Source organism: Microcoleus sp. OTE_8_concoct_300 (genome assembly GCF_031383065.1).
Classification (GTDB): Bacteria; Cyanobacteriota; Cyanobacteriia; order Cyanobacteriales; family Microcoleaceae; genus Microcoleus.
Genome location: NZ_JANMZH010000741.1, coordinates 1 through 57,671 on the forward strand (window position 1 = coordinate 1; position 57,671 = coordinate 57,671).

Sequence of the window (57,671 nt, forward strand, 5' to 3'; positions counted from 1 at the left end):
AATTGATATCACATCTTCCGCTGAAATTCTTCAAGCACATCCATCAACTGAACTTGACACTGCATCGGTATCAAATCTGCCAGCGGGACTTCCCGCTTGCCGCCGCCCAACTTGACTGGAATTCCTTGTAAAACTTGTGCAACTCTGTCAGCATCTAAATCGCCATCTTCTAGCATCTGGTAAAGTTGTTGGGCAACAACGGTATGCAGGTGAGCATCTCTCAGATACAAATGCCACTTGGCAATATCTATGTAGACATTTTCGCCGATTTCAGCGGCTAAGGATTCGATCGCCTGTGTAGTATTAGCCATATCAAAAAAGCCGAAAGTTATTTGTTATCAATCAAAAGACTTAACAAATCGCCCACCACTGCCTTCAGCCAGAATCTTTGGTGAGGGGCGAATAATCGGCGATCGCAAAATGGTAAACCGCGTGGGCCAAAACTACTAGAGCCCATCCACCCGTTACCGAAATTGCCCAAGGCCAATCAGCCTTTTGCAAATTGTGAACAAACCACAAACCAGAATTGGTAGCAGAAAAAAGACCGACGTGGATGGCAAAATTCATGCGGTCATCTAAGCGGCGGTACTCTGGATCATTGCGATCGGGTTTGCGGGGCCAACGAGGAGGCATAGTTTTTCACTTGATATTAGTAGTTCTGCGCCTATTTTAATCTTAAGTGCAGCTTTTTGAATTCTGCATCCCTCTTTCGGCAGGAAAATTATGCCTCTAAATTTTCATAGTCCCCTGACTTGCCGCCACTTTTGCTCACCAGGTGAATCGACTCAATGGCGATCGACTTTTCCAATCCTTTCGCCATATCATACAAAGTCAGCGCCGCCACCGAAACCGCCGTCAGCGCCTCCATTTCCACCCCTGTTTCCGCCTTAATTTTCACCGTCGCCCGAATTTGATATCCCGGCAAATCAGCATCCGCTATCACCTGCACCTCCACACTACTCAGCGGTAGAGGGTGACACAGAGGAATCAAATGCGCCGTCTGTTTCGCCGCCATAATTCCAGCCAGCCTTGCAGTGCCCAACACATCACCTTTCGGCCCATTCCCCGCTTCAATCGCCGCAAAAGTCTCCGGTAACATCCGCACCCTCGCAGCGGCCACAGCTTGTCGCGCTGTTACCACCTTCGCCGAAACGTCCACCATTTGGGCTTCACCGCTGTTGTTGAGGTGAGTTAGCTGTGCCGCATCGGGCAATTTAGAAAAAGTTGGTGAAAGGTCTTGCATTATTTGGGTAATGGTGTTACTGTTAGATTCTGTGAGAAAAGAACTTAATCAATTTTAGATTAAATTTCAACTCAACAGGGGCTTGTAGCTTAGTTGGATAGAGTGCATGGCTACGAACCATGAGGTCGGGGGTTCGAATCCCTCCAAGCCCATTTAATCAAAATATCCCTTGTCTCGAGGGAAAAGAAATCTGCGGTCTAATGATACTCCGTTGACCGTCAGGTTTGTTCACAAAGGCTAAAAGTTCTGATGTCTGAGTTTTGAATTAAGAAATTAATTGAATTCAGGGCTCAAAACTCATATAAGTTTGTACTGAGGACTTGGGTTCTCTCTTGATGACCCAAGAGCGAACGGGACGCAGAGCTTAAAACTCATATAAGTTTGTAGTGAGGACTTCAGTCTTCTCTTTTGGTTTCAGTGACTGTCAGAGTGAACTACCCACACTTCTCTTCGAGTAAGTGTGGGCTTCCGGCTTCATTGACAGATGCCTTTCCACCTTGCGGCTTATTGGTCTTACTCCGCCTCTGCACGGCAAGAACGGGGTTCCCTCCGTCGATAGTCAGTATCCGAATGCCTTCAGTTCGGATGTTCAATGCAGCATTACCGTCACGGTCATGATGAGTTTCACACTTAGGACAATCCCACTCCCTGATATCAAGCGGCAATTGATCGACAACATGACCACAGCATGAACACTTTTTAGAACTGGGAAAAAATCTGTCAATTTCTACGAGTTTACCTTCCTTGCGCTCTAGCTTGTACGTAAGGAAGTTGACAAATATACCCCAACCGACATCGGATATTGCCTTGGATAGCTTACGGTTCCGCACCATACCCTTTGTATTGAGATTCTCTACAGCAATGACTTGGCTTTCGTCTACCACTTTCCTGCTCAATTTATGCAGAAAGTCTTGGCGGGTATTTGATACTCTCTCGTGAACCTTAGTTACAAGTTTTCTAGATCTCTCCCTAGTTTTACTCCCCTTAGTTTTACGAGCAAGCTTTTGTTGTTTCCTGGCAAGATTCTTTGCATGGCGCTTCAAGTGCTTGGGATTAGAATACTTGGTTACTCGTTCACCGTCATGAACAATGGCAAAATCCTTCAATCCCAAGTCAATGCCTAAAGTTTTGTTTCCAGAATCCGGGCAATAAGAGTCTTCTGTTTCACACAAAATAGAGGCAAAATACTTGTCCGATGGAGTCTTACTGATTGTTACTGTCTTAATGATTCCAGTGATTTCACGGTGAAACACTGCTTTGATTTCACCGATTTTTGGAACACAGAGCAAATCATTTTTAACAGTGACGTTTTGAGGGTACTGAATTGACTGTTTATCCCGCTTTGACTTGAATCTAGGAAACTTGGCTATCCCCTGAAAAAAGTTTGTATAGGCTTTATTGAGATTGATTGCCACACACTGCAATACAGCAGAGTAGCAATCCTCTTTCAACCAAGGAAAGTCTTTCTTCAGTTGAGGCAACATCCCTTTGTAAGTTGCCAGCTTTAAAGTTTTACCCATTTCCTGGTACTGCTGAATGCAGGCATTTAAGGCGTAATTCCAATACCAGCGGGCGCAACCAAATGACTTTGATAGAGCCACTTGTTGCTCCGCCGTTGGATATAGTCTAACCTTAATTGCTTTCAGCATTTTACTCATGGAAACTACTTGTATTATAATACCAAGCGAGGAAATAATGAGGAAACAAAATGAAGGATAATATCATGTCCGGTCGATTCCCTCCGCTTCGCTTCGCCCGAAATCATGTAGGGGCGGGTAAACCTGCCAATCTCTGCCAACAATCTCCAATCTCAAAAACCCGCCCGGCCGGGATATTATGGTCAATCGATCGGACATGATATAAATACATCAGAATTCGGACATCAGAGCGACGATTGAATAAGCTGCGTTTATATGCAGCTTCAAAAGAAAAAACGATGACTCAGATAATAGAAGACTTTATCGACAGTTTACCAAGTAAGAGATGGGGCGACTCCGTACCTAAGTCGCCCCACGATTCATCCCCTGCTCACCCTTCGGGTTGAGACGTGGGGCTTCTCGTGAATTAAGCTAAAGTTCTTACTAAAAATCGCTTATCATCATATCATCTGGGCGCTTCATCGGAATGGTAAATTCCAGTCATGTTACCACCAAAGCATATAGAAATATTAAATCGACTCACAGTCAACAGTCAACAGCCAACAGTCAACAGCCAACAGTCAACAGTCATTCTGGTGTAACCGGAATTGATATCACCTATTCAAAGCATAAACATCTTTGCCTCGACCGATCGCAAATTTCATCGAATTAGACAAGCCCTTGCTAGACTGAGTAATAAAAATCAGCAAAGCCAAGCCAGCGAGTCCAGCCGCAAAACCAAACATATTTCTGTAGCCAACTTGTTCAGCAACAAAGCCTAAAGTCGGCCCAGCAATCGCAAGTCCCAAATCAAATCCGCCAATACAAAGTGAAAACAAGCGACCCCTTTCATGAGGTTCGCACCTGTCCGACATCAGCGTTACCATCATCGGCATAACCGTACCGCCGGCGCAACCTTCAAACAAAGCTGAGATTAAAAAAGCACCGCTGTTGTTAGCAAAATACAACAATAACATAGACAGGACATAACAGATTAAGCCGCCAGAAATAAACAAGCCGCGACCGTATTTGTCCGAAGCCCGTCCCGTGACCACTCGCATACCAAAACTGGCGATAGCCGCCGTAGAATAAAATAAGCCCGGATTCAAATTAGCCTTGGTTTCTTGGATAAACAAAGGCATAAAAGTGCTCAAAGTTCCGAATACCAAACCAACCACCAATAACACTAAAGCCGGAACCCGCACCCGGCGATTCCACAGCAGTTGCCAGTATTTTGGGTTATTTTTTGCCTCAGATAGCGAGTCAGATTTTGTTAACTCGGCAAAATTTGGTTCCGCAATTTGGCAGGTAAAAAATACAGCCGTTGCAGCGAAAGTTGCCGACATCGCAAACAAAGGAGTATAACCAACCCAAGCTTGCACAAATCCGCCAATAGCCGGACCAAATGCTAGACCAATAGGACTCACCAAACTCATGTAACCAATTAATTCGCCTCGCTTTCCAGGAGGCGACAAATCTGTTACCAAAGCGCTGTAAGCTGTGGTAAAAGCAGCGATGCTAATGCCGTGAAAAGCGCGAAGAAGTAACAGTAAGGGGATAGATTGAGCTAAGAGGTAGCCCAGAGGGGCAATCGTAGCGACTGAGGCGCCTACAAGCAAAACAATTTTTCGCCCCCTGCTGTCAGCTAATTTACCCAACTGCGCCCTCGATAGCAAAAGTCCGATCGCAAATGCACCCATCACAAAGCCAATTTGCTGTTTTGTGCCACCCACAGATTGAACGTACAGCGGCAAAGTTGGCAGCAGCGAAGCCATACTCGACCAGAATAGCAGGCCTGCGGTGAATAAAGTCAGCAAGCTGCGTCTGGGTTGGGGCTCTATGTCTTTAAAAATATTCAAGATGCCAATTCCCTTTAAATCTTATGAGTGCACTCAAAGTAAGGTAGATTTCGGCTGTTTTATTTCCTGCCTTTTGATTGCAGAATCCGGTTTAAATACCCCTTTATATCTTAGTCTTTTAGAGAGGGAGTTCGTTTGACAAGTAGCGGTTGAAACCGCCGACCCTTATCTTCAACCTGTCAATTTCACCAATCAACCTCAGCCCTTTCCTCCACCACCCGGTGATAAACCCACTCGGTTTCCATCGCCAACTTCGGCCAACTAAACCGACGTTCCAAATCCTCATAAGCATTGTCAACCAACCACCGCGCGTAACCCGGATTTTTCAGCACCTCCAAAATTCCCCAGGCCAAAGAATCCCGATTGTTTGCCTCAGTAACAACGCCAGTTTTAGTGTGCAGCACCACCTCTGGAAGTCCGCCGGCATCCGAAACCACCACCGGCACCCTTGCCGCAAAGCTTTCTAACGCTACAATCCCAAAAGGTTCGTAAAGACTGGGGAAAACCGCGCAGTCAGCTACCGTCTGGAATTTGTCGAGATGTTCCTCAAACATGAAGCCTGTAAAATAACACTTATTCCAAATTCCTAAATTCCAAGCTAAATGTTTGAGATGGTCTGTATTGCCGCCGCCAACAATTACAATTTTCGCTTTACCGCCCATTTCCCAAATTACTTTAGGTGCAGCATGCAGAAATACAGCAATACCTTTTTCGTAGCTAATTCTTCCTACATAATAGACTATTTTTTCGTCGTCTGCCGCAAACTGGCGGCGGAAGTTCATCGCGTCAAATTCGTGCCAGCGCGGCTTCTTATCCGGTCTAATTCCGTTGTAAATTACCTCTATTTTGTTCCACGGAGTCGATAGTACCCGTTCGGCTTCGCGCCGCATATAATCGCTGCAAACAATTACCCGCCAAGCGTTGTAAGCGAGGTCGTTTTCCTTGGCGTTAATGTAGCGCTGCCCCTCATTGTGGATGCCGTTGAAGCGCCCGTATTCGGTGGCGTGGATGGTGGCAATTAGCGGTACTTTAAAGGTATGCTTGAGGGCGATCGCCGCATCTCCCACCAACCAATCGTGAGCGTGGATGATATCAAAGGGGCCTTCCTCCAGCATCAGTTTGCCACCTTGTTTGCCCATGCTTTGATTGAGGTTCGCCACCCAGTGAAAAAAGTCCCTGGCGTGCCCCACCACCACCCGATGCACCCGTATTCCTTCCACTACTTCGTACATCGGCGCGTGGCCGAACTCTACTGTAATTAAGTGAATCGAGTGGCCCAGCTTCACTAATTCTGGATACAGTTCCGCTACGTGGCGGGCGATACCGCCTACGATTCTGGGAGGAAACTCCCAGGCCAATACCAAAATTTTCATCTTTCTCCCCTCCAAAGATTTTATATATCTTAATGTTTAGGATTAACAAACTTATTGTATAATAACCAGCCTTAAATGTTAGTCGATCGCAAGTTTATGCCCAAAGCCTGACTTTTGGCAGCAACTAGGACCCAAAATCATGCAGAAACCGGGTTTTTGCAGGAAATTGCTCGATCGCCATTGCCTGAAAAAAACAGGTTTCCTCAAGATTTGTGCCACAGACTCAGCAAGGGATCTCGCGTCTACCGGCTTACCCTTTCTTCAAAATCGGCTCCAATTCGCGGCGAAAATCGGTCCAAGCAGCAGCCGATGCAGAGTTAGAAACAGCACCCTGACGCATCAAAATCGCACCGTCTTCAAAGCCAACAATTCCGTACTCTCCAGATTTGGACATTCGATCGATCGCCGGTACGATCTCCTGCAACTGTCCCCGTTCCCCGCGAAACGCAGCCTGATACTGCAGCAACTGCCACATATCGGCAATTACATATTCCATCTTCACTGCCTTCCCCGCATCATTGCGCAGTTCAAACATCGGAAACCTGAGAATTTCCCGACGGCTTGACAAAATCGGCACAATAGTATTCGTCGCTGCCACGCTAGCATCAGCAGGAATTTGAGCCAACAGTGGCCGCACTTGCAAAACGTGCTGCCACTGTCTGACGAGAGGAACCTGCACCCAAGGGTCGATCGCATCGGGCAAAATCCAAGAAAAAGTCCGATTTGGGTTAGAAGTGAAGGTAAAAAATAGCGACAAGCAGATACAAAACGCCCAAAAGCGGCGAAACTTTGAAGACGAAGGCAGAGGAAATAAAGCAGAAGGAAAACGCAAAAACATTTTTTCCTCTCTCACCATTCTATCTTCTTCCTTTTGACGCTGGGCCCACCACAGAATCGCCCCATAAAAAAGCCCTGGAACCACAGTCATCGCATAGCGGATATTAATCGCCAGCACCGACTGTCCTTTCGCTAAAAATAGCTTCAGCAGCGGAAATCCAGCTATCATCCAAGACGCAGGCGCGAAAGCTGGAACCAAAGCTAATGGCAACCACTGGCCAAGCAGGTATCTAATCTTACCAAAAAACGGAGTAAATAATGCAGCCACCAACCGCCCGGGATTGCTAACCATTCCCCAAATAATTTCAAGAGTCGAAGCTTCATCTCCATCGGCATATTGACCGAAGCGCTCGATCATAAACCGCTGGGATATATCAGCAGAAAACCTAGGCATAATCAGATTGGTCAGGACGATCATATAACCAAAACTGAGTATGCAGACGGCTAAACCAGTCCGAGGGTAGCGCCGGCTCAAAATCAGGTAAACTCCGACGCCAAATAAAACAACTCCCCCATCTTCTCGCACGGCCAAAATTAAAGTTGCCAGAATCCCAAACAGCGGCCACCAGCGCTTCTCCATCGCCAGCAGCAAGCCAAAGACATACAGCGGCATTTGACAAATATCGTGAAAATTGCCCAAAGTCGGACCGATGACCGCGTTAGCGCAGTAATAGCTCACAACAATTGTCGCCGACAGCCTTGGTTCGAGATAGTGTCTGGCGAGAACCCAGAGCACTCCTCCAGCCGCCGTAATTAAAGTCACCTGCAACAGAGTCAAAGTGAGGGGCGAGGGAAACAGCGAGTAAATTGGTAGCCACAGCATCAGCGCCGGGGTGAAATGCTGCCCCAACCGGTAGTAAGATACGGACGGGAGCTGGTTTTGGTGAACCACATTAGTGGACAAAGCCGAAGAGAGGGAACTCTCAAACAAGTGACCCCGAGTGCCGTTCCAAAAAAGTTGATTGAAAATGCCTTGGTCGTAAGTAGCGTAAAAGCTGTAGTAGCGGTGCAGCGTCAGCAACAGGCACAGCACAAAAAAGGCGGCCGCCACTTGAACCACCACCCGCAGCGACTCATTTTTATTCCATCTCAAAAATATCATCTGCCCGCCGTAATGAAATTATCGGACAATAGCATAAATCTAAAGTAAGTATTAAATTAAAGTAGAAGTGAAATAACTCGGCTCGGCAATGCTCAATTATTTTCACCCGATCGAAAAGCTCAACAGCGTCCATCCAACACCCGGCACCAGCGATACCGACTGTTCTCCCGAACAGCCGGCCAATTCCGCACCGCTTTTACAGCTTTTGCTGTTTGTAGACAAGCGTCCCTCTTCCCGGGAACAGACCAGACACATCCGCAAGTCCCTCAAGGATTTGAAGGCAGAGTGCGACTTTGAGCTTCAAGTCATCGACGTAGGAGAACAGCCCGATTTAGCCGAACACTTTAAACTTGTAGCCACTCCCTCCCTGCTCAAAATTCATCCCGAGCCGCGACAAACTCTCGCCGGCAGCAATTTGATCGCCCAACTCGAACACTGGTGGCCCCGCTGGAAGCGTTCTGTAGAAGAATACGCAGCTCAGCAGCAGTCTGCCCCAGCTCTTGCTGAAACCCTGACTGACCCAAAACCAATCTATTCCGTTGCTTGTGCCGTCGAACTTGTGCAGCTTTCTGATGAAGTTTTTCGCCTCAAACAGGAAAAAGAACACCTGCAAGAGCAGTTGCAGTTGAAAGACCGGATTATTGCGATGCTAGCTCACGACCTGCGTAATCCTTTGACGGCCGCATCTTTGGCTTTGGAGACTTTGGAGTCAAATCAGAAGGTGAAAGAGGGGGAAAAGTCGCGTTTGACACCGAGTCTGGCGGCTCATTTGATGAAACAAGCCCGCCGCCAAATCCGGATTGTCGATCGTATGATTACAGATATCCTGCAAGCAGCCCGGGGTACAAACGCTCAACTCCACATTGAACCAAAAAGAATCGAACTGGGGGCGATTTGTCAAGATGTAATCCTGCAGTTTCAAGATAAATTTCAGGCGAAAAGTCTGAACTTAGAAACAGACATTCCCACAGATTTACCCTTGGTTTATGCCGATCCCGATCGCATCAAACAAGTCATAGTCAACCTGCTTGACAACGCCAGCAAGTACACGCCAGACCGAGGAACTGTTAATCTTTCAATTCTCCACCGCACCGCTTACAAAGTTCAAGTCAGCATTTGCAACAGCGGCCCGGGAATTCCTGAAGAAGATTGCGCGAGCATTTTTGAAGACAGCTTTCGCTTGCAGCGAGATAAATCAACAGACGGTTACGGCATTGGACTGTCTCTGTGTCAAGGCATCATCCGCGCCCACTACGGTCAAATTTGGGTAGACTCTGTACCCGATCGAGGAAGTTGTTTTCACTTTACCCTGCCCGTTCAAAATAAGTAACCCTATATCAATAGCTGGTAAAAGTATAGTCATTTATTGCACATGACATGGGAGGCGTTAAGCCCCTCCCCTTTCATTTTTACTTTAAGCGGATTGACCCGCATTGGCCCAACTACGCAGCTCCCTATCCCATTGCTAAACGCATTTGGGATTGCCTTTCTGAGAATATTGTACGCAGCGTTGACATCAGAATTAATTAATTGGCCGACTGATGTTTTGTATAAACCTCTTTTAATCCGCTTACCAGTAAACACAGGCTCTTTTTCTGTTTTTCCATAAAAAGGAATTGGGTCTAAGCCCAGAAAATTAGACCGGGACGTGTAGGATTCTTCCTGCACAATTACCTTGATTCCTATCAGCCGAGCTTTAGACCTCTTGCAAAAATAACTAGGACGGGCAAGATGCCCATCCCACAAGAATTATTTTTTCTTGTGGGATGGGCATCTTGCCCGTCCAATAAATTTATGAAAAGGACTTTTGCAAGAGGTCTTTTGTATTCCAACATCTCAATCAATCGAGAGTGAGGAATGCTGACAAAGTTTTGGTTAGTTTGCTTTCCTAGATCTATCTCTGTTTTCCACTGTGCATTCTTGCCGATTACTAACGTCCCAATCTGCTTGGTCGTCAAAAGGTTAATAATTAGGCGACTAGCCTGATGCAAGTAATTATCAACTTTTTGATTGCGACAGCGAGTTAAACGCTGAATCCGGGGTGAAATTTTGCGGTTCCCTTTTAACTGGGATTGTAATCGTGAAGAGCGTTTGTTGTAGAACTGGTTAATCGATTTCAATGGTCGCCCGTTGATCAACAAAGGGATAAATCCCGGTTGATTTGAAGTTAACGCCACTAAATTATCTAGTCCTAAATCAATACTAGCTACAGAATTAGCGTTGCCAAGGGTGGACTCCGGTTCATCATAAATTACCTCAATTACATAGGAATCACATTTCGGAACCAGCCTAACTTGGCAAATCTCATCGGGATCGACTTGGGTTTTGATTAAAAGTTCAGTACCCGAAAGTTTAATGATTCCTTTCTTCAACTGTTTACTACTAATCGCTTGAATCGTGTAGACGAGAAGGTTTCGCCCTTTGGTTTTGTCTTTGTACTTTGGCAATTTCGGGCGACCCGTGAATTTTGAAGAATCAGCCTTGTAAGCTTTAACTGCTTCAAAAAACGATTTCCAATTCTTGTCTAACACCATCAAGATTTGCTGGCTTACTTTAGCAGGCAAAGCCTTGTAGGCTTCATGAGACTTCATCAATCGGTTTATTTCGTTATAACTGACATAACCCCATCCATAAATAAAGCTCTGACGAATAACGTAATTGGTGGCATTGTAGAGGTTTTTGGACTTGAAAGCTAGTTCGTCAATTTGGGCGAAACGGTGTTCCGTTGATTTAATGATGTGCCTCTCTGTTAGTTGCATTTGAGACTTCCGTTCTTTGGGCTATGCGTATCCCTTGTTCAACACTCACAACAATATAATACCATTATTGTTTATAATTGCTTATAAACTCAATGAAGTTTTACAATACTTTCAGCTACTCTATCCAACATTCCTAGGATACTTCTAGGATCTGACCGCTTTAAGCCCATAATTGGACGCAATTATTAACCTACTCACGCTCATCTAATCCACAGTTCTGCTAGGAAAATTCTAGCCGCATAGTGCGATCGACTTTCACCCAAAAATCCCGGTCGTGACAAACTTTTGCTTCACTCGCACTATGCAAATGACGTGACTCTAGCTTTTGTCCGTCACTGCCGTCGGAAAATATTCTGCGACCTACGCTGTAAAAAATTTGTAGACCTGACACTGCTGCTGCTTCGTGTCTACAAATTTGTAGATTATTTATAGACATAAAACAGTACACGAGATTTTGACACTCCCCAGCCTAAAGGCGTGGGGATTCTTGGTTCAATCAGTCGATTTGCTCGTTGATGTCGCCACCAAAGAGTAGAGATCAGTCTGTTCCCAAGCGTTAATTTCGGCGTGCCCCGCCGTATTTGAATTGATTCCTACTTGCTTCAACCCTTTCGCCAAAATATTCAGCGAGGCGTTGTGATCACGATCTAATATCACACCGCAACCGCAAATATGGGTTCGAGTTGACAGCGTTTTTTTAACGAGATTGCCACAATTTGAACAATCTTGGGAAGTATACTGAGGGGCGACAGCAACTACTGTTTTGCCGTATATTTTCCCAAAATATTCCAACCATTGAGCAAACTGATCCCAAGCTGCATCGCTAATTGATTTAGCAAGCTTATGGTTTTTAACCATATTCCGCACCTCAAGCTCTTCGTAGGCTACAAAATCGCTAGATTTTACCGCGCACAACGCCGTCTTGATGGCGAAGTCTTTACGCTGCCTGCTGACCTTCAGATGTTTTCTTCCTAACTTATTGATTGCTTTTTTTCGATTGCCAGAACCTTTCTTTTTTCGAGAGACTCGTTTCTGCAATCTTTTCAAAGCTTTTTCACTTTTGCGGAGGTATCGAGGGTTGGCGACTGTTTCCCCATCGCTGTCGGTATAGAAGTGATTCAATCCCACATCTATCCCAATAACTTTACCAGTGGGAACAGGTTCCTCTTTTCGCTCCACATTGATACAAAACTGGGCGTAGTAGCCGTCGGCACGACGCACAATTCTGATTCGTTTGATTTCGTCGGGCGCATAGAAATGCAAATCCCGACTACCGATTAACTTAAATTTCCCAGCAGCAAACCCGTCCTTAAATGTCAAACATTTTTTGTCGGTAGAAAGCGACCAACCTGATGTTTTGTACTCTACAGAACGAGTATATTTTTTGAACTGTGGATACCCCTTTTTTCCTGGTTTTTTGGCTTTGCAATTAGCAAAAAAACGTTGGATAGCAAAAATGGCACGTTCAGCGGAAGCTTGACGTGCCATCGAGTTAAGTTTGCTTGCCCATTCAAACTCTTTTGCCATAATGGCGCACTGTTTGTACAGGTTTACTAATTTAACCCCTTGATTTTCTGTCCAATATTTAAGAGTTTTATTTCGGACAAATTGAGCCGTCCTAATCATTTCGTCAATGATTCGGTATTGGTGTGCTTTGCCTTTTAACTTAAACTCTAGTACAATCATGCAAACATCTTATCGTATTTACGAAACACTGTCTTCACAAAGTGCGTATATTTAATAATTTTTTACACTTTGTATAAATTAAAGCCGTCCTAGAAGGACGGGGCTTTAGACCCAATTTTCTTGGTAAACTAGGGGGAATCACTTGACACAGTGCTTGACAACTAACAAAGCCCCTGTAAGGGGAAAAAAGCATTCAATCACTTGTAACGTGTGAATCATGCCTAATCCGAACGGAAACTTTCAAACCTTAAAGCCTTTAGACAGAAAGGTTTTTAGCTCTAATGGGTAGGAATCGAGTATATTTAAGGGTTTCAGGCATTTTTGGGCGATTCCCTTCGGGATAGCTTCGATCGCGCGTACCTCTTTGACTTACTCCGAGGGGTTTTCAGCTTCTTTAGGGGCTAGAAAATGTCTAAGTCCCGTTATTGATGAAAATCTTAAAACAATCTGAAATTACAGGGGTAATAAAATGCGCTATTAAAGCCTGTATTCATTTTTTAATCAGGCTTACAGGCTTTTTTAGTACATCTGCACGGGGTAATTTCAGTTTAAAAGTATCAGGGAATTACAAATTACGAATTATATTAGCTCTCTACTTTGCCGTAGCAATGCCTAACTTAGCTCCCTTAATTCGGCGTAATATATCCATAACTTCCACAACATTTCCGTGATTGACGCTTTTATCCGCATTCAGCACAATTAATGAGTTCGGATTTGACCCTATCACCTGTCGCACCCTACTCTCTATCTGGTCTAAGTTGACTAACTTTTTATCAACCATTAATTTTCCCTGAGCATCAATGGTGACGGTAATTTTAGCAGGCGAGTCCTGAACTTGAGACGTTGATGCTTTCGGTAAATTTACGGGCAGACCCTCGGATTTGGATAAAGACAAAGAGGAAACAATTAGAAATGTCAATATGGCGAAGACCACATCAATCATGGGCACGATGTTGATCTGGGGAATATTATCAGGTTCATCGGGTAGGCGCATAGTTAGATTCTCTTGATAGTTGTTCGTAGCGGTGACGGTACAATAGCTCTAACTGGCCTCCGGCTTCCTGAATAAAAGCTATCTGCTGTAAGTAAAACCCGCGAAACATATTGGCAAATAGGAGCGTAAAAATTGCCACCACTAACCCCAGTGCCGTAGAGATGAGGGCTTCGCTAATCCCAGCGGTAACGCCTGTGGCATTGGTGCCCGTGGCATTCCCCAGTTTGAGGGAACCAAAGGTAGTAATTAACCCTAAAACTGTTCCGAGCAAGCCAAATAACGGGGAAAGGCTGATAATGGTGTCAAATATTGTATTGAATCGCTTCAGGATAGGGATTTCTGCCTGAGCGCCACTCTCTAGGGCCAAACGAAATTCTTCGATGTTGGGCGAGTCTAATTCTAAAGCTTCTAAAAAAATCCGGGCTAGGGGCAAATCGCCGTTTACTTGTAACTTTTTGATGGCGGAATCGGGGTTTTGACTGTAGACCTGTAGCACTTCCCGCACGACTCGCCGCTGTCGCCGATTTACCCTAAACCAAAAGGCCAGACGCTCTATGATCAGCGCTACTGCTGCGATTGACGAGGCAAACAGCGGCCAAGCAACAATGCCTGCGGCCTTAAAAATGTAAATGAGACTATCCATTGGTTTGTACTCTCGCTAGCTCTGTTGAATGATCGCAAGCTGCCTAATGGTGCAATTGAGCCTGATCGAAGGCTGGTAGAGTTTCTGCGTCAAGTCGGCACAAGTGATTCAGACGGAGAATTGTTTCACTCAAGCGCGATCGCGATCGCACAAACGCACTACCTGTATGTGACTATTTTCGTCTTTACCCAAAATGCTTCTACTGTGATCCCGACGGATTTTTCTGCCAGTGCTTCTTTAGTAAAATTTGCGTTAGGACTTGAAAATAATCTTTAATACTTTAAAAGATTCTCAACTAGGTTTCCACAAAATTTCGTCCTTGTCAAGCCCTCACCCACCCGCTTAAATATAATATACTTATTAAAAATAATAAATTTATAATAAAAGACTATGTGTTTATTATCTAAAAAGCTTAAGAATGCTGAAATTTATTGGTAGATTCGGGGGCGGAATATTGCAGTTAAGGAATTTTGGAAGCTTGCCCTGCCAGAATCCGAACATTGACAGCGCCCATGGGAGCAACGTAGGCCCACCCAAAGGAAATGCTGATTGGTGCGGAATACTCGCTATATCAAAATTAAATAAATGAAAATTAATTGCAAGAGTCTTGAACAGGGTGACAGTCTTCTTATAGGATGGGTAGGTTCATCTTTGATAGCAAGCTCAACCCGCAGTTGGTAGCTTGTTTCGGGTGATGTGGGGGAGCCAGCGAGGATGTTGCCAACCCATCCATAAAGGAGATTGATAACGCATGAGTTTTTCAAATGTTTCGGCGACGCAAAGACAACAACAAGAAGAAGCTCTCAAAAAAGTTCTGGCGATCGGTCTTTTAGGCTCAACCTTACTGCACGGTGTCGCGCTGCCGTTGAGCCTCAAGTTGGTCAAACCTGCTGAATTTGCAGAGGATGCCATTGAAGTGGTTATGCTTGATGAGCCTAAAGTAGAGGAAACCAAGCCAGAGCAGGCTATTCAAGAAAAGGTATCTCCCCCGCCTGAGACGTTCAAACCAGAACCGCCACCAGAGCCAACTCCCCCAGAGGAGCCACCGGTAGCGGCAACGCCCCCGCCGATTCCAGAGGAGCCACCGATAGCGGCAACGCCCCCGCCAGAGATTAAGAAAGAGCAGCCCTTAACGGAAACTTCGTCGCGAACTCCTCTGGAGCCTTCCCCCCCACCTAAAGAAGATTTAAATTCGCCAGAAACTCCTAAAAGCTCGACCGCCAACGAACCCGAAAACCCCTCGCCCGATCCTCCAAAAAGCGAACCACCCGTTACCGACTCCCGCCCCAAGGGCGCTGGGAGTTCCGCAGACTCTACAAAAGATGCTGGAAATCCCAAGTCCTCAGACAGCTCAGAGCCATTAAATCCTTCTTCCGGGCCCATACAGCGATCGCCCGCGGCTGGCTCGCCAGTCACAGCTAGTAGGCCAGGAGGCGGCGGCAATTCTGGAAACGCGATCGGCGATGTCACAAACCCCTCCTCCTCTGATAGCCCCGGAGGAAGTGCGTCGAACTCACCATCCGGTGACAGCGAAAATGGCGACATACCTTCCTCAGAGCCATTTGGGGATGGTTCGGGGGGATCGCCCCGAAGGCCTGGGGCTGGCTCGCCAGTCACGGCTACCAGGCCAGGAGGCGGCGGAAATTCTGGAAGTGCGACCGGAGGTTTAGGAGACCTCGCCTCCTCTGGTAGTCCGGTCGGTGGAGATCCTGGAGGTGGAAGCCCGGTCGGAAGTGCCTCGAACTCATCACCCGGTGGAGGTGGAAATGGCGGCGGGGGTTCGTCTGGGCCATTTGGCAGCGGTTCGGGGCCAGTGCCAAAACCGACAAATCCAGGAAGAGGGGGGAGCCCTTCGCGCCCTCCCGGCGCGCCTCTGACCACTTGCATTAGTGGCTGCGGTAAACCTGACTATCCGATCGCAGCCAGAGAAGAAGGGCGCCAAGGCCAAGTGGAACTCATTTGTGACGTTGACCCCAACGGTAAGACATTCAACATCAAAATCTTGACTCCTAGCAAATACAACGACTTGAATAAGGCAGCGATTAAAACAGTACAAGAAAGGAAATATGCCTCATCAGAGAGTGGCTTTCAAGGAGAAAAAATATCCATTATCTTCCGGCTCACTGACTAGGGATTTTTTTGAGACTCTAGCAATTTGGCTGGGAATTCTCTAGCACCGTCCAAGGAATAGCAAAGTTAAAAGTTGAGTTTTTTGTGAATTATGAATTTGGGAATGTGGTCACCAATATTAAGTAAACTTCAGCGAGTTGGACTCGCTCTATTACTTGGTTCCAACTTGGGAATGGCTGTGTTGTTCGCCAACCCACACAGCGCAATGGCAGGAGTAATTACTTTACCGGATGGCGGACGCTGCGAGGGAGAATTGAGTGAGGGAAAACTCAGCGGCCCCGGCATCTGTCAATATGCCAACGGCGATCGCTATGAAGGCCAATTTCTCAACGGCCAACCTCACGGTCAAGGCATTTATACCTTTAAAGAAGAAGGTCGATACCAAGGAGAATTCGCCTTGGGTGAATTCAACGGTCAAGGTGTCCGCGAATTTGCTAACGGCAATCGCTACGAAGGAAGTTTTAAAAACGGTGAGTTCGATGGTACAGGCACTTTTACCTCAACTAACGGCATTCGTTACGAAGGCTCTTTTACAAATAGTTCTCCCAGCGACCGAGGGGCTTTTACGTTCAGTAATGGCACTCGTTGCGAAGGAGATATTAAAGAAGGAAAAGTTAACGGCAAAGGCGTCTGTCAATATGCTAATAAGAACCGTTACGAAGGAGAGTTGCTGAATAACTTGCCTCACGGGCAGGGAATTTATACCTTTGCTGAAGGAGGCCGTTATGAGGGGCAATTTAGTGAAGGGCAATTTCACGGTAAAGGGGTTCGCGAATATCCGAACGGCAACCGCTATGAAGGAGAGTTTGTCAAGGGCAACACTCAAGGTCAGGGGTTGTTTACTTTTAAAGAAGGGGGACGTTATCAAGGGTCTTTTGACAATGGAGAATTTAGTGGTGAAGGTGTCCGTGAGTTCGCTAATGGAAATAGCTATAAAGGCACTTTTGTCAAGGGTAAAATGAGCGGGAAAGGAGTTTACTTTTTTGCGAATGGCGATCGCTGCGAAGGCGAATTTAGCGAGGGTCAGTTCAACGGCAAAGGTACCTGCATTTACGCCAATGGCGATCGCTATCAAGGTGAATTCCTCAAGGGGCAAAAACACGGTCAAGGTTTGTACATCTATGCAGACGGAACGAAGGTAGAGGGAAATTGGCAAGAGGGGCAGCTTCAAAAATAACCTTATTATATCATGTCCGATCGATCGCGCATAATACAATTGCCGGGGCGGGTTTTTGAGATTGTCGGTTAGGGGCAAATATTATTGGCTCACGGGCCCCTACAGGAATCAGGGTAATCGACCGGACATGATATAACCTATCTCCCCCTACTTGTTTCCTCCCCTCCTCACCAATGACATAATGTGCTTTACAGCCGACACACCGGCGTTTTATAGGGCTTTTCAATTTGGTGAGCGTAGGGATGGATTTTAATACCACATCCGATTTATATCAATTCCGGTAACACCGGAATGATGGGGAGTCGCGAGTGGGGAGTTGGGAGTTGGGAATGTGGAATTATTGCCCTTGGCTTTATCATTCCCATGCAACCGGAAACAATTTACATAGAGTGTTTTTTCGGATTTTCTGGAGTTCTCGAAGAGGTATTATTTTTTAAACCGCAGATGGAGGCAAATAGACGTAGATAGGTTAGATTTTTGGGGATCGGATTTGGTATAATTTTGTGTCTTGTTCTCCATAAAAGGGCTTTAAATCCTCGGCGTTTTATTCGTGCAGCTTGTTGAAAAGGCTGCAAGGTCTCAGTTTAACCCTACCAAATTAATTTCCCGTGTTTCTACAACTAAAAAAACAATGGCGACAGATTGTCTCGTTATTGATGAGTTTTATTTTTGTTTTGGTCCTCAATAGTTGGATTCAAGCCGCGCCTCAAACCGGCACTCAAATTCTTTGGGATACCTATGGAATTCCACACATTTACGGAGAGAATAGTAAAAGCCTTTTCTACGCTTTCGGGTGGGCACAGATGCAAAGTCACGGTAATCTGATTTTGCGTCTTTACGGGCAAGCTCGCGGGCAAGCTGCCGAATTTTGGGGCGAAGATTATCTGGAATCAGATCGCTGGGTGCAAACTATGGGAATTTCTAATCGCGCCAAGGCGTGGTATGAATCACAAAATCCCATTTTTCGCAACTATATTGATGCTTTTGTTGGCGGAATGAATGCCTATGCAAAAGAACACCCAGCGGCGCTCACCCAAGAATTAAAGGTAGCATTGCCCCTCAAACCGGTAGATGTATTGGCACACGCGCAACGCGTCATCAATTTTACTTTTGTAGTCGATCCAGAGCGCCTTGAAGATATCGCTGAAAATGATCCCCCCAAAGGCTCTAATGGTTGGGCGATCGCTCCTTCGCGTTCTGAAAGCGGCAATGCCATGCTATTGGCAAATCCTCACCTTCCTTGGTCGGATTTATATTTATGGTACGAAGCGCAACTGATTGCCCCAGAAATTAACGCTTACGGAGCGACTCTCGTCGGATTTCCTGTATTAACGATCGCCTTTAATGACAACTTGGGATGGACTCATACTGTCAACACTCACGATGGCTGGGATGCCTACGAATTGCCCCTCGCTAACGATGGCTATCGCTTCAATGGCAAAGTCCGAAATTTTGACAGGGAAGAGAAGGTTTTAAAAGTCAAAGAAAAGAATGGGAATTTGCGCTCGGAATCTCTAGTAGTGCGGCGTTCTGTTCACGGACCGATTATCACAGAAAAACAGGGCTCCGCGATCGCCCTGCGCGTTGTCGGACTCGATAAACCAGCAGCCCTTCACCAGTGGTGGGATATGGCACGATCAAAGAATTTTTCTGAATTTGAAGCCGCTTTAAAGCGCTTGGAAATTCCCATGTTTACCGTCATGTATGCCGATCGTGAGGGGCATATCATGCACTTGTTTAACGGTCAAGTCCCCATACGCAAAAAGGGAGATTTTAAATACTGGTCAGGCACGATCGCAGGCAATACATCAGAGACTTTGTGGACCAAAAATCATCCCTATGCGGATTTGCCGCGCGTTGTCGATCCGCCCAGCGGTTGGTTGCAAAATACCAACGATCCCCCCTGGACGACGACGTTTCCCAGCCAGATCGCACCCGATAATTATCCCGCCTACATGGCACCGCGCGGCCCGATGGATTTGCGATCGCAGCGATCGGCAAAAATGCTCTTAGAAGATGAAAAAATCTCTTTCGATGAATTGATGCAATACAAACATTCCACTCGGGTAGAACTCGCCGATCGCCTCCTCGATGATTTAATTCCCGTCGCACGGCAAGGCAGTGCTCAAGCGCGCCGCGCTGCGGAAGTTCTCGCCACTTGGGATCGCAAAGTCGATGCTGACAGTCGCGGTGCGGTGCTGTTTGCCTTTTGGAAAAAAGCGATGGATGCCGATGGGTTATTCGCTAAACCTTGGAGCGAAGATGCGCCACTAACGACGCCAGACGGGTTGGCAAATCCTGCGGAGGCGGTGCGGGTGCTGGAAGCGACAGCAACCAAAGTTGAGGTAACTTATGGCGCGTTAGATGTGGCATGGGGAGAAGTCTTCCGATTGCCTGGGGAGGCGAATCTGCCTGCAAATGGAGCTGACGGTGCTTTGGGTGTATTTCGCTCAGTCTGGTTCGCTCCTGGGAAAGACAATCGCTTTCAAGCGGTTGCGGGCGATTCTTTTGTCGCTGCGATTGAGTTCTCGAATCCGGTGAAAGCGATGGCGCTAAACAGTTACGGCAACGCCTCTCAACCTGGTTCGCCCCACGCCGGTGATCAGTCGCAGCTCTTTGCTCGCAAGGAATTGCGCCCTGTATGGCGATCGCGATCGGAAATTGAAGCTCACCTGAGTTCGCGCCAGAAACTTTAGCAGAAGGAAGTTCGGCAACGGATTCTGTAACGGATGTAACGGATGTAACTCACATCTGGCACCATTCTCAAGAACAGGCAAGATGCCTGTTCCACAAAGAGTGAATTTTTTTGTGGAACAGGCATCTTGCCTGTTCCTAAACAAGTAATTGAGAATGGTGCAACATCTCAGATGTAACGGATGTCAGGAAGAAGGAAGAAGGAAGAGGTAAGAAGTTAAAAGACCTCTCTCCGTTTCCCCTTTACCCATCGCGCAGCAGTCGGCAAGCATACCCACCGACTGCTACGAGCAATAAGCCCAGCGCGGAGATAGCGTATAACAAAGCCATGCCAGCACCGGCACCTGTCCCGATAATTGGGCCAAAAATAGCTGCTAAAAAACCTCCTGGTTGCATGGCGGGTTCAAAGACGCGATCGGCAAGTGGCCCTGCGATCGATAAACCGATCGCTGACGCAAATTGCATGATGACTGCTCTGGTAGCAAAAACGCGCCCCTGTACCTCTGGTGCGACTTTCGCCAGCCAGATGGCCTCGTTGGAACTGCCGAGGATGGGGAAATTGAAAGACGAACAAAATTGAGCGGGAATCCAGATGGAAAGCGCTTGACCGAAAGCAAAGACTATTTTACTCAAGCCCGCGCCTGCCATGCCGAGCAGAAAGCCCCGGATTCGGCGTTTGGGACCGCCCCAAATACTGACGATTGATGCTCCTAAAACGCCTCCGGCGCCGGCGGCTGAAAGGATAGTACCGAGGATTCTGGCATTGTTGCCGGTGCGTGCCAGTATCATCGGTGAGTAGAGGGCCGCGCCGATGTCGTGAGCAAACCAGAATAGCGAAACGGACACCAGCAAGGCAAGCAGGCTGGGACGCTGGACGATGTAGCGGAATCCGAAGCTGAGTTCTTGCAATAGGTGGAAGCGAGTCGGCTGGGGATTGGAGGCGATATTGCTCCGCAACGCTGGCGCGATCGCGGGCTGGGGTATTTTGACAGATACTAGGGTGGCGATCGCTATTGTAAAAGTTGCCAGGTCGATCGTAAAAATCCCGCTCAACCCAATCACAGAATAGAGAATCCCCGCCAGCGTCGGAGCAATAATACTCGCGCCGTATTTTGCCAAAAAACTTAAACTGCTAGCGCGGCTGTAATGCTTTTCTGGCATCATTGTGGCGATGGCTGCTGAGTAAGCTAACTGCTGAATTTGGTCAAAAATTCCGTTAACTGCACCCGCTACATATAAATGCCATAGTTGCAGGTTTTGGCTGATATAAAGTAATAGGATAGCGAGCGTTAACAGAGCTGAAACCGCATCACCGATCGCCATCAAAAATTTTCGATTCCTGCGATCAACGAGAATGCCAGCAACCGGAGCGAGCAAGATGCGCGGCAATTGAATAAAAAACATCAACAAAGCCAAAGCCGTCACTTGACTGGTGGACTCCCAAATCCAAATAGTCAGCGCAAAAGCCGACATAGCGCTGCCAATCATCGAAGCAGTTTGTCCGACCCAGAGTTGAATAAATTTTTGCATGAAATAGGCGATTGATAGGATTTAAAATTCAGAGAATCGGTTTTTTTAGGCAGGATAATCATATCAATTCCGGTTGCCTCGCCATAGTCAAATCCAGTCAAGAGTCAACAATTTCCGAGGGATGGTGCAACCGGAATTGATATGATTCATCTGCGTTAATCTGTGTTGCATCTGCCTGTATCTGCGGTAAAAAAAAGAGAATTTATCGGGCACCAGATGACAAGGAATTGACGCTGATTCACGCAGAGGTCGAGAAGAGATATAGGAATAATTCCGATGCTAACAGATTTGATATCACACCCGCATCAAACCGCACGCCGCTCTCATTAAAACCAAGGCCATTGCTGGCTAAGTGGAGATAATTCTTCATATTGCTGTCTAGCCTCCTTGCGGTAAAATTTCGCCAAATGCCGCTGGCGCCACATCATTACACCCGTCATAAACAGTACAATCGCGGCTAATCCTGCGATCGTGTGTGCCAGCCGCAAGTAAATTCCGCCATAGCTGCCAATATGTAGCGGATAAAGCGAGTTGAGAATTCGATTTGCTACCGAAGCTGAATTTACACTGTCAGCCTGCAATATTTCCCCACTGTATTGGTCGAGATAAATAGTGCTAATCCCGTTTGGGTGCGGGTCATTGGGAAATTTTTTCCGTACTTTAAAAATTGCTTCAGGCGTCAAAGGCAGAAAAACAAAAGTGGTTTTAGCTTCCGGCCAAACGGTATTAACTTGGTGTAAGATTTCGTCAAGGTTTTGCCTGGAACTGCTAGAGTGGGGATGAGAACTTAATGCTGGCTGTGGCTTTTCATTCGTTAGCCAATACAGCGTCGATTGAACCGGCGCGTAAAAAATTATCGCTGTCCCTGTAGCGGATATGAGCATGAGAAAAGCGACCGATATAATGCCAGAAACGTTATGTAAATCAAATACAGTCCGCTGCCAGTGAGCTTTCCAATTAATACAAAATCCGCGACCAAAATTGCGCCAACCCGTCCACAATACCAAGCCAGTAAAAGTTAGTCCTAGCATTACTAGACCGCAAATACCGACAACCAAATGACCTAATTCTCCTCCAGCTAATTCCGCGTGTAACGTCAAAATAAAACCTGTAAAAGTTTCTTTCCTAAGGCGCGTACCCGTAATTTCTCCGCTGTAAGGATTGACATAAACCCTAACTACTTCCTCACTCTTTGACAGCATCAAAACTTGGCAAACTTCCTTCGCTTCTCGGGGCAGCAAGATACTAATGGCTTGATTTTGCGGATAAGCTTTTTCGGCAATTTGCAGGACATTTTCCAGCGGTATCCGTTCGGCTTGAGGAATAACTTGCAGGAGTTGGGGATTGAAGAACCGCTCGATTTCAGAACCGAAAACCAGCAAGCACCCAGTTAAAGCAATTGCTGCGAGAAATATTCCTACCACCAACCCCAAATACAAGTGCAGTTTGAATGCGAGTTTGCGGAACTTCATCTCGAATTTTTTCTCAAAGCCGTTAACTGTTCTCATTATCTAACCCTTGTTGCTAGTTATAATTAGACGCCGCCAACCCTGAAAATTTAGGGGGATTTTAGAGTATTCTTCCCAAATTTGCGGAGGGATTTTAGAGTTACCCCCGAAGCTTGGGAGGTAGATTTGTAACTAGCAACAAGGGCCTCTCAGAGGGAGAGCCACCCTTGTTATCATTACCAGAAAAACACCTGATAGCAAGAGTGAGGCGGCCAGCGCTTTCCTCGCCAGCCCCTACTTTTTCATCAGTATGAAATCCCCAGGCGATAAATAATTACCAGTTAAGGCGGTAATTAACGCTGAGAGTTAAACCTCTCCCTGCATAATTACCGCTGTCCAATCCAAATCCAGCGGTGTATTGCGACAGCACGGGAAAATATTGATTATTCAATAAATTCTCGACTTTGACTTCTAGCAGCCCAGAGCCAATTTTAACCGCGCTGATGTAATCCACAGTGAGATAGTTGCTAATCCGGCCGCCATCCGAGCCGTCTTTGAAAGCCCGATCGCGATTTCCAGAATATAAGAACTGTAACCGATTGTTCCATCCCGGCAAAGTTTCGTTTTGAACATAAGCTGTTAGCTTGATCGGTGGGATTCGGCTGCTATCGATGGCGATGTAACTGTTCTCGTCCTTATATTCGCCTTCAATATAACTAGCAGTCCCGCCGATCGACCATGTTCGGCCAGGTTGCCAATCCACAGTCCCTTCTAAGCCGTAAATGCGTTCTGGGGCGCGGATGAGTTCCAGGCGGCCTGTGTTGCCAACGGGTTGAAAACTCACTCCTAGATCGGAGGTATTGTAAAAAGCGGCAAGCGACATTTGCACGGATCGCCACCCTCCTCGAATACCAATTTCGTAGTTGTTGACTTTTTGCGGTTGAGTTACTTCTAACGAAGATTCAAGTCCGACAAAATTGGCGGGGGGTTGGCGGAGGATGCGGCCGAAATCTGGAACTGAGAAACCTTGAGAAAAGTTGCCAAATACATTGAAGGTGTCATTAATTTTATAGACAGCCCCTGTATTAAATAGGGTGGCGTTAAATTTGCGATCGCCTCCTTCGATCTGGCGCTCATTAAAAGTGGTATAATCATTGACGTTTAACCCGATGCGTTCGTGACGTATCCCGCCACTTAGAATGACGATATCGTCAATATTCCATTCCATTTGACCGAAAAAGCCAAGGCTGTTGTAAGTGTAAGGAGGGACGAAAGGACGCTCGGAGATTTTCCGGTAAACCCGGCCGCGACTTGCATCAAATCTCTGCGGATCGTACAGGTCGAAACGCTGTCTGCTATCTTCAGTAACATAGTCAGATCCCCAAGTTAATCGAAGATTTTCGCCACGGGATAAAGGAGTGGTAATCGCCAGCCTACCTCCTATTTGTTCGGTATTGGTTCGCGAACGAGCAACGCCGACAAACGGGCCAAAGAAAGTGGACCTGCGAAAATCAGAGGGAACACCTATATTGGAATGCGTTCGATAGTAGATTTGACTTTGAAGGCTGCTGCCAAAAAGGTTTTCGTTTGTGTAACTTAGGTTGAGGAGTGTATTCTTATTTCCCGGTGTTTCCCCCGCAATATCCAAATCTCCGGTTCGGAGGGCGCGGGCTTTTTGCCGTCCTTCCTGGTCGTCAACGCTAAAGTCTCGGATCACATTGGGATCTTGGGTTTCCCAATAGTTATTGACAGTTAGTTGCAGCCGCTGTTCGCTGCTCAAATCTACCCCAACTTTGCCGATCACGTTGAAGAGGGTGCTGCTATCTCCGCCGAGTTCAAAAAAGGGAATGCGATCGCCTTTGGCATCGTAAAAAGCTCCACTTCTAGCGAGCGAGACAGTGCCGGTCAGATCGAAATTACCCGTTCGTCCAGAAATCGTCTGCTGAGCGTTAAAGCCTAAAGCATCTTCTGTGTTTGTTAAAGCGCTACTGACGCCCACTTCAGTAACATAACTTAGCCTTTCCTCAGTTGGCCGACGAGTAATAATATTAATCACGCCACCTGTAGCCTGAGCCCCGTAGATGGCGGTAGATCCCCGCACTACTTCAATGCGTTCGATCGCGCTGGGATCGATGGTTCTAAATTCTCTACCAAAAGATTGAAGATTGGTCGTTTGCGGCACGCCGTCAATCAGAACGGAAACGTTGCGACCCCGCAAAGTTTGCCCATAAGTGCTAATAGTTTGACTCGGCGGCGCGAAACCGGGAACCTGATTTGCCAGAGCTTCCCCGACATTTCTCGATGGCCCTATCTGCTGCTGAAGTTCTTCTGAGTCTATCACCGTTATAGAGCGCGGCACGTTCGTCACTCTTTCTGCGGTTCGTGTTGCAGTGACGACGATTTCAATCGGGTTTCTCCCTACCTGTGGCGTCCCTGGTGGCTGCGCTGTAGGCGGCAAGGGTTCCCCGGGTGTCCCTGGTGGCTGCGCTGTAGGCGGCAAGGGTTCCCCGGGTGTCCCTGGTGGCTGGGCTTTAGGCGGCAAGGGTTCTCCGGGTGTCCCTGGTGGCTGGGCTGTAGGCGGCAAGGGTTCTCCGGGTGTCCCAGGTGGCTGGGCTGTAGGCGGCAAGGGTTCTCCGGGTATCTCTACCGGCTGCCCTGTCGGTGGCACGGGTTCTGCGGGTGTCCCCGGTCGCGGTGTTGTAGGAGCCGGTGCAGGCGTGCGAGCAGTGCTGTCCGAGGTGGGTTTTACGCCCAGAATCAGACCCGCAGCACCAGGAATCACCTGTGCTACTGGTTGACCCCTCTCGCCAATGACTTTGATTCGGATGCTGTTGTTATCTAAAGGAGTAACGGTGACAGAAGCAATTCCCGCAGCAGGTTTGTCTTGACGAAACTCATTTCCCCCCGGTAATCGCAGTTGAGCGGTGATGACATCAGCTTGTAAAGTTTCGCCAAAGCTGGCGCTGAAAACTTGCAGGGGCCTTCCATCTTCAGTGTCTAGGGTGATTTCAATGCCTTCTGACGTGGGGTTGAGGCGAACGGCGGTCACCTGCGCAATATTGGAAGCGCACGCCGGCCCAGCGACTAAGGCCGACACTACTCCTGCGAGCCCAAGGCTACTTAATAATTTCTGCGATCTGGTCATTACTCTTGAATCAACAATTGATAGAACTTCGGATATGTGATTTGCGTTGTTTGCACAACATGATTTGTGGCAGCGTTGCTGCTCTTCTCTGGCTCCTGAAACTGACCTGCGGAAGATACGACCTAGTTGTCGGGCGCAGTTCGCTCCGATTCTCCCGTCGCTAGCAGCCTTTGTCCGGCAGGAAGCGCGTGAGGGCGAACGCCTCTGTCCGGTGGCGCTCTCGACGAGCTGCCACGGTTGGCACCTTCCTCTGTTAAAGGAAGTAGTCGCTGGGCTGTTAATGAGAAAGTCCCTTAATTAGATAACAGAGCACTTACATCTGTCAAGAGTTAACTAATGAAAACTAATTTCATTTTAAGATAGGGGGTCAGACCCCTCTAGCTAGTTAGGCACCACTTGCCTATTATGGTTTCTGCCAGGGCTAGACAAACGATCGCCTAAAATGCTATGGCCAGAGTTAGAAAAGATTGTCATATAGGAAATGAGAGGAATCAACAAATTTGCTCAACTACTCTTGACAATAAATATCATCTAGTCTAGTATGCTTAAAGTCGATAGCGGTAAAGCCCCTGAAGCTGATATCGAAGCTGGCTCGGACTCAAAAGCGCCCCGGAGCCTGCCGAACAGCGCGATCGACAACCAAACCTGAAAAGCAGCGCTCATACCCGGATTGAAGACTCAAACGCGCTGATCGGAGACTCGTGATGTCCGAAAGCTGTTCACACTTGGAAAGTCCATGTCAAAAGAATTTGGCGGAACTGGTTGGCGTACTGCAAACAAGACTTATAGGTAAAAAGAATCGATGAGTGACGCAAGCATTAAGGGAAACCAACTCACCGAAAGTTGTACCAATTTAGTAGAACTCCTACAACACAGAGCCCTACACCAACCAGAGCAGAAATATACATTTCTGTTAGACGGAAAAACTGAAACCGCCAGTTTGACTTATCGAGAGTTAGATGCGATCGCCCGATCGCACGCCGTGCAACTTCAGACATTGGGAGTCACTGGCGAAAGAGCCTTACTGCTTTTCCCGCCAGGATTGGACTATCTCGGCGCCTTTTTTGGATGCTTGTACGCCAAAGTGATCGCCGTTCCCCTCTATCCGCCGAAGCTGAAACGGAATTTAGCGAAAATTAGCGCGATCGCCAAAGACGCAGGAGCAACAGTTGCGATCACTCCCGCCCGACACTTGGAAAATTTAGAGCAGCTATGCGAGCAAGCACCGGAACTCAAAGCGATGCGTTGGCTGAGTGCAGATGTGCTTTCCGATGACGGCGAAAAGTGGCAGCAGCCAGCCATCGATCCCGACTCCGTGGCTTATCTTCAGTACACTTCGGGCTCAACCTCCACCCCCAAAGGCGTAATGGTGAGCCACGCAAACGTTTTGTACAACATCGAATACATTGATCGAGGCTTTAACCACGATGCCGAAAGCGTTGCCGTAACGTGGCTCCCCCACTTTCACGACATGGGGTTAATTGACGGATTGCTCAAACCTTTGTATCTGGGAATTCCCTGTTACTTCATGCCGCCAGCGGCTTTTATTCAGAACCCGATGTGCTGGTTGGAAGCGATTTCGCGCTACAAAGCTACCCACAGCGGCGGGCCAAATTTTGCTTACGACTTGTGTGCTAGCAAAATCAGCAAAATCTTGCTAGCACAATTTGAGGATGATTATTGTGGGGTAGGCGTCGGGCCTGCTGTGAAAATACACCGGACGGGCGGGACGCCCATCCCACAAAACAATCAAAATCATCCCGCTATTATCCAACGCGAAATTTTGGGCGATCGCCAAAAAATGCTCGACTTGAGTAGTTGGCGCGTGGCCTATAACGGCGCAGAACCGATCCACAAAGAAACCCTAGAGCGATTTACCAAAGCTTTTGAGCCCTGGGGTTTTCAGGCGGATGCCTTTTGTCCTGCTTACGGAATGGCAGAAACTACGCTAAAAATTGCCACGGTTCGCAGCGGGACAACACCGACTTTCTTACCTGTTGACGCTGGGGCGCTGGAAAATAATCACATTGTAGAAGTTGTCGAAGGCGACGGGGGCGCGAGAACTTTAGTCGGCTGCGGTTTCCCTGAATTTGGCACTAAAGTTGCGATCGTCAATCCTGAATCTCTGAGGCAATGCCAGCTGCAGGAAGTCGGAGAAATTTGGGTAGCTGGCGAAACTGTGGCGCGAGGCTATTGGAATCGCCCAGAAGAGACAGAAAAAACTTTCCAAGCATATCTTTCAGATACCAGCGAAGGACCATTTTTGCGAACAGGAGATTTAGGCTTTTTACGCGATCGAGAACTGTTTATTACAGGGCGACTCAAAGATTTGATTATCATCCGAGGTCGCAATCTTTATCCCCAAGATATAGAAAGAACAGCAGAGCGCAGCCATCCCAGTTTGCGGCAGGGGGCGATCGCGGCATTCTCGGTGGAAGTCGCAGGCGAAGAACAGCTCGTTATCGTGCCAGAATTAGAATCTCGCAAAGCGCCGGATAATGCCGAGGAAATTATCAGCGCCATCCGCTCTAGCATTGCTCAAGAATATGAAGTGCAAGTTTATGGAGTAGTGCTGATTAAGCCGGGAAGCATTCCGAAAACGACCAGCGGTAAAATTCAACGTCGCGCCGCCTGTGCTGACTTTCTAGCTGACAATTTGGAAGTTGTTGCGAGTAGCGTTTTAGAGTTAGCTGATTTTGTTGAAATAGAGAATCGCCTCACCCGAGAAATTCTGCTGGCAGCAGAGTTAGAAGAACGGCAGCCGCTGCTTGAGGCTTACCTTTGGCAGCAGGTAAACCGCCGGGAAATGAATTCCCCGGCTAATAGCCAAAGTCGGCTAAAACTGATATCTTGCACCATTGTCAAGAACGGGCAAGATGCCCGTTCCACAAAGAATGAGTTTTCTTGTGGAACAGGCATCTTGCCTGTTCCTAAACAAGTAATTGAGAATGGTGCAAGATGTGAGCTAAAGGCGACGGAAGAGGAATCTTCAATCCACTTTAGTGCCAGCGGAAAAACACAAAATATTATCGATCGACCGCTCAGTAGCTTTGGACTAGATTCTTTAAGAATTTTTGAGTTAAAAAATCAAATTGAGAGTGACTTGGGCGTTACTGTATCGGTTGCCGATTTGTTTGAGGATAGGAGCATTGCTCGACTGGCAGAGCAAATTCTAGAGCAACTAACAGGAAATACCAAAGCAGTCGTCATTGAACCGGTTTCTCGATCGCCTCATCTTCCCCTGTCTTTTGCCCAAGAGCGCTTGTGGTTCTTCGACCAATTGGAACCGGGAAACCCCTTCTACAACCTCTGCGGTGCGGTTCGGCTGACGGGGCAACTTAATGCAGAAGCACTCAGGCAAAGTATTGAGAAAATTATCGATCGGCACGAGGTTTTAAGAACTGCGTTTGCCGCTGTGGAAGGGCAACCGATACAGGTTGTCGCTGCTGCGGGCGATTGGACGCTGCCGCTGATTGATTTGAGCGATCGCTCCCCAGACGATCGCCAGGCCGAGGTGCAAAGGCTGTCTGCGTCCTCCGCGCGAGAGCCCTTTGACTTGGGGCAAAGCTCTCTGCTGCGCGCCAAACTGCTGCGTCTCGACGCAACAGAGCACGTATTAGTTCTAACCGTGCATCATATCGTTTTTGATGGTTGGTCCCTGGGCGTATTTCTCCGGGAGTTGGCAGAATTGTATCAAGCTTTTTCTAGCAATAGACCTCTTGCAAAAATAATTAGGACGGGCAAGATGCCCATCCCACAAGAAAAAATAACTCTTGTGGGACGGGCCCCAGAGCCCGTCCCATCAATTGAGGAAAAGGATTTTTGCAAGAGGTCTAATGATTTACCCTTGCTTTCCCCGCTGCCGATTCAATACGCCGACTTTGCCGCATGGCAGCGCCAGCAGTTGCAAGGAGAAATATTAGAGACGCAACTGGATTACTGGAAGCAGCAGTTAAGCGGCAGCTTGCCGGTTCTAAATTTACCAACAGACTTTCCTCGCCCCGCCGTTCAAACGTTCCAGGGTGCGAGACAAACTTGGGAGTTGCCGAAAGATTTGAGCTTGGCGCTGGGCCAATTGGGGCAGCAAGAAAAAGCCACTCTATTTATGACGTTGCTGGCAGCCTTCAAGACGCTGCTTTATCGCTACACGGGGCAGACAGATATTTTAGTGGGCTCTCCCATCGCTAACCGCAATCTCCGCGAAATAGAACCATTAATTGGATTTTTTGTCAATACTTTAGTGCTGCGGTCTGACTTAAATGGAAATCCGACTTTTCGAGAGTTGCTAAGGAGCGTGCGAGAGGTGGCATTAGGCGCTTACGCGCATCAAGATGTACCGATTGAGAAGCTTGTCGAGGAGTTGCAGCCAGAGCGAGATTTGAGCTACTCGCCGCTGTTTCAGGTGGCGTTTGCCTTGCAAAACGGCTTGACGCAGACTCTAGAATTGCCAGGGCTGACTTTAAATTTTAATGAAATTGACACCGAAACCGCTAACTTTGACTTGACGCTATTTCTGGAAGAAACCGATCGGGGGTTGACGGCGACGTGGGAGTACAGCACGAACCTGTTTCAACCCAGCACGATCGCGCGGATGCACGGGCATTTTCAGATTTTGCTGGCAGGAATTATCGCCAATGCCGATCGGCGCCTGGATGAGTTGCCATTGCTGAGCGATCGCGATCGGCATCAACTGTTGGTGGAGTGGAATAAGACGCAAGTCGATTATCCAAAAGATTCCACCATTCACCAATTGTTTGAAGCGCAGGCAGAGCAGACGCCGGATGCCATTGCAGTCGTATTTGAAGACCAAAAACTCACCTACGGCGAACTGAATAAACGAGCGAATCAAGTCGCGCACTACCTGCAAAAACTCGGTGTAAAACCAGAAGTTTTGGTGGGAATTTGTACGGAGCGATCGCTCGACGCGATTGTGGGTTTGCTGGGCATTCTCAAAGCGGGCGGCGCTTATGTACCGATCGATCCGACTTATCCCAAAGAGCGCTTGAGCTTCATGTTAGAAGAAACTCAAGTGTCCGTGCTGCTGACTCAAGCACATTTAGCCGAGTCTCTTCCCGCACATCAGGCGCATCTTATTTGCTTAGATTCAGATTGGGAAATTATCGCGCAGCACGGTGAAGAAAACCCAGCGCCGTTAGTGACTTCTAGCAATCTGGCTTATGTAATGTACACCTCCGGATCGACTGGAAAGCCCAAAGGTGCAAGCGTCACGCAGCGCGCAGTCGTGCGGTTAGTCAAAGGAAGTAATTATGCCAATTTGAGCGCGGAAGAAGTCTTCCTGCAACTCGCTCCCATTTCCTTTGATGCTGCAACTTTTGAGATTTGGGGCAGCCTTTTGAACGGGGCGCGATTAGTTGTCATGCCTGCCCATACTCCCTCTTTGCAAGAATTGGGACAGGCAATTCGGCAAAACCAAATAACAACGCTGTGGCTGACTGCTGGATTATTTCACCTGATGGTAGACGAACAGCTAGACGATTTAAAGCAGGTGCAACAACTGCTAGCAGGGGGCGATATTTTATCAGTTTCCCACGTCTTGAAACTGTTGAGAGAAGCCAAAGGGTGCAGGCTTATTAATGGCTATGGCCCCACGGAAAATACAACATTCACCTGCTGCTATTCGATAACCGATGCCAGTCAAATTGTCAACTCGGTTGCCATCGGGCGCCCTATTAGTAACACGCAAGTTTATATTCTGGATTCGCAATTGCAGCCAGTGCCCATTGGCATACCTGGAGAATTGTATATTGCTGGCGACGGGTTAGCGCGGGGGTATTTTAACCGACCTGAATTAACTGCACGAGCCTTTATTTCTAATCCATTTAGCGACGATCCAGATGCGCGGATTTACAAAACGGGCGATCGCGCTTGCTATTTAGCGGACGGCAATATTGAATTTCTCGGTCGCTCGGACAATCAAATCAAGGTGCGGGGCTTCCGCATCGAACTCGGCGAGATTGAGGCGGCATTAAGCCAGCATCCAGACGTGCGAGAAGCTGTGGTTGTGGTTCGAGAAGATGAACCAGGCAATAAATGTTTAGTGGCTTATGCAGTGCTCAGCCAAGAGGGCGCGATCGCCACAAGTGAATTGCGTTCTTTCCTGAAGGAGAAGCTGCCGGAATATATGCTGCCTTCGGCTTTTGTGCTGCTAGAGGCGCTGCCGCTGACGCCGAATGGAAAAGTAGACCGCAAAGCGCTGAGAGCGCCCGATACAGAAAACTTCCCATTAAACGCAGCTTTTGCACCGCGCACTCCGGAAGAACAGTTACTCGCTGAAATTTGGAGTAATATACTCGGCGTCAAACAAATAGGAATTGGCGATAATTTCTTCGAGTTGGGAGGGCATTCCCTGCTGGCAACGCAACTGATTGCTAAAGTGCGAGAAACGTTTCAGGTAGAGTTGCCGCTACGCAGTTTGTTTGAGTCTCCGACGGTGGAAAGTTTGGCAGAAGCGATCGCCATCGCTAAAGCGCAGCAGGCGATCGAATCTCGCCCCATTGCCCAACTGCCTGCAATCGTCCCCGATCCTCAAAATCGCTGCGAACCGTTTCCCCTCAACGAAATGCAGCAGGCTTACTGGATCGGGAGAAATAGCTTTTTTGAAATGGGGAATGTCGCGATTCACGGCTATGTAGAAATTGAAGGCGACGATATAGATTTAGAGCGGTTTAGCCTCGCGTGGCAGCGAGTGGTGGAACGCCACGATATGCTGCGCGCGATCGTCCATCCAGACGGGCAACAGCAAATTTTAGAAACAGTGCCAGCTTATGCAATTCCAGTATTAGATTTGCGGGGACAAAGCCCAGAGGCGGTGAATTCCCAACTCGAAGAAATTCGCGAATCCCTGTCTCACCAAGTGTTGCCGCTCGATCGCTGGCCACTTTTTGAGATTCGCGCTTCGCTTCGAGGCGATCGCCGCATCCGCTTGCACGTCAGCATTGACGCCTTGTGCATTGACGGTTGGAGCTATCAAATTCTCTTCCGAGATTTGGTGACGTTTTACCGCAATCCCAACGCGATGATGGCGCCTTTGCAACTGTCATTCCGCGACTACGTTTTAGCTGCGATCGCGCTCCAAGATTCCTCATTTTTCCAGCAATCTTTAGAGTATTGGAAAAATCGCCTCGCCACGATGCCGCCAGCGCCCGAACTCCCGTTAGCCAAGCATCCGAGTTCCCTGACACAGCCTCGCTTCAAGCGCTGGAGCGCTCAGTTAGAGCCGGAAACCTGGAAAAAACTTAAAGCCAGAGCCGCCCGCGCGGCGCTTTCTCCCACAGGCGTTTTGCTGGCTGCTTATGCCGAAGTTCTGGGCCTGTGGAGCAAAAGCCCTCGGTTTACCCTCAACGTGCCGCGCTTCAATCGCCTTGTACTACACCCGCAAGTCAACGACATTATCGGCGAGTTTGCCTCGTTTACTTTGCTGGAGGTAGACAACTCGCGCCGAGAAAGTTTTGAAGTTCGGGCGAAACGCCTGACTCAGCAGCTTTGGCACGATTTAGAGCACCAGTACGTCAGCGGGGTGCGCCTTCTGCGAGAATTGGCGCAACTGCAGGGAAGAACATCGGCGGCACCGATGCCAGTGGTATTCACGACTAATCCGCAGAATAACCCCGGACAAAGCGATTCTTCCATACTGGGGGCGATCGCAGAAATCGGAGAGGTTGTTTACGTCGTCGGTCAAACTCCCCAAGTTTGGATAGACAATCAGTACAGCGAAGCTGGCGACACTCTATTCTTAAACTGGGATGCGGTGGAAGAACTCTTCCCCCAAGGGCTAATCGACGATATGTTTGACGCCTACTGCCGCCTGTTGCAGCGCCTCGCGGGGGAGGAGGAAGCTTGGCAAGAAGAGGCGCCGTTGCAGCAGCAAGCCGTCGCTAACGGCATCGAAGCACCCATTCCCGATGTATTGCTGCACGAGTTGTTTGCTCAGCAAGCAGCCAAGCGATCGCAGCAAGCAGCCGTGCTCACGCGCGATCGCACCCTCACCTACGAGGAACTATATCTGCGATCAAATCAAGTCGCTCACCGATTGCGGAAGCTGGGAGCTCGCCCTAACCAGTTGGTTGCCGTGGTTATGGAAAAAGGGTGGGAGCAAATCGTCGCTGTGCTGGGCATTCTCGCATCCGGGGCAGCTTATTTGCCCGTAGATGCGGCGCTGCCAAAAGAGCGGCTGTGGTATTTGCTGGAAAATGGCGAAGTTGAGATTGTTTTGACGCAATCTCAGTTAAATCAGCGATTGGAATGGCCGGAAAATGTGCGGCGAATTTGTCTCGATACCGACGAATTGGCTGCCGAAAGCAGGGAAGCTTTGGAGTCGGTGCAGGAACCGGAAGATTTAGCTTATGTGATTTATACTTCTGGCTCAACTGGCTTGCCGAAAGGCGTGGCGATCGCGCATCGCGGTGTAGTCAATGCGATCGCTCAGACCAATCAAGTGTTTAATGTGGCAGAGTGCGATCGCGCGATCTCCGTCACCGCACTGCACCACGATATGTCGGTTTACGATATCTTCGGCATCCTAGCAGCCGGGGGAGCGATCGTCATTCCCGATGCCGCACAACGGCTAGACCCCGCTCACTGGGCTCAATTGATGGTAAAAGAGCGCGTCACCATTTGGAACTCGGTTCCCCCGATGATGGAAATGCTGCTCGATTACGCTGCCGGACGTTCTGAGGTGTTGCCAGAGTGCTTGCGCTGGGCGTTTCTCGGCGGAGACTGGATACCGATAACGCTCCCTGAGAGGTTAAGGGCGATCGTCACAGAATGTCGCGTTGTCAGTGTCGGCGGGCCAACCGAAACTACCCTTTGGAATATTTGGTATCCGGTAGAAACTGTTGATCCTTCTTGGAAGAGCATTCCCTATGGCAAGCCGATCGCTAACACCCGCTATTACATTTTGAATGAAAGGCTAGAAGACTGTCCCGTCTGGGTTGCCGGCGAGATGTGCTGTGCCGGAGTTGGACTGACAAAAGGATACTGGCGGAATGAAGAAAAAACTCGCGCCAGCTTCCTCACCCACCCCGTCACGGGCGATCGCTTGTACCGAACGGGAGATTTAGGGCGCTTCCTCCCTGACGGCAATATCGAATTTTTAGGACGAGAAGATTTCCGCCTAAAAATTCGAGGATTCCGCATCGAAGCCGGAGAAATTGAAGCTGCTTTGAACGAACACCCAGCAGTCAAGGCATCCATTGTCACCGCATTCGGAGAAAAGCACAGTCAAAAACGCTTAGTAGCATATATCGTTCCACAACAAAAGGCTGTCCTTGCGGTCGAAGAATTGCGCCAATTTCTGAGTGAAAAACTGCCAGATTATATGGTGCCGTCTGCATTTATAGTTCTGGACGCGCTGCCGCTTTCGGCGAACGGCAAAGTTAACCGCAAGGCTCTGCCCGAACCGGATGCCGCGATTCAACCAGAAAAGATTTTTGTGGCACCGCGCACCCCTATTGAGGAAATGTTAGCGAGAATTTGCTGTGGGGTTCTCGGCATCGAACAGTTAAGCATTGCCGATAACTTTTTTGAACTAGGAGGAAATTCGCTCCTGGCAATTCAATTAGCAGCAAAGGTACGAGAATCTTGTCAGATAGAATTGCCTTTGTGCGATATTTTTGCAGGACGATCGCTCGCCGTACTTGCAGAAAATATTTCTGAAGCCAAAAACAAAAATGCGGCCGTTGAAGAACCCGCGATCGCGCCTGTTTCGCGATCGGCGTACCGCAGGTCACTGTCATCTTTGCGCTAACCACAAATCAGTGATGAGTCATGGGATTGCAGCCAATAATATCATATCCGTTCGATTGACCGTTATTCCTGTAGGGGCGGGTTCGCCAATATCTTTACTAAAAACGATAAATCTCGTAAACCCGCCCCGCCCAAGATATTACCTCATAAGCAATCCCTAAATATCGGCTGCAATCCCAATTACCAATTACCAGTTACTAATCCAATGACGGTGCATTTTTCCGAAAAACCTCCAACAGATACTCGCGACTCGGCGAATGCTTCCGAAGAAGAAGTATTTGCATTTCCCACCTCTTTTGCCCAGCAAAGACTGTGGTTTATTGACCAATTTGAACCGGGAAACCCTTTTTACAACCTTCCGGCGGCTGTGTTACTAAAAGGCAGGCTAAATGTAGTAGTGCTAGAGCTAAGTTTCAAGGAAATTGTGCGCCGTCACGAAGCTTTGCGGACGACATTTGCCACTGTAGACGGTCAACCCGTGCAGGTGGTTGGTCAGAAATTTAATTTCGGGCTGCAAGTTTTAGACCTGCAACAATTGGCGGAAACTGAGCGAGAAGAAAAAGTAAAACAACTGGCTGCAGAAGAAGCTAGCAAACCTTTTGACCTCACCCAAGGGCCGCTGTTGCGAGCTAGTTTGCTACAGTTAGATGCTGAGGAATATGTCTTGCTGCTGACGCTGCATCACATTATTTTTGATGGCTGGTCAATCGGAGTCTTTCTGCAAGAATTAGCAGCACTTTACGAAGCGTTTTCGATTGGCAAACCATCCCCACTTCCCGAACTTTCCATACAGTACGCCGATTTTGCTATTTGGCAGCGGGAATGGCTTACGGGCGATCGCTTGCAAACTCAACTTAACTACTGGAAAAAGCAGCTCAGTGGCGCTCCCCCCTTGCTGGAATTGCCAGCCGATCGCCCCCGCCCCCCGATGCAAACCTATCGGGGCGCGAAAGAATCATTCCTCATCCCCAGAACGCTAAGGTCAGCCCTCAAAAAGCTCAGCCGTCAGGAAAATGTCACCCTGTTTATGACGCTACTAGCAGCCTTTAAAACGTTGCTCTATCGCTATACAGGACAGGCAGATATCCCCGTTGGCTCTCCCATTGCCAACCGCAACCGAGCTGAAATTCAAGGGCTAATCGGGTTTTTTGTCAATACTTTGGTATTGCGAACTGATTTGTCAGGTGAGCCCACTTTTCGGCAGTTGCTCGCTCGCATTCGGGAGGTGAATTTAGAAGCTTACGCTCACCAGGATTTGCCGTTTGAGAAACTGGTTGAAGAGTTGCAACCCGAGCGAAATTTGAGCTACAATCCACTGTTCCAAGTTGCTTTTATTTTGCAAACTGCACCTGTTGCGGCAGAATCAATAGCCGGACTCAATCTCACTATTTTAGATGTTGAGAATCAGACAGCCAAAGTTGATTTAACGCTGCATTTAGAAGAAAAGCAGGAAGAGATTAGCGGTCAGTTTGAATACAGCACAGATTTATTTGATGCAGCCACAATTAATCGGATGGCGGAGCATTTTATCGCCTTACTGGAAGGGATAACAGCCAACCCAGATCGGCGGATTGAAGAGCTACCGTTGCTGGGGGAAAAAGAGCGGCATCAGTTATTAGTAGAGTGGAATGACACCCGCGCCGATTATCCGAGCGATCGCTGTATCCACGAAGTATTTGAAGCGCAGGTTGAGGAAACGCCCGATGCTGTAGCCGTGACGTTTAAAGACCAAAAACTTACCTACCGCGAGCTGAATGAACTAGCCAACCAACTCGCGCATTACCTGCAACACCTTGGCGTTAAACCAGAAGTTTTGGTGGGAATTTGTGTCGAGCGATCGCTTGATACGATCGTCGGTATTCTCGGAATTTTAAAAGCCGGGGGCGCTTACGTTCCGCTCGATCCAGCCTACCCGCACGATCGGTTGGCATTCATGCTAGAAAATTCCCAAGTGTCGGTGCTGCTGACTGTTGAGCGACTTCTCGACAGGTTTGCCCAACACAAAGCGCCTACCATCTGCCTGGATAAAGACTGGGAAACGACGATCCTTGGGAGCCGCTTCGCTAACACCCACCAGAGTAAGAAAAATCCCGCCAGTGGGGCAGCATCCGACAATCTCGCCTACGTTACATACACATCCGGCTCTACCGGCATCCCTAAAGGAGTTTGCATCAACCATCAAGGCGTAGTGCGGTTAGTTAAAGGCGCTAATTACGCCAGCTTCAGTTCCTCAGAAGTGTTTTTGCAATTAGCACCGATTTGCTTCGACGCTTCCACCTTTGAAATTTGGGGTTGCCTGCTCAACGGTGGAAAACTGGTAATCATGCCGCCGGACACCCCATCGTTGCAAGAATTGGCAGACGCCATCGAGGAGTACAAAATCACCACCTTATGGCTGAGCGCCGGCTGGTTCCACCTGATGGTTGACGAGCAACTCCAAGCCTTAAGCTGCGTGCGGCAAGTGATCGCGGGTGGAGACGTGCTTTGTACAACCCACGTTCGCAAGTTTCTAGAGCAAAAAAACGGCAAGCTGATTAACGGTTACGGCCCGACTGAAAACACCACGTTTACTTGTTGCTACCCCATGACTGCTCCCAGCGAAGTTGGGAATAGCGTTGCGATCGGACGCCCGATCGCCAATACCCAAGTTTACCTGCTCGACAGCCACTTGCAGCCCGTTCCTCCTGGCGTTGCCGCGGAACTGTACATCAGCGGTGCCGGTTTAGCCAGGGGATACCTCAACCGTCCCGACTTGACGGCACAGAAATTTATCCCGAATCCTTTTAGCGACGAACCCGGAGCCCGCCTTTACAAAACCGGCGATTTAGCTCGCTACCTAAGTGACGGCAACATAGAGTTTCTCGGCCGTCTTGACAACCAAGTGAAAATTCGCGGTTTCCGTATCGAATTGGGAGAAATTGAAGCAACTTTGGGACAGCATCCAGATGTCGCCCAGGCTGTGGTTGTGGCGCGAGAAGATGTACCGGGTGACAAGCGTTTGGTGGCTTATATCGTTGCTAACTCGGGACTCCGGGGCGTGAGCTTAACGCTGATTAGCGAACTGCGCTGCTTTCTCAAAGAAAAATTGCCACAATACATGATGCCTTCTGCCTTCATGACGCTGGAGGCGCTGCCCCTGACTCCCAACGGCAAAATCGATCGCAAGGCACTACCTGCACCGGATCGCGATCGCCCAGAACTCGAAGAGGCATTCGCCGCGCCAAGCACGGCTATCGAGAAAATCCTGGCAGAAATTTGGGCGCAAGTATTGGGGTTAGAACAAGTGGGAATTGACGACAATTTCTTTGAATTGGGCGGCGATTCTATCCTCAGCATTCAAATCATTTCTAAAGCCTATCAAGCGGGGTTGCGGCTCACTCCAAAACAACTGTTTCAACACCAAACCATTGCACAGTTAGCAGCCGTTGCCGATACAGCTGGGCCCCAACAATCGGAACAGGGATTAATCACTGGCGAAGTTCCTCTGACACCGATTCAGCACTGGTTTTTCGAGCAAAATCTCTCCGATCCACACCACTGGAATCAGGCGGTGCTTTTAGATTTGCAGCAACCTCTAGAACCTGCATTAATTGAGTCAGTTTTGCAAGAATTGCTGAAGCACCACGACGCGCTGCGCCTGCGTTTCGCGCGAGGAGAATCTGGCTGGCAGCAGGAGCTCGTCAATCCCGACGAGGTTGCGACCTTTACCTGCATTGATTTGTCGTCGCTACCTCCAGAGGAGCGAGAAGCCGCTTTCCAAACCGCCGCCACTCAGTTGCAAGCCAGTTTGAATTTGTCAGAGGGACCATTACTTCGCGCTGCCCTATTTGACTTGGGCAAACATCAGCCAAATCGCTTGTTATTGGCCATTCATCACCTAGCGGTTGATGGGGTTTCGTGGCGAATTTTAATTGAGGATTTCCAGACAGCTTATGGCCAGATTAGCCGCGACGAAAAAGTCGCGCTCCCGCCCAAAACCACCTCATTTAAGCAGTGGGCAGAACGCTTGCATGAGTGGGCGCGATCGCCCGAATTGCAGCGAGAGTTCGATTACTGGTTCGCCCTTTCTCACCAACCAACTTCTCCCTTGCCAATAGATTTCCCCACGGCAGCCAATTTAGTTGCATCTGAAAAGACAGTATCCGTTGCTTTGAGTGTTGAAGAAACACAACTGCTCCTGCAAGAAGTACCTGCCGCTTACCGCACTCAAATTAATGATGTATTGCTAACTGCTTTAGGTCAAGCATTTGAACGCTGGACAGGCAATAACTCACTTTTACTTGACTTAGAAGGTCACGGTCGCGAAGATATATTTGAAGGAGTAGATTTGTCGCGCACAATCGGCTGGTTCACAGCAGTTTTTCCCGTCCTGTTAAATTTAGAAAAACCTGCCGATATAGGGGCTGCCCTCAAATCAGTGAAAGAGCAGTTACGCGCCGTGCCCAATCGTGGTATTGGCTGCGGTGTCCTACGATATTTAAACGGAAAAATTGCTAAAAATTTGCACGAATTGCCACAAGCAGAAGTAAGCTTTAATTATCTCGGACAGTTTGACCAAGTGCTGCCACAATCTTCTTTATTGATTCTCTCCTCAGAGCCGAGTGGCCCCATTCGCAGCCCGCGCGGAAATCGGCGTTACCTGCTGGAAATTAACGGATTTATTGCGAGAAGCAAGCTGCAATTAGATTGGACGTACAGCGAAAACATTCACCGACGAGAAAGCATTGAAAATTTGGCAACGGGCTTTATAGAATCGCTGCGATCGCTAATTCAATACTGTCAGTCCCCCGACGCCGGCGGCTACACTCCTTCTGACTTTGCGGAGTTTAAGTGGAGCCAGTGGAGCCAGGACGATTTAGACAACATTACTGCAATTTTAGGAGAGCTGTAAGATGAGCAAAGGCAATATCGAAGATTTTTATCCCCTCTCCCCAGCGCAGCAGGGCATTCTCTTTCATTCCCTTTACCAGCCAGAATCGGACGTATATTTCGGGCAACTGCTGTGCGTCTTGCGCGGCGATCTCAATGTTTCTGCGTTTAGAAATAGTTGGCAAAAAGTTGTAGACAGGCATCCCATTTTGCGGACTTGTTTCGTGTGGGAGAACGTAAAAGAACCCGTGCAAGTTGTGCGCAAGCAGGCTCCCTTATCCTGGCAGCAAATAGACTGGCGATCGCTCTCCACTCCTGCACAAGCACAGCAGCTAGAAAATTTCCTAAAAGCAGATCGAGAACAGGGCTTTGACTTGACATCAGCTCCCTTGATTCGCGTTGCGCTAGCGCAGTTACAGGAAGATGCTTTCCAGTTCATTTTGAGCCATCACCACTTAGTTTTTGATGGGTGGTCGCTGGCGATCGTCCTCAAGGAAGTTTTTGCCTTTTACGAAGCAGAATGCCAGGGCGCCCAATTGCAACTCAAGCGCCCTCGCTCTTATCGAGATTACATCGCCTGGTTGCAGCAGCAAGATTTAGCTGAGGCGGAGTCATTTTGGCGGCAAACGCTCCAAGGATTTACGACACCCACGTCGCTTGTTGTCGGTGGAAAATTGAGTTGCTTCATCGGTGAAGGGAGCCGGGACGAAGCTGAAATCAAAATTCCTGATATAGCGCCTCTGCAAGAATTGATGCGACAGTACAAGCTGACTATAAATACTCTAGTACAGGGAGCTTGGGCGCTACTTTTGAGCCGATATAGCGGTGAAGAAGACATAATTTTTGGCGTAACGGTTTCGGGGCGATCGCCTGAATTAATCGGGGTGGAATCGATGGTTGGGATGCTGATTAATACTCTGCCTGTCAGAGTATCAGTGTCCGCTGAAGACTCAATTATTTCGTGGTTACAGCAATTGCAAAACCACAGCATTGAAGTGCGCCAGTACGAATACTCGCCTCTGGTAGAAATTCAGCAGCGGTGGAGCAAAATTCCTCCCAATACGCCACTATTTGAAAGTATCGTCGTATTTGAAAATTACCCCGTCGATCCTTCATTGCAGCGAGGAAAAAGTGACCTAGAGATTGGCGACGTGCGATCGGTTGACAGCACGAATTACCCCATCGCATTGATAGCGATCGCGCAATCGGAGTTAGAGCTCAAAATTATGTACGATCGCAGCCGCTTTGAACAAGGCGCGATCGCGCGGATGCTGGGACACTTGCAGGTCTTACTAGAAGGGATGGCGGCAAACCCTCACCAGCCTTTGAAAAATTTACCGCTGCTAACGCCAGCCGAAAAGCAGCAAATTCTTGTTGAGTGGAACGGCACCAAAGCTGACTATCCCCAAGATCGCTGCATTCATCAATTATTTGAAGCGCAGGTCGATCGAACTCCCGATGCCATTGCAGTCGTATTTGAAGACCAAGAATTAACCTACCGCGAACTGAATACACGAGCGAATCAAGTCGCGCACTACCTGCAAAAACTCGGTGTAAAACCAGAAGTTTTGGTGGGGATTTGCGTCGAGCGATCGCCCTTGATGGTAATCGGCTTGTTGGGCGTCCTCAAAGCGGGCGGTGCTTACGTCCCACTCGATCCAAACTATCCTAAAGAGCGCTTGGCTTTCATGCTAGAAGACTCTTCAGTGCAGGTGCTGCTCGCGCAAGAAAAGCTGCTCGAAAAACTTCCCCCACACTCGACGCGTGTTGTCTGCTTGGACTCGGGCTGGGAAGAAATTGCTTTTTACAGCTCAGAAAACCCTCGCAGCGGCGTAAAGCCAGAAAACCTGGCCTACGTTATCTACACGTCAGGGTCTACAGGAAAACCCAAAGGCGTTTTAATCGAACACCGATCGCTAGTCAATTACACGACGGCTGCGATCGCTGAATATGGAATAGAAAAGCGCGATCGCGTTTTGCAGTTTGCCTCTATTAGTTTCGATGCCAGTGCCGAAGAAATCTACCCCTGCCTGACTTCGGGCGCAACACTCGTATTGCGTACTGATTCCATGCTGGATTCAGCGGGTGTATTTTTGGAAAAGTGCAGGACTTGGAACTTAACTGTTGTGAGTTTGCCGACAGCCTACTGGCACGAACTGACAGCCTTATTGAGCCAAGAAACCTTGGTACTTGCCCCGTCATTACGCTTGACAATCATTGGCGGAGAAAAAGCGCTTCCCGAACGATTGAAAACTTGGATTGAGCGTGTAGGGCAACAAGTACGTCTGGTGAATACTTACGGCCCTACAGAAGCCACTGTGGTGGGAACGATATGCGAATTATCGGCAGCCGACGCCGCATTGAGGGAGTTGCCGATCGGGCGTCCTATTGGCAATGTCCAAACCTACATCCTAGATTGTCACGGGCAGCCTGTACCCACTGGCATTCCGGGCGAGTTGCACCTCGGCGGCGCTGGTTTGGCACGGGGATACCTCAACCGTCCCGAGCTGACGGCAGAAAAATTTATCCCCAGCCCCTTTAGCAATGAACCTGGTTCGCGCCTCTACAAAACTGGAGACTTAACTCGTTATCGACCAGATGGCAACATCGAATATGTCGGTCGCATTGACAATCAGGTGAAAATTCGCGGGTTCCGCATCGAGCTGGCAGAGATTGAGGCGGTGCTGTCCCAGCATCCGGCAGTGCGGGAAAGTGCGGTTTTGGTGTGGTCCGAGGCGAACGCTCGCAAGCGTCTCGTCGCTTACGTCGTCCCCGACGCCCGAGAGCAAAATTCTTCACTGTCTTCTAGCGAGCTGCGCCAGTTCCTGCAAGAACGCTTGCCAGAGTATATGGTGCCGTCTGCCTTCGTCCTGCGGTCGAAACTGCCTTTAACGCCCAACGGAAAACTCGACCGCCGCGCTTTGCCCCAGAAGTGCGATCGCGTCTCTGAGGAAACAGCTTTCACCGAGCCACAAACACCTACTGAAAAAGAGCTCGCTCAGATTTGGATGGCTGTTTTAGAAATAGAAAAAGTAGGAATTAATGAAAGTTTTTTTGACATCGGCGGTCACTCTTTGATGGCGATGCAATTGGTATCGCGAGTGCGAATGCGGTTTGGAGTGGAGTTACCGCTGTACAATTTTTATGCCGCTCCCACCATTCAGAATTTAGCAGAACTGGTCGAGGAAGAAATTCTGGCAAACGCCGATTCTAACCAGATAGATGAATTGCTCGATCACTTAGAAAAACTTGATGGAGAGGAAGCACAAAGTGTGATGCTGGCTGAGTAAATATCGGCTTGGTAAAAAATTCTAAAAACCCCTTTTTTTCTTAAGGGTTCGGTAGGGAATAAAAGCCAATAAAGCCCATGTAAGAGGATTGATTTTGGATGAATAAACTAACAGTAAAAAACAAAAGTTTTCCAGATGTAATGCAGCCATTAAAAACCTCAGTTACCCCACTTGAAGAAAAGTTAATGGAGCTATTCAGTGCCTCAGAAAAGTCATTTTTGGCAGAAGAAGCAATGGAGGAGCGAATTTCTGCCCTAGTTCAAGACTTTTTGTACGCAAAAACCGTTAGTACAGATATTGACTTAGAGTTAATTATCCAGGAGTTTAGGGAAAACAAAATTCCCGCCCTTCCTACAGATGTTGGGAATTATATCGATGATTTAGCCGAAACCATCGTTGCCCATTCCATTCACACATCTTCCCCCCGATATATCGGTCACATGACGAGCGCACTTCCCTATTTTGTGCGCCCGATCGCGAAGCTGTTAACCGCGATGAATCAAAATTTAGTCAAGATGGAAACTGCCAAAGTTTTAAGCCCCTGCGAGCGCCAGACTTTGGCAATGATGCACCGATTAATTTACGATTTTTCGGAGGATTTTTATAACCAGCACATTCAAAAAAGTGATAGCACGCTCGGTATCATGGTAACGGGCGGCACCCTAGCTAATATCACAGCCCTGTGGTGCGCTCGCAACGCTTCTTTAGGGCCAAAAAATAACTTTAGTGGCATTGAAAAAGAAGGCTTGTACGCAGCTTTAGAGTTTTACGGCTACAAGGGAATGGTGATAATCGGCTCGAGTTTGATGCACTATTCTTTTGAAAAAGCTGCAGATTTATTAGGCATTGGCGATCGCAATCTCCTAAAAGTCCCCACCGATTCCAATCACCGCATGGATTTGGCAGCGCTGCGCCAAACTGTAGCCGAATGTCGCGATCGCAATCTGCACATTCTGGCAATTATCGGTATTGCAGGCAGCACCGATTCGGGAAGTATCGATCCGCTTCCAGAAATAGCCGCGATCGCGCAATCCGCAAACGCTCACTTTCACGTCGATGCCGCTTGGGGCGGCCCCGTGCTTTTTTCCGAACGTCACCGACACAAAATCGCAGGCATTGAACTAGCAGATTCCGTCACCATAGATGGACACAAACAAATGTATTTGCCCATGGGCATCGGTCTGGTTTTATTCCGCAATCCCCAAACCGCCAAAGTTATTGAAAAACACGCGCCCTACACGGTGCGAAAAGACTCCATCGATCTAGGCAGGCGATCACTCGAAGGATCTCGACCAGGTGCGAGTTTGTTCTTGCAAGCCGCGTTGAATATCATCGGCCATCAAGGCTATGAGTTTTTGATAGATGCAGGCATCCATAAAACGCAGCACTTCGTCAATTTAATCCGGGAAAATCCAGAATTTGAATTGCTGCTAGAACCAGAAATTAATATTCTTTTATACCGCTACATTCCAGAAACCTTCAGGGAAAAAGCAGCCAAAAAACAACTAACCGAAGCAGACAACCACTTCATTAATCAATTTAACGATCGCCTTCAGGAGGCCCAGCGGCGAGCCGGTCACACCTTCGTATCGCGAACAACCGTGCAAAACACCTGTTATGGCAAAACCATTCCCATTGTTGCTTTGCGAGTCGTCCTTGCCAACCCCCTCACCACTGAAGCAGATATCAACGTAGTTTTAAACGACCAGCTAAAAATAGCAGCAAAGCTTTCCTTAACTATCACAAACAGCGACCACTCCGAGGAGGTAAATCATGATGTCTACTAATCGTTCAGAACGACTAAAAAACCTCTCGCCCCAGAAGCGAGCGCTCCTCCTCAAAGCATTGGGCAAAGAGGCAGTACAGGCTGAGCAATCTAAGCGCATTCCCAGGCGATCGCAGCAAAATTCTGCTCCCCTTTCTTTTCCCCAGCAACGGCTGTGGTTTCTCGATCAATTGTCTCCCGAAAACCCTGCCTACAACCTTCCTGCTGCAGTGCGGTTGCAAGGGCAATTGAATTTGTCGGCACTGCAACAAACACTCAATGAAATTGTCCGGCGTCACGAAGTTTTACGGACTGCTTTTGGAGAAGTGGATGGGCAACCTGTTCAACTGATTTCTCCTTCCTTGAATTTCCCTTTGTCGGTGGTAAACTTGGGACATTTACCAGAAACTGAGCAGCAAGCTGAAATTGAGCAGCGTACTCTTGAAGAAGCTCAACGCCCCTTTGACTTAACGCGATCGCCCTTACTGCGGGGCACTCTCCTGCAACTTAGTCCGGCAGAATATGTGTTGCTGCTGACAATACACCACATTATTTCTGATGGTTGGTCTATGGGGGTATTGGTGCGAGAAGTAGCCGCACTTTATGAAGCTTTTTCCACTGACAAACCCTCTGGGCTGCCTGAACTTTCCGTCCAGTATGCCGACTTCGCCAGTTGGCAGCGGCAGCATTTCCAGGGAGAGAAATTAGAAAAACAGCTCGCTTATTGGAAACAGCAATTGGGAGGCACTTTAGCTGTGCTATCAACAGATAGGCAGCGCTCTCCCGTACCAACTTTCCGAGCGTCGCAGCAATCTTTTGTGATTTCTGCTTCTTTAACTAAAAGGCTAAAAACGCTCGCCCAGCAACAAGAAGTCACCCTCTTTATGACGTTATTGGCAGTATTTCAATCCTTGCTATACTGCCAGATCAACCAGGATAACCTCGCTATTGGCTCTCCAATCGCCAATCGCAACCGCCTTGAATTAGAGGAACTGATTGGATTTTTTGTCAATACTTTAGTGCTGCGAATTGACACCGCAGGTAATCCAACTTTCCGCGAACTACTCAGTCGAACACGCGAGGCAGCTTTAGGAGCTTACGCTCACCCGGATCTTCCTTTTGAAAAGCTCGTGGAGGAATTGCAGCCGGAGCGTAATCTCAGCTATAACCCGCTGTTTCAAGTGTGGTTTGTTCTCCAGAATGCGCCCATGCCACCCCTGGAGTTAGCTGGTTTGACCTTGAGCATTCTGGAATTCGATGTCGGTATGTCGAAACACGACTTAAGCCTCACTGTCTGGGAGGTTTCAGAAGGAATTCAAGGCTTATTTAGCTACAAAACCGACTTATTTGAGGCGGCGACCATTGCCCGAATGGTGAGAGGTTTCCAAACCCTCCTCAACCAGGTAGTCATCCAGCCAGATATGAGGATCGACGACTTGGCAAAAATTCTTGCTGAAGCAGAAAGGCAGCACCAAATCGAGCAGCAAAAACAAATTCATCTTTCGGGAATTCAAAAATTAAAAATGGCTAAACGCAAAGTTATGAAAAGTTTAAAATGATGGCTCATATCAAATCTGTTAGCATCGGAATTATTCCTATCTCTCTTCTTTTCATCTGCGTGAATCAGCGTCAATCCATTGTCATCTGCGGTTGCAGAAATTCTCTTTTTTTGACCGCAGATACAGGCAGATTAACACAGATTAACGCAGATGAATTAGATGGATTCCGGTTGCACCATCTGTGATTGTTGACTGTTGACTGAATTTTACTATGCCGATGCTACCGGAATTGATCTCCATCTCTCAGGTTTTTTCGGGAAAAAGGGATAAAATCCTCACCAAAGCAAAAACTATGACAAATACAGAAACAAAGAATCTCAACTCCCAAAAGTTAGGATCAGTTAGGCGCAAAGCCGTCAGCCTGTCCTCAGAGGAATTAGTCAAAACCGCCTACCTCCAGCCCGAAAACCTTCTACCTCTAGTTGTTCAGCCAACCGTAGAAAAATTAAATCTCGCAGGTTGGGCGCAGAACAATCGCTCATCAATTGAAACGCAGTTATGGAAGCACGGAGGAATACTTTTTCGAGGCTTTGAAGTCGGCGGGGTGAATGGTTTCGAGCAGTTTATTCAAACTCTTGCTGGCGACTTGTTGGAATATTCTTTTCGCTCGACTCCGCGTAGCCTGGTGAGCGGAAATATCTACACTTCCACCGAGTATCCTGCCGAGCAATTCATCCCACTACATAATGAAATGGCTTATTCTCGAAATTGGCCACTGAAAATCGCTTTTTTCTGCGTCAAGAAAGCCGAACAGGGAGGAGAAACCCCGATTGCTAACAGCCGCAAAGTGTTTGAAAGCCTGGATTTAAAGATTAGAGAAAAGTTTTCCCAAAAAAAGGTTATGTATGTGCGAAATTACGGCGGTGGCGTAGATTTACCCTGGCAAAATGTCTTCAATACTGATAGCAAAATTGAGGTAGAAGAGTATTGCCAAAAAGCAGGAATTGAGTTAGAATGGAAAAGTGACGATCGCTTGAGAACTAGGCAAATATGTCAAGCTGTCGCTGGGCACCCACAAACGCAGGAAATGGTGTGGTTTAATCAAGCTCACCTCTTTCACATTTCCAATCTCGAACCCGTCGTTCGCAAAGAGCTTTTAACTTCTTTTAAGCAGGAAGATTTACCCCGCAATGCTTATTACGGCGATGGCTCGCCCATTGAAGATTTTATCTTAGACGAAATTCGTCGCTGCTATCAGCAAGAAACAACTGTTTTTCTTTGGAAAGAAGGAGATGTCTTGCTGCTAGATAATATGCTAACCGCCCACGGACGCACCCCATTCTCTGGTTCGCGTCGAGTTGTTGTCGGGATGGCAGAACCGTTTAGCTGTCAAGACATTTAGACCCATGAAAGGAACTGTAGATATGCAAAATGAAACAATCGAAGGGTTTAGACTTTCTCCACAGCAGCGGCGCCTGTGGGGGTTACAGCAAAATAATCCTAAACAGATCTATCGCGTTCGAGGTGCAATTTTAATTACAGGAAACCTCGATCGAGAGATTCTTAAAAGTGCGCTGCAAAATGTCGTGAATCGGCACGAAATCCTGCGTACTAGCTTTCACTGCTTGCCTGGGATGACACTACCCCTGCAAGCGATCGCCAGCACTGGTGAAGTTCCAATCTCGGAACACAATCTGAGCGGTTTGTCTCCCGAAGAACAAGAAGCTAAAATCGCAGCGCTTTTTCAGCAACTAAGTCTGCTTCCTTTTGATTTTGAGCGCGGCCCACTTTGGCATATCTCTTTAGTCACTCTGGCCCAAGACAAGCACCTATTGGTGGCGAACTTCTCTGCCTTAATTGCAGATAGCGTCACCCTGAAAAATTTCACCCGCGAACTCAGTCTTTCCTACTGGGCCTATACGTGCCAAGAAGAACCAGCCGATGAGCCAATGCAATATGCCGATATTGCTGAGTGGCAAAATGAGTTACTCGAATCAGAAGAAACGGCAATCGGTCAAGAATACTGGCGAAAGCTGAACATTGAATCTTTGGATTTATTAACGCTTCCTTGGGAAAAGAAGAATTCAGAAGCGGAATTTGAGCCGCTAGTAGAAAGGGTGGAAATTCGGGGTGATTTGTTGAACAGCCTGGAAGCGATCGCCCCAAAGCACAAAAGCGATATTTCTGCCTTCCTGCTGACTTGCTGGCAAATTCTCATTTCGCGGCTTACCAGAGAGCAAAACCCGATAATCGGCGTAGCGATTGAAGGCAGAAAATATGAAGAATTAGAACACACTCTGGGGCTGCTGTGCAAATACTTACCCCTACAATGCCCAGTGCAAGACGAGTTAAATTTCTCACAAGCGCGGCAGCAAGTTGAGCTTAATCTCAACGAGATGTACAACTGGCAAGAATATTTTAGCTGGGAAGAAATCTTAGAAAACGAAAAAAGCAGCAGCTTTTTGCCCGTCTCCTTTGAGTTCCAAGCAGAGCCTAAAAACAATGGTAATTCAGGCGTTTCATTTTCCCTCGTTCGGCAAGATGCCTGCCTAGAGCCATTCAAACTCAAACTCTCCTGCCTTCGCCTGTGCAATTCCATAAGCGCTGAGTTTCACTATGATTCCGCTTTATTTGCTGCGGCAGATATAAAGCGCTTGTCAGAACACTTTCAGGCGCTCTTAGAAAGCATAGTCAAAAATCCCGAAGTCGCTATCAGTCAGGTAGACATACTGAGCGATCGCGATCGTCACCAGCTTCTCGTCGAGTTCAACCAAACCCAGAAAGATTACCCGAAAAATAAATGCGTTCATCAGCTTTTTGAAGAACAAGCAGAACGCAACCCAGACAGCATTGCCGTCGTCTTTGAAAGTGAAAAAATCACCTACCGAGAACTCAACGATCGCGCCAATCAACTCGCCCATCACCTGCAAAACTTGGGAGTTGAACCAGAGGTCGTTGTTGGCATTTGCCTCGATCGCTCCTTAGAAACAATCCTAGGAATGCTGGGCGTACTCAAAGCCGGTGGCGCCTATTTACCCATCGATCCAACGACCCCAATAGAGCGCAAAGCGCTAATGCTAGAAGACGCTCAGGTGAAGGTTTTGCTCGTACAACAGCGGCTCATCGAAAGCTTGCCGAAAACTCAGGCAAATATTGTTTGCATCGATACAGACATTCCCACTGTTTCTGCATCTTACACCGATCGCGCCTCTTCTGACAATTTAGCTTACGTCATCTATACTTCCGGTTCCACGGGCATCCCCAAAGGAGTCGCGATCGAACACCGGCAACTGCTCAATTACCTGCACAGCATTCAGGAAAAATTAAACCTACCAGCCGATGCCAGTTTTGCTACCGTTTCCACCTTCGCCGCCGACTTAGGAAACACAGCGATTTTCCCCGCCCTTTGTTTCGGCGGTTGCCTGCATATTCTCTCCCAAGAACGCGCCACCGATCCAGAGGCACTGAGTGAATATTTCTGCCGCAATCCCATCGACTGCCTCAAAATAGTTCCCTCTCACCTAGCCGCCCTTTTAAATTCCTCTCAACCCAAGTCAATTTTGCCTGGTAAACGGCTTATTTTAGGAGGCGAATCTGCCAACTGGAGCTTAATTAAAACACTTCGCAAACTTGTTCGCAGTTGCTCAGTATTCAATCACTACGGACCAACAGAAACAACTGTAGGTGTGCTGACTTATCAAGTCGAATTTGATAAAATTGGGTGCGATTTTGACACAGTTCCACTCGGTCTTCCGATTGCCAACACTCAAATTTATATCTTGGATTCTTACTTGCAGTCGGTGCCGATAGGCGTACCTGGTGAACTGTACATCGGCGGTGATAATTTGGCGCGCGGATATCTTAACCGCCCTGAATTAACCGCAGAAAAATTTATTCCCAATCCATTTGACACGCAAGCAAAGACGCGACTGTACAAAACCGGCGACTTGGCTCGCTATTTGCCAGACGGAAACATCGAATTTATCGGGCGAATTGACGGCCAAGTAAAAATTCGCGGTTTCCGCATTGAATTGGGAGAAATTGAGGCGGTGCTGGGGCAACATCCAGATATCGCGCAGGCTGTAGTTGTGGCGCCAGAAGACGAGATGGCACAAAAGCGCCTCGTGGCTTATTTGATTTCCGAGCAGAAACAAGCACCTACCCACAAGGAAATTCGCAATTTTTTAACGTCAAAATTGCCGGAGTACATGGTGCCTTCTGCTTTTGTGATACTCAAAAGTTTTCCTTTAACTTCTAACGGAAAAGTAGACCGACGATTGCTGCCCGCACCTGGCGAAATGCGACCGGAGTTGACAGCAAACTTTGTCGCGCCTCGCACAAATATCGAGGAAGTTTTAGCCGCTATCTGGGCTGAAGTTCTCAAACTTGAAAAAGTCGGCATTTACGACAACTTTTTTGAATTAGGAGGGCATTCCTTATTAGCAACTCAAGTCATTTCCCGAGTGCGCCAAGCATTTCAGGTCGAGTTGCCTTTGCACCGTTTATTTGAGTCGGCCACAGTCGGCGATTTTGCTGTAGCGATCGCGCAAAAGCAAGTCCAACAAACAGACAGTGAAATGCTAGCTCAAGTTTTAGCAGACCTCGATCAACTGTCAGAAGCACAAATTCAGGAAATTCTCGCCCAACAAGGAGTCAGCAAATGAGTGATTTAATCGAACGCATCGCGGCTCTTTCTCCCCAAAAGCGCGAGTTGCTGTTGCAGCGGCTCAACCATAAAAAAGAAAACGTTGCGCTAGAAAAAATTCTGCCTCAAAGTCGAGAGTCTAACACTTTTCCTCTGTCGTTTGCTCAACAGCGGTTGTGGTTTTTTGAGCAACTAACTCCAGGCAACTTTACCTATCACACCCTCGTCGGCGTGCGTTTGACGGGAACACTCGACGCGAGATCTCTCGATCGCAGTCTCAACGAACTTGTCAAGCGTCATGAAGTTTTGCGAACGGCTTTTAAGACAATAAACGGGCAACCCGTTCAGGCGATCGCTTCCAATCTGGAATTGAAAATTTTAGAAAGAGATTTGCGATCGCTTCCTGAAACTGAACGATCTCGCGAAGTTGAACGGTTAATCGCCGCAGAAGCAAAGCTTGCTTTCGACCTGTCACAAGCACCCTTATTGCGTGCCAAATTGCTGCACTTGAGCGATTCAAACTGGGTGCTGCTATTGAGTCAGCACCACATCATTTCCGATGCCTGGTCAATGGGAATATTCATCCAGGAACTCGCCACGTTTTATCAAGCCTTTTGCACTGGCAAACCTTCACCCCTTCCCGAACTGTCGGTACAGTACGCAGACTTTGCAAGTTGGCAGCGCCAGTGGTTGCAGGGAGAAGTTTTAGAGACGCAGCTTGCTTACTGGAAAAAACAGTTAGGAGGCAATCTCTCTGTACTAAATTTGCCAACCGATCGCCCCCGCTCGGCAGTACAAACCTTCCGAGGTGCCGTACATAAATTCACCATTCCCAAGGCAATCGCAGAGGAAATCGCCCAATTAAGCCAGCGGGAAAAAGCTACTTTATTTATGGCCCTACTGGCAGCGTTTAAAACATTGCTCTATCGCTACACCGGGCAAGAGGATATTTTAGTTGGCTCCACCATTGCTAACCGCAACAGACGCGAAATCGAGGAATTAATTGGCTTATTTGCTAACACCTTAGTTTTCCGCACCAATCTATCGAGCAACCCGACTTTTAAAGAGTTACTGGGGATCGTGCGAGAAGTAGCTCTCGGCGCCTATAACCACCAGGATTTGCCCTTCGAGAAACTGGTAGAGATCCTACAACCCGAACGAGATTTAAGTCATAATCCCCTATTTCAGGTATTGTTTTCTCTGCGAAATGTTCCGAGGTCGCAGATGAAATTGCCAGGAGTGACGTTGAGCAGTTTGGAAATAGAACGGAAAACGGCGAGATTTGATTTAGCGCTTGACCTGGAGGAAGGATTAGAGGGTATTGATGGAACGCTTGAGTATAGCCAAGATTTGTTTGACGCTAGCACGGCACGACGGATAGCCGGACATTTTCTAACCTTACTAGAAAGTATAGCTGCTAATCCCGAACAGCGCATTTCAAATTTGCCAATATTGACGAAACCAGAACAGCAGCAACTGCTGTTCGAGTGGAACAATACTCAATCGGAACTTCCGAAAAATCAGTGCGTACACGGCTTATTTGAAGCGCAGACAGAGCGGACGCCGGATGCGATCGCTGTCGTTTTTGACGGGGAGCAGCTAACCTATCGAGAGCTGAATCGGCGAGCAAATCAGCTAGCACATCACCTAAAAAACTTAGGGGTTAAACCGGAAATTCCGGTCGGAATTTTGGTCGATCGCTCCCTAGAAATGGTAGTGGGATTGCTCGGCATTCTCAAGGCTGGCGGCGCTTACGTTCCGCTCGATCCGGCGCATTCCAATGAGCGCTTGAACTTCATGCTAGAAGACGCTGGGGTTGAAATACTGATCGCGCAGTCGCATTTAGGTGAGAAAATTGACCGCGCATTGCATAAAATTTTCCTAGATTCCGACTGGCAGAATATCGCGCCCGAAAGCGAAGAAAATCCATCAAGTGAGGCAACCCCTGACAATCTCGCTTATGTAATCTATACATCAGGCTCCACCGGGAAACCCAAGGGCGTTCAAGTCAACCACCGCAGCGTCGTTCATCTTTTTGCAGCCACTCGCCCTCTATTTAATTTTAGCGATCGCGACGTTTGGACGGTTTTTCACTCTTACGCTTTCGACTTTTCCGTCTGGGAAATTTGGGGAGCACTTCTTCACGGTTGCAAACTAATCGTCGTTCCCCTGTTCGAGACGCAATCGCCAGCCGCATTTTACCAACTGCTGTGCTCCGAGCGAGTCACCATTCTCAATCAAACTCCTTCCGCAATCCGCCAACTGATTGACGCGAAAAAAGCTGCCACTAACTTTCAACAATCGAGCCTCCGCTTAATTGTTTGCGGCGGGGAAGCTTTTCCTACAGAACTCGCTGCTCAATTACTTGAGTGGAACATACCCCTTTGGAACTTTTACGGCCCGACTGAAGCGACTGTCTGGACAGCCATTCATCCCATAAAATTAATTGAATCCGAGCGCCCTTACATTCCAATTGGTCGCCCCCTTCCCAACACCCAGCTTTATATTTTAGACGCCAATTTGCAGCCCGTTCCTGTAGGCGTTTTCGGCGAACTTTATATCGGCGGCGCGGGCTTATCCAGAGGTTATCTAAAGCGCCCCGAACTAAACGCAGAGAAATTTATTCCCAATCCCTTGGCGGAAAATAGAACTGCTTTTTCATTAATCCAGAATGCTTCATCCTTCATCCTTTCAGAACACATCTATAAAACCGGGGACTTAGCTCGCTATCTTCCAGATGGAAACATTGAATTTATGGGGCGCAGCGACCACCAAGTTAAAATTCGCGGATTTCGCATCGAATTAGGCGAGATTGAAGCAGCGATCGGTCAGCACCCAGCCGTGCGGGATACCGTCGTGCTGGTTCGAGAAGACAATCCAGGCGACAAGCGCTTGGTCGCTTATATCGTTTCTAACTCAGCACTCAAAATTCAAGACTCAGAGCTTATTAATGATTTGCGCTGTTACCTGAAACAAAAATTGCCGCAGTACATGATGCCCTCAGCCTTTGTTTTATTGGAGTCGCTGCCTTTAACACCCAATGGAAAAATTGATCGGCGATCGCTAAGAGCACCTGACATCAACCGAGCGGAATTCGAGAGCAATTTTGCCGAACCTCGAACTCCCGACGAGCAATTAATAGCAGAAATTTGGGCTGAAGTTCTCGGTTTAGAGCGAGTTGGAATTCACGATAACTTCTTTGACTTGGGAGGTCATTCATTGCTGGCTACTCAGGCGATTTCTCGCCTGCGAGAAGCTTTTCAAGTTGAAGTGCCCTTGCGCTCTCTTTTTGAATCCCCTACCGTCGCAACTGTGACCGAAAGCCTCTTGCAATATCGCGCCGAGCAAAAACTGAAAGCACCCCCCATCAAGCGGGCGTCAAGGCAGGAAAAATTACCCCTTTCTTTTGCACAACAACGCCTGTGGTTTCTCGACCAATTGCAGCCGGGGAATCCTGGCTATAATATCCCAGCAGCCGTGCGCTTGAAGGGGGCGCTCAATGTAGCGGTTCTAGAGCAAACTTTTCAGGAGATTATCAAGCGACACGAAGCATTGCGGACAACTTTTAATTCAGTGGAAGGACGACCCGCTCAGGTTATTATTTCATCTTTTAATTTCACATTGCCGATCGTAAACTTAAGAGAGTTATCGCAAGGGGAACGAGAAGCCGAGGCAATGCGACTCGCCGCTGAAGAAGCGCGACAGCCTTTTGACCTAACAAAATGGCCGTTACTGCGCGTCACATTGTTACATCTTGACGAGACAGAATACCTGCTGTTACTGACAGTACACCACATCGTAGCTGATGGCTGGTCGATGGGGGTACTCGTGCGGGAAGTGGCGGCGCTTTATGAAGCATTCTGCAGTGGCAAACCTTCTCCCCTACCCGAACTTTCTGTACAGTACGCAGACTATGCTGTTTGGCAAATAAACTGGCTGCAAGGCGAAGTTCTGGAAGCAAAACTCGCTGACTGGAAGCAGCAGTTGGGTCAAATTTTGCCCCCGCTGCAATTGCCAGCAAAACAACCGCGTTCTGCTGTTTCTAGCAATCAAGCTGAGATTCAAGAATTCCAGCTTGATTGGCAAGTTTCAAAAGCGCTAAACGCACTCAGTAGGCAACAAAATGTCACCTTGTTTATGACCTTGTTGGCAGCTCTTCAAACGCTGCTTTATCGCTACACAAATCAAGAAGATATTGTCGTCGGTACTGACCTAGCAAACCGCACACAAGTTGAGACAGAAGCTTTAATTGGTTTCTTTGTCAATATCCTCGTCTTGCGAACCGATATGCGCGGCAATCCTACATTTCGCCAACTGCTCGATCGCGTGCGCGAAGTGACATTAAAAGCTTACACTCACCAAGATTTGCCCTTCGACAAACTGGTAGAAGAACTGCGTCCCGATCGCACCCTGAGTCAGACACCGCTATTTCAAGTTTTATTCGTCATGCAAAATGCGCCTATGCCGGATTTAGAAATGGCGGGTTTAACTTTAATGCCGGTTGCAATTGATAGCGGTACGGCTAAATTTGATTTGGCGCTATTTGTGTCGGAAACAGAGACAGGAATTGTCGGCAGTTGGAAGTATAATTTCGACCTATTTGACAGAGAGACGATCGCTCAAATGTCAAATCGCTTTGAAACCCTCCTCGGCAGCATTGTGGCGCAGCCTGACAGTCGTTTGAACACTTTAGAAATTCTCACAGAAGCCCAGAAACAGAAACAAGCCATGCAAGAACTAAAGCGTGAAAAAAGCAATTTTAGTAAGTTCAAAAGCGTCAAGCCGAAGCCAGTGGCATTGCCGCAAGGCGAATTGATAAAAACGGAGTATCTGCACGCCGACGAACTCTTTCCTTTAGTGGCAAAACCCGCAGTAGCCGATGTCGATCTCGCAGACTGGGCGAAAAATAACCGCGAATTTATAGAGGCAAAATTGCTACAGCATGGAGGGATTCTTTTTCGAGGGTTCATCGGCCCTGTGGTTTCCGCATTCGAGGAGTTTGCACTCTCAATTTGTTCGGAATTATTTGGGGAGTACGGGGATTTGCCACGCGAAGGAGTTAGCCCAAAAGTTTACGGTTCAACTCCTTACCCAGCAGATAAAGCTATCTTATTTCACAGCGAGAGTTCGCACCTGCACCGCTGGCCGATGAAAATCTGGTTTTTCTGCGTTCAGCCAGCGCAACAAGGCGGAGAAACGCCGATAGTTGACTGCCGTAAAATTTACCAGTTGCTAGATCCGAAACTCAGAGAAAAATTTGCCCAAAAGCAAATTATGTACGTTCGTAACTACACAGACGGACTCGATGTAAGCTGGAAAGATTTTTTCAAAACGGAAGACAAATTCGTGGTAGAGGAATACTGCCGGCAAGCCGGGATGGAATTTGAGTGGAAAGCAGGAAATAATTTGAGAACTCGCAAAATTCGGCCCGCAATTGCCAAGCACCCAATAACCAAAGAGATGGTATTTTTCAATCAACTTCCCTTGCACCACATTTCCTGCTTAGATGCCGCAACCCGCGCTTCCTTGCTCTCTGTTTTTGGAGAAGAGAACCTCCCCCGCAATGTTTATTACGGTGACG

At 48.0% G+C, this 57,671-nt stretch carries 27 protein-coding genes, 1 tRNA gene and 2 pseudogenes (1 of these 30 running past the window's edge); 14 read left to right on the forward strand and 16 right to left on the reverse strand.

The window, feature by feature from the left end; all coding sequences use genetic code 11:
- Positions 1 to 8: 8 nt before the first annotated feature.
- The 3 genes from ACUVJL_RS33040 to moaC form a co-directional block, all read right to left on the reverse strand.
- Entirely contained in the window at positions 9 to 311 is a 303-nt protein-coding gene (locus ACUVJL_RS33040) for a DUF3181 family protein (protein WP_445249697.1), read from the reverse strand.
- A gap of 64 nt (positions 312 to 375) precedes the next feature.
- Positions 376 to 633, reverse strand: coding sequence for a 2TM domain-containing protein (locus ACUVJL_RS33045; RefSeq protein WP_332956678.1), 258 nt, complete (start codon positions 631 to 633; stop codon positions 376 to 378).
- 88 nt (positions 634 to 721) lie between these two features.
- The gene (gene moaC / locus ACUVJL_RS33050; RefSeq protein ID WP_445249698.1) at positions 722 to 1,243 is read right to left on the reverse strand and encodes a cyclic pyranopterin monophosphate synthase MoaC; all 522 of its coding nucleotides are present in this window, start codon (positions 1,241 to 1,243) and stop codon (positions 722 to 724) included.
- Between the two features lie 78 nt (positions 1,244 to 1,321).
- Here moaC and ACUVJL_RS33055 point away from each other — a divergent pair.
- A tRNA-Arg gene (locus tag ACUVJL_RS33055) sits at positions 1,322 to 1,395 on the forward strand.
- Positions 1,396 to 1,677: 282 nt separating this feature from the next.
- Here ACUVJL_RS33055 and ACUVJL_RS33060 read toward each other — a convergent pair.
- The 4 genes from ACUVJL_RS33060 to ACUVJL_RS33075 all read right to left on the reverse strand — a co-directional run bounded on the left by ACUVJL_RS33060 (position 1,678) and on the right by ACUVJL_RS33075 (position 8,051).
- Complete coding sequence (locus ACUVJL_RS33060) at positions 1,678 to 2,901, reverse strand: RNA-guided endonuclease InsQ/TnpB family protein (RefSeq protein WP_445249699.1); 1,224 nt, start codon at positions 2,899 to 2,901, stop codon at positions 1,678 to 1,680.
- Positions 2,902 to 3,494: 593 nt separating this feature from the next.
- Positions 3,495 to 4,739, reverse strand: a complete 1,245-nt coding sequence (locus ACUVJL_RS33065) for an MFS transporter (protein ID WP_445249700.1) — start codon at positions 4,737 to 4,739, stop codon at positions 3,495 to 3,497.
- A 185-nt stretch (positions 4,740 to 4,924) separates the two neighbouring features.
- Entirely contained in the window at positions 4,925 to 6,112 is a 1,188-nt protein-coding gene (locus tag ACUVJL_RS33070) for a glycosyltransferase family 4 protein (RefSeq protein ID WP_445249701.1), read from the reverse strand.
- A gap of 250 nt (positions 6,113 to 6,362) precedes the next feature.
- Positions 6,363 to 8,051: a DUF2079 domain-containing protein gene (locus tag ACUVJL_RS33075; protein WP_445249702.1), complete on the reverse strand. Its 1,689-nt coding sequence runs from the start codon at positions 8,049 to 8,051 to the stop codon at positions 6,363 to 6,365.
- Between the two features lie 88 nt (positions 8,052 to 8,139).
- Here ACUVJL_RS33075 and ACUVJL_RS33080 point away from each other — a divergent pair, with 88 nt between their 5' ends.
- The gene (locus ACUVJL_RS33080) at positions 8,140 to 9,381 is read left to right on the forward strand and encodes a histidine kinase (protein WP_445249703.1); all 1,242 of its coding nucleotides are present in this window, start codon (positions 8,140 to 8,142) and stop codon (positions 9,379 to 9,381) included.
- 29 nt (positions 9,382 to 9,410) lie between these two features.
- Here the strand turns inward: ACUVJL_RS33080 and ACUVJL_RS33085 are convergent.
- The 6 genes and pseudogenes from ACUVJL_RS33085 to ACUVJL_RS33110 form a co-directional block, all read right to left on the reverse strand.
- Positions 9,411 to 9,749 (reverse strand): annotated as a pseudogene (locus tag ACUVJL_RS33085) (RNA-guided endonuclease TnpB family protein); the annotation flags it as partial.
- A gap of 125 nt (positions 9,750 to 9,874) precedes the next feature.
- Positions 9,875 to 10,810 (reverse strand): annotated as a pseudogene (locus ACUVJL_RS33090) (RNA-guided endonuclease InsQ/TnpB family protein); the annotation flags it as partial.
- 220 nt (positions 10,811 to 11,030) lie between these two features.
- Positions 11,031 to 11,201 carry a hypothetical protein gene (locus tag ACUVJL_RS33095; protein WP_445249704.1) on the reverse strand — a complete coding sequence of 57 codons (171 nt, stop codon included), beginning with the start codon at positions 11,199 to 11,201 and terminating at the stop codon, positions 11,031 to 11,033.
- 101 nt (positions 11,202 to 11,302) lie between these two features.
- Positions 11,303 to 12,496 carry an RNA-guided endonuclease InsQ/TnpB family protein gene (locus tag ACUVJL_RS33100; RefSeq protein WP_445249705.1) on the reverse strand — a complete coding sequence of 398 codons (1,194 nt, stop codon included), beginning with the start codon at positions 12,494 to 12,496 and terminating at the stop codon, positions 11,303 to 11,305.
- Between the two features lie 592 nt (positions 12,497 to 13,088).
- Positions 13,089 to 13,490 (reverse strand): ExbD/TolR family protein, encoded by a 402-nt coding sequence (locus tag ACUVJL_RS33105; RefSeq protein ID WP_445249706.1) that lies wholly within the window; start codon positions 13,488 to 13,490, stop codon positions 13,089 to 13,091.
- A complete protein-coding gene (locus ACUVJL_RS33110) occupies positions 13,474 to 14,133 on the reverse strand; it encodes a MotA/TolQ/ExbB proton channel family protein (protein WP_445249707.1) in 660 nt (219 codons plus the stop codon). The genes ACUVJL_RS33105 and ACUVJL_RS33110 overlap by 17 nt, the downstream gene beginning before the upstream one ends.
- 24 nt (positions 14,134 to 14,157) lie before the next feature.
- Between ACUVJL_RS33110 and ACUVJL_RS33115 the strand changes: the two genes are divergently transcribed.
- The 4 genes from ACUVJL_RS33115 (at position 14,158) to ACUVJL_RS33130 (ending at position 20,136) form a co-directional block, all read left to right on the forward strand.
- On the forward strand, positions 14,158 to 14,409 hold the full coding sequence (locus tag ACUVJL_RS33115; RefSeq protein WP_445249708.1) for a hypothetical protein: 252 nt from the start codon (positions 14,158 to 14,160) through the stop codon (positions 14,407 to 14,409).
- Positions 14,410 to 14,884: 475 nt separating this feature from the next.
- Complete coding sequence (locus ACUVJL_RS33120; protein WP_445249709.1) at positions 14,885 to 16,264, forward strand: TonB family protein; 1,380 nt, start codon at positions 14,885 to 14,887, stop codon at positions 16,262 to 16,264.
- 102 nt (positions 16,265 to 16,366) lie between these two features.
- The gene (locus tag ACUVJL_RS33125; protein ID WP_445249710.1) at positions 16,367 to 17,440 is read left to right on the forward strand and encodes a hypothetical protein; all 1,074 of its coding nucleotides are present in this window, start codon (positions 16,367 to 16,369) and stop codon (positions 17,438 to 17,440) included.
- Positions 17,441 to 18,096: 656 nt separating this feature from the next.
- On the forward strand, positions 18,097 to 20,136 hold the full coding sequence (locus ACUVJL_RS33130) for an acylase (protein WP_445249711.1): 2,040 nt from the start codon (positions 18,097 to 18,099) through the stop codon (positions 20,134 to 20,136).
- 241 nt (positions 20,137 to 20,377) lie between these two features.
- On the opposite strand, the gene ACUVJL_RS33135 is transcribed toward ACUVJL_RS33130, so the two are convergent.
- The 3 genes from ACUVJL_RS33135 to ACUVJL_RS33145 form a co-directional block, all read right to left on the reverse strand.
- On the reverse strand, positions 20,378 to 21,664 hold the full coding sequence (locus tag ACUVJL_RS33135; RefSeq protein ID WP_445249712.1) for an MFS transporter: 1,287 nt from the start codon (positions 21,662 to 21,664) through the stop codon (positions 20,378 to 20,380).
- A 326-nt stretch (positions 21,665 to 21,990) separates the two neighbouring features.
- Entirely contained in the window at positions 21,991 to 23,172 is a 1,182-nt protein-coding gene (locus ACUVJL_RS33140) for a PepSY-associated TM helix domain-containing protein (RefSeq protein ID WP_445249713.1), read from the reverse strand.
- A gap of 274 nt (positions 23,173 to 23,446) precedes the next feature.
- Entirely contained in the window at positions 23,447 to 26,161 is a 2,715-nt protein-coding gene (locus tag ACUVJL_RS33145) for a TonB-dependent receptor domain-containing protein (RefSeq protein WP_445249714.1), read from the reverse strand.
- An 898-nt stretch (positions 26,162 to 27,059) separates the two neighbouring features.
- Here ACUVJL_RS33145 and ACUVJL_RS33150 point away from each other — a divergent pair.
- From ACUVJL_RS33150 to ACUVJL_RS33185, 8 genes are all read left to right on the forward strand, one after another.
- The gene (locus ACUVJL_RS33150; protein ID WP_445249715.1) at positions 27,060 to 36,023 is read left to right on the forward strand and encodes an amino acid adenylation domain-containing protein; all 8,964 of its coding nucleotides are present in this window, start codon (positions 27,060 to 27,062) and stop codon (positions 36,021 to 36,023) included.
- Between the two features lie 204 nt (positions 36,024 to 36,227).
- A complete protein-coding gene (locus ACUVJL_RS33155; RefSeq protein WP_445249716.1) occupies positions 36,228 to 40,913 on the forward strand; it encodes an amino acid adenylation domain-containing protein in 4,686 nt (1,561 codons plus the stop codon).
- Between the two features lies 1 nt (position 40,914).
- Entirely contained in the window at positions 40,915 to 44,181 is a 3,267-nt protein-coding gene (locus tag ACUVJL_RS33160; RefSeq protein ID WP_445249717.1) for an amino acid adenylation domain-containing protein, read from the forward strand.
- Between the two features lie 98 nt (positions 44,182 to 44,279).
- A complete protein-coding gene (gene panP / locus ACUVJL_RS33165) occupies positions 44,280 to 45,968 on the forward strand; it encodes a pyridoxal-dependent aspartate 1-decarboxylase PanP (RefSeq protein ID WP_445249718.1) in 1,689 nt (562 codons plus the stop codon).
- Complete coding sequence (locus tag ACUVJL_RS33170; protein WP_445249719.1) at positions 45,955 to 47,505, forward strand: condensation domain-containing protein; 1,551 nt, start codon at positions 45,955 to 45,957, stop codon at positions 47,503 to 47,505. Before panP ends, ACUVJL_RS33170 begins: the two co-directional genes overlap by 14 nt.
- A gap of 292 nt (positions 47,506 to 47,797) precedes the next feature.
- Positions 47,798 to 48,847 carry a TauD/TfdA family dioxygenase gene (locus tag ACUVJL_RS33175; RefSeq protein WP_445249720.1) on the forward strand — a complete coding sequence of 350 codons (1,050 nt, stop codon included), beginning with the start codon at positions 47,798 to 47,800 and terminating at the stop codon, positions 48,845 to 48,847.
- Between the two features lie 22 nt (positions 48,848 to 48,869).
- Complete coding sequence (locus ACUVJL_RS33180) at positions 48,870 to 52,109, forward strand: non-ribosomal peptide synthetase (protein ID WP_445249721.1); 3,240 nt, start codon at positions 48,870 to 48,872, stop codon at positions 52,107 to 52,109.
- Positions 52,106 to 57,671 carry the 5' portion of an amino acid adenylation domain-containing protein gene (locus tag ACUVJL_RS33185; RefSeq protein ID WP_445249722.1) on the forward strand. It continues 194 nt past the right edge of the window, so 5,566 of the gene's 5,760 nt are visible here — the first part of the coding sequence; its start codon is at positions 52,106 to 52,108; the stop codon falls past the right edge of the window. Before ACUVJL_RS33180 ends, ACUVJL_RS33185 begins: the two co-directional genes overlap by 4 nt.

Bases quoted from the DNA above. Each gene is read 5' to 3' on its own strand.
- ACUVJL_RS33040 (WP_445249697.1), bottom strand. From the start codon at position 311: ATGGCTAATACTACACAGGCGATCGAATCCTTAGCCGCTGAAATCGGC.
- ACUVJL_RS33125 (WP_445249710.1), top strand. From the start codon at position 16,367: ATGTGGTCACCAATATTAAGTAAACTTCAGCGAGTTGGACTCGCTCTA.
- ACUVJL_RS33180 (WP_445249721.1), top strand. From the start codon at position 48,870: ATGCAAAATGAAACAATCGAAGGGTTTAGACTTTCTCCACAGCAGCGG.
- moaC (WP_445249698.1), bottom strand. From the start codon at position 1,243: ATGCAAGACCTTTCACCAACTTTTTCTAAATTGCCCGATGCGGCACAG.
- ACUVJL_RS33160 (WP_445249717.1), top strand. From the start codon at position 40,915: ATGAGCAAAGGCAATATCGAAGATTTTTATCCCCTCTCCCCAGCGCAG.
- ACUVJL_RS33155 (WP_445249716.1), top strand. From the start codon at position 36,228: ATGACGGTGCATTTTTCCGAAAAACCTCCAACAGATACTCGCGACTCG.
- ACUVJL_RS33080 (WP_445249703.1), top strand. From the start codon at position 8,140: ATGCTCAATTATTTTCACCCGATCGAAAAGCTCAACAGCGTCCATCCA.
- ACUVJL_RS33140 (WP_445249713.1), bottom strand. From the start codon at position 23,172: ATGAGAACAGTTAACGGCTTTGAGAAAAAATTCGAGATGAAGTTCCGC.
- ACUVJL_RS33170 (WP_445249719.1), top strand. From the start codon at position 45,955: ATGATGTCTACTAATCGTTCAGAACGACTAAAAAACCTCTCGCCCCAG.
- ACUVJL_RS33110 (WP_445249707.1), bottom strand. From the start codon at position 14,133: ATGGATAGTCTCATTTACATTTTTAAGGCCGCAGGCATTGTTGCTTGG.
- panP (WP_445249718.1), top strand. From the start codon at position 44,280: ATGAATAAACTAACAGTAAAAAACAAAAGTTTTCCAGATGTAATGCAG.
- ACUVJL_RS33100 (WP_445249705.1), bottom strand. From the start codon at position 12,496: ATGATTGTACTAGAGTTTAAGTTAAAAGGCAAAGCACACCAATACCGA.
- ACUVJL_RS33070 (WP_445249701.1), bottom strand. From the start codon at position 6,112: ATGAAAATTTTGGTATTGGCCTGGGAGTTTCCTCCCAGAATCGTAGGC.
- ACUVJL_RS33120 (WP_445249709.1), top strand. From the start codon at position 14,885: ATGAGTTTTTCAAATGTTTCGGCGACGCAAAGACAACAACAAGAAGAA.
- ACUVJL_RS33075 (WP_445249702.1), bottom strand. From the start codon at position 8,051: ATGATATTTTTGAGATGGAATAAAAATGAGTCGCTGCGGGTGGTGGTT.
- ACUVJL_RS33060 (WP_445249699.1), bottom strand. From the start codon at position 2,901: ATGAGTAAAATGCTGAAAGCAATTAAGGTTAGACTATATCCAACGGCG.
- ACUVJL_RS33045 (WP_332956678.1), bottom strand. From the start codon at position 633: ATGCCTCCTCGTTGGCCCCGCAAACCCGATCGCAATGATCCAGAGTAC.
- ACUVJL_RS33150 (WP_445249715.1), top strand. From the start codon at position 27,060: ATGAGTGACGCAAGCATTAAGGGAAACCAACTCACCGAAAGTTGTACC.
- ACUVJL_RS33175 (WP_445249720.1), top strand. From the start codon at position 47,798: ATGACAAATACAGAAACAAAGAATCTCAACTCCCAAAAGTTAGGATCA.
- ACUVJL_RS33130 (WP_445249711.1), top strand. From the start codon at position 18,097: ATGAGTTTTATTTTTGTTTTGGTCCTCAATAGTTGGATTCAAGCCGCG.
- ACUVJL_RS33105 (WP_445249706.1), bottom strand. From the start codon at position 13,490: ATGCGCCTACCCGATGAACCTGATAATATTCCCCAGATCAACATCGTG.
- ACUVJL_RS33135 (WP_445249712.1), bottom strand. From the start codon at position 21,664: ATGCAAAAATTTATTCAACTCTGGGTCGGACAAACTGCTTCGATGATT.